This window comes from Pseudomonas sp. URIL14HWK12:I6 (assembly GCF_000514195.1).
GTDB lineage: Bacteria > Pseudomonadota > Gammaproteobacteria > Pseudomonadales > Pseudomonadaceae > Aquipseudomonas > Aquipseudomonas putida_A.
Genome location: NZ_AZVL01000028.1, coordinates 1 through 54,021 on the forward strand (window position 1 = coordinate 1; position 54,021 = coordinate 54,021).

The 54,021-nt window shown below is 60.1% G+C and carries 52 protein-coding genes and 1 tRNA gene; 32 read left to right on the forward strand and 21 right to left on the reverse strand.

Translation table 11 applies throughout. The features are described from left to right. Nucleotides 1-379, forward strand: a 379-nt coding sequence (locus H043_RS30570) for a hypothetical protein (protein WP_256214480.1), incomplete at its 5' end; no start/stop codon positions are given. Nucleotides 380-501: 122 nt separating this feature from the next. Here the strand turns inward: H043_RS30570 and msrQ are convergent. From msrQ to H043_RS0124590, 6 genes are all read right to left on the reverse strand, one after another. Next, nucleotides 502-1,113, reverse strand: coding sequence for a protein-methionine-sulfoxide reductase heme-binding subunit MsrQ (msrQ, locus tag H043_RS0124565; RefSeq protein WP_027614078.1), 612 nt, complete (start codon nt 1,111-1,113; stop codon nt 502-504). Next, nucleotides 1,113-2,126, reverse strand: a complete 1,014-nt coding sequence (gene msrP / locus H043_RS0124570) for a protein-methionine-sulfoxide reductase catalytic subunit MsrP (protein WP_027614079.1) — start codon at nt 2,124-2,126, stop codon at nt 1,113-1,115. Before msrP ends, msrQ begins: the two co-directional genes overlap by 1 nt. A 63-nt stretch (nt 2,127-2,189) precedes the next feature. Next, nucleotides 2,190-3,047, reverse strand: a complete 858-nt coding sequence (gene pssA, locus H043_RS0124575; protein ID WP_027614080.1) for a CDP-diacylglycerol--serine O-phosphatidyltransferase — start codon at nt 3,045-3,047, stop codon at nt 2,190-2,192. Between the two features lie 146 nt (nt 3,048-3,193). Next, entirely contained in the window at nt 3,194-4,210 is a 1,017-nt protein-coding gene (ilvC, locus tag H043_RS0124580; protein ID WP_007959661.1) for a ketol-acid reductoisomerase, read from the reverse strand. 48 nt (nt 4,211-4,258) lie between these two features. Further along, a complete protein-coding gene (ilvN, locus tag H043_RS0124585; RefSeq protein WP_003205610.1) occupies nt 4,259-4,750 on the reverse strand; it encodes an acetolactate synthase small subunit in 492 nt (163 codons plus the stop codon). Between the two features lie 2 nt (nt 4,751-4,752). Next, nucleotides 4,753-6,477, reverse strand: coding sequence for an acetolactate synthase 3 large subunit (locus H043_RS0124590; protein WP_027614081.1), 1,725 nt, complete (start codon nt 6,475-6,477; stop codon nt 4,753-4,755). A gap of 399 nt (nt 6,478-6,876) precedes the next feature. Here H043_RS0124590 and H043_RS0124595 point away from each other — a divergent pair, with 399 nt between their 5' ends. Beyond that, on the forward strand, nt 6,877-7,293 hold the full coding sequence (locus tag H043_RS0124595; protein WP_027614082.1) for a DUF4124 domain-containing protein: 417 nt from the start codon (nt 6,877-6,879) through the stop codon (nt 7,291-7,293). A gap of 114 nt (nt 7,294-7,407) precedes the next feature. On the opposite strand, the gene H043_RS0124600 is transcribed toward H043_RS0124595, so the two are convergent. The 3 genes from H043_RS0124600 to mrcB are packed head-to-tail and all read right to left on the reverse strand — an operon-like array spanning nt 7,408 to nt 10,839. Beyond that, the gene (locus tag H043_RS0124600) at nt 7,408-7,743 is read right to left on the reverse strand and encodes a YqcC family protein (RefSeq protein ID WP_007963922.1); all 336 of its coding nucleotides are present in this window, start codon (nt 7,741-7,743) and stop codon (nt 7,408-7,410) included. Further along, nucleotides 7,743-8,498: a hypothetical protein gene (locus H043_RS0124605; protein ID WP_027614083.1), complete on the reverse strand. Its 756-nt coding sequence runs from the start codon at nt 8,496-8,498 to the stop codon at nt 7,743-7,745. Before H043_RS0124605 ends, H043_RS0124600 begins: the two co-directional genes overlap by 1 nt. Nucleotides 8,499-8,514: 16 nt before the next feature. Beyond that, nucleotides 8,515-10,839, reverse strand: a complete 2,325-nt coding sequence (mrcB, locus tag H043_RS0124610; protein ID WP_027614084.1) for a penicillin-binding protein 1B — start codon at nt 10,837-10,839, stop codon at nt 8,515-8,517. A 116-nt stretch (nt 10,840-10,955) separates the two neighbouring features. On the opposite strand from mrcB, the gene H043_RS0124620 reads away from it, so the two are divergent. The 4 genes from H043_RS0124620 (at nt 10,956) to H043_RS0124635 (ending at nt 14,318) form a co-directional block, all read left to right on the forward strand. Then, nucleotides 10,956-12,512, forward strand: a complete 1,557-nt coding sequence (locus tag H043_RS0124620; protein WP_027614085.1) for a bifunctional aminoglycoside phosphotransferase/ATP-binding protein — start codon at nt 10,956-10,958, stop codon at nt 12,510-12,512. A 91-nt stretch (nt 12,513-12,603) separates the two neighbouring features. Then, the gene (locus tag H043_RS0124625; protein WP_003228227.1) at nt 12,604-12,948 is read left to right on the forward strand and encodes a pentapeptide repeat-containing protein; all 345 of its coding nucleotides are present in this window, start codon (nt 12,604-12,606) and stop codon (nt 12,946-12,948) included. A gap of 280 nt (nt 12,949-13,228) precedes the next feature. After that, the gene (locus H043_RS0124630) at nt 13,229-13,501 is read left to right on the forward strand and encodes a TfoX/Sxy family protein (protein ID WP_003228231.1); all 273 of its coding nucleotides are present in this window, start codon (nt 13,229-13,231) and stop codon (nt 13,499-13,501) included. A gap of 16 nt (nt 13,502-13,517) precedes the next feature. Beyond that, nucleotides 13,518-14,318, forward strand: coding sequence for a Crp/Fnr family transcriptional regulator (locus tag H043_RS0124635; protein ID WP_027614086.1), 801 nt, complete (start codon nt 13,518-13,520; stop codon nt 14,316-14,318). Between the two features lie 226 nt (nt 14,319-14,544). Here the strand turns inward: H043_RS0124635 and H043_RS0124640 are convergent, their stop codons facing one another. The 4 genes from H043_RS0124640 to H043_RS0124655 are packed head-to-tail and all read right to left on the reverse strand — an operon-like array spanning nt 14,545 to nt 18,089. Then, a complete protein-coding gene (locus tag H043_RS0124640; RefSeq protein ID WP_027614087.1) occupies nt 14,545-15,396 on the reverse strand; it encodes a ChaN family lipoprotein in 852 nt (283 codons plus the stop codon). Nucleotides 15,397-15,415: 19 nt separating this feature from the next. Next, nucleotides 15,416-16,183: a heme ABC transporter ATP-binding protein gene (locus H043_RS0124645; RefSeq protein ID WP_027614088.1), complete on the reverse strand. Its 768-nt coding sequence runs from the start codon at nt 16,181-16,183 to the stop codon at nt 15,416-15,418. Next, the gene (locus H043_RS0124650; RefSeq protein ID WP_177325663.1) at nt 16,183-17,166 is read right to left on the reverse strand and encodes an iron ABC transporter permease; all 984 of its coding nucleotides are present in this window, start codon (nt 17,164-17,166) and stop codon (nt 16,183-16,185) included. The genes H043_RS0124645 and H043_RS0124650 overlap by 1 nt, the downstream gene beginning before the upstream one ends. A 50-nt stretch (nt 17,167-17,216) precedes the next feature. Next, nucleotides 17,217-18,089: a hemin ABC transporter substrate-binding protein gene (locus tag H043_RS0124655; protein ID WP_027614090.1), complete on the reverse strand. Its 873-nt coding sequence runs from the start codon at nt 18,087-18,089 to the stop codon at nt 17,217-17,219. A 162-nt stretch (nt 18,090-18,251) separates the two neighbouring features. Between H043_RS0124655 and H043_RS0124660 the strand changes: the two genes are divergently transcribed. After that, a complete protein-coding gene (locus H043_RS0124660; RefSeq protein WP_027614091.1) occupies nt 18,252-18,569 on the forward strand; it encodes a Rieske (2Fe-2S) protein in 318 nt (105 codons plus the stop codon). On the opposite strand, the gene sfsA is transcribed toward H043_RS0124660, so the two are convergent. Both sfsA and H043_RS0124670 read right to left on the reverse strand, forming a co-directional pair. Continuing rightward, nucleotides 18,566-19,279: a DNA/RNA nuclease SfsA gene (gene sfsA / locus H043_RS0124665; protein WP_027614092.1), complete on the reverse strand. Its 714-nt coding sequence runs from the start codon at nt 19,277-19,279 to the stop codon at nt 18,566-18,568. The genes H043_RS0124660 and sfsA overlap by 4 nt on opposite strands. Next, nucleotides 19,279-20,451 (reverse strand): pyridoxal phosphate-dependent aminotransferase, encoded by a 1,173-nt coding sequence (locus H043_RS0124670; protein ID WP_027614093.1) that lies wholly within the window; start codon nt 20,449-20,451, stop codon nt 19,279-19,281. The genes sfsA and H043_RS0124670 overlap by 1 nt, the downstream gene beginning before the upstream one ends. Before the next feature lie 334 nt (nt 20,452-20,785). Between H043_RS0124670 and dksA the strand changes: the two genes are divergently transcribed. From dksA to H043_RS0124755, 16 genes are all read left to right on the forward strand, one after another. Continuing rightward, the gene (gene dksA, locus H043_RS0124675) at nt 20,786-21,229 is read left to right on the forward strand and encodes an RNA polymerase-binding protein DksA (protein ID WP_027614094.1); all 444 of its coding nucleotides are present in this window, start codon (nt 20,786-20,788) and stop codon (nt 21,227-21,229) included. A 340-nt stretch (nt 21,230-21,569) separates the two neighbouring features. Beyond that, nucleotides 21,570-22,466, forward strand: a complete 897-nt coding sequence (gene gluQRS, locus H043_RS0124680; protein WP_027614095.1) for a tRNA glutamyl-Q(34) synthetase GluQRS — start codon at nt 21,570-21,572, stop codon at nt 22,464-22,466. A gap of 77 nt (nt 22,467-22,543) precedes the next feature. Beyond that, nucleotides 22,544-22,720, forward strand: a complete 177-nt coding sequence (locus H043_RS30350; protein WP_003176118.1) for a hypothetical protein — start codon at nt 22,544-22,546, stop codon at nt 22,718-22,720. Then, nucleotides 22,704-25,658, forward strand: coding sequence for a sensor histidine kinase (locus H043_RS0124690; protein WP_027614096.1), 2,955 nt, complete (start codon nt 22,704-22,706; stop codon nt 25,656-25,658). Before H043_RS30350 ends, H043_RS0124690 begins: the two co-directional genes overlap by 17 nt. A gap of 22 nt (nt 25,659-25,680) precedes the next feature. Then, entirely contained in the window at nt 25,681-27,117 is a 1,437-nt protein-coding gene (locus H043_RS0124695) for a sigma-54 dependent transcriptional regulator (protein ID WP_027614097.1), read from the forward strand. 726 nt (nt 27,118-27,843) lie between these two features. Next, nucleotides 27,844-29,244 carry a polynucleotide adenylyltransferase PcnB gene (locus H043_RS0124700; RefSeq protein ID WP_007963895.1) on the forward strand — a complete coding sequence of 467 codons (1,401 nt, stop codon included), beginning with the start codon at nt 27,844-27,846 and terminating at the stop codon, nt 29,242-29,244. A 3-nt stretch (nt 29,245-29,247) separates the two neighbouring features. Next, nucleotides 29,248-29,733 carry a 2-amino-4-hydroxy-6-hydroxymethyldihydropteridine diphosphokinase gene (gene folK / locus H043_RS0124705; protein ID WP_027614098.1) on the forward strand — a complete coding sequence of 162 codons (486 nt, stop codon included), beginning with the start codon at nt 29,248-29,250 and terminating at the stop codon, nt 29,731-29,733. Between the two features lie 398 nt (nt 29,734-30,131). Further along, entirely contained in the window at nt 30,132-30,932 is an 801-nt protein-coding gene (gene panB, locus H043_RS0124715) for a 3-methyl-2-oxobutanoate hydroxymethyltransferase (protein ID WP_027614100.1), read from the forward strand. After that, the gene (panC, locus tag H043_RS0124720; protein WP_027614101.1) at nt 30,929-31,789 is read left to right on the forward strand and encodes a pantoate--beta-alanine ligase; all 861 of its coding nucleotides are present in this window, start codon (nt 30,929-30,931) and stop codon (nt 31,787-31,789) included. Before panB ends, panC begins: the two co-directional genes overlap by 4 nt. 200 nt (nt 31,790-31,989) lie before the next feature. Beyond that, a complete protein-coding gene (panD, locus tag H043_RS0124725; protein WP_003228271.1) occupies nt 31,990-32,370 on the forward strand; it encodes an aspartate 1-decarboxylase in 381 nt (126 codons plus the stop codon). A gap of 230 nt (nt 32,371-32,600) precedes the next feature. Beyond that, nucleotides 32,601-34,265, forward strand: a complete 1,665-nt coding sequence (gene pgi / locus H043_RS0124730) for a glucose-6-phosphate isomerase (protein ID WP_027614102.1) — start codon at nt 32,601-32,603, stop codon at nt 34,263-34,265. Nucleotides 34,266-34,478: 213 nt separating this feature from the next. Further along, complete coding sequence (gene acs / locus H043_RS0124735) at nt 34,479-36,416, forward strand: acetate--CoA ligase (RefSeq protein WP_027614103.1); 1,938 nt, start codon at nt 34,479-34,481, stop codon at nt 36,414-36,416. Between the two features lie 51 nt (nt 36,417-36,467). Further along, nucleotides 36,468-37,340 (forward strand): oxygenase MpaB family protein, encoded by an 873-nt coding sequence (locus tag H043_RS0124740; RefSeq protein WP_027614104.1) that lies wholly within the window; start codon nt 36,468-36,470, stop codon nt 37,338-37,340. A 149-nt stretch (nt 37,341-37,489) separates the two neighbouring features. After that, complete coding sequence (locus H043_RS0124745) at nt 37,490-38,506, forward strand: class I SAM-dependent rRNA methyltransferase (protein ID WP_027614105.1); 1,017 nt, start codon at nt 37,490-37,492, stop codon at nt 38,504-38,506. A 219-nt stretch (nt 38,507-38,725) separates the two neighbouring features. Further along, nucleotides 38,726-41,674, forward strand: a complete 2,949-nt coding sequence (locus H043_RS0124750) for a DUF748 domain-containing protein (protein ID WP_027614106.1) — start codon at nt 38,726-38,728, stop codon at nt 41,672-41,674. Beyond that, a complete protein-coding gene (locus tag H043_RS0124755) occupies nt 41,674-41,970 on the forward strand; it encodes a DUF2845 domain-containing protein (protein WP_027614107.1) in 297 nt (98 codons plus the stop codon). The genes H043_RS0124750 and H043_RS0124755 overlap by 1 nt, the downstream gene beginning before the upstream one ends. A gap of 270 nt (nt 41,971-42,240) precedes the next feature. On the opposite strand, the gene H043_RS0124760 is transcribed toward H043_RS0124755, so the two are convergent. Together H043_RS0124760 and H043_RS0124765 are read right to left on the reverse strand one after the other, a co-directional pair. Further along, nucleotides 42,241-42,597 (reverse strand): BON domain-containing protein, encoded by a 357-nt coding sequence (locus H043_RS0124760; RefSeq protein ID WP_007963876.1) that lies wholly within the window; start codon nt 42,595-42,597, stop codon nt 42,241-42,243. A 296-nt stretch (nt 42,598-42,893) separates the two neighbouring features. Next, nucleotides 42,894-43,334, reverse strand: a complete 441-nt coding sequence (locus H043_RS0124765; RefSeq protein WP_027614108.1) for a pilin — start codon at nt 43,332-43,334, stop codon at nt 42,894-42,896. Nucleotides 43,335-43,562: 228 nt separating this feature from the next. Here H043_RS0124765 and pilB point away from each other — a divergent pair, with 228 nt between their 5' ends. From pilB to yacG, 5 genes are read left to right on the forward strand one after another with little or no spacing between them, the layout of a single operon-like run. Next, on the forward strand, nt 43,563-45,263 hold the full coding sequence (pilB, locus tag H043_RS0124770; RefSeq protein WP_027614109.1) for a type IV-A pilus assembly ATPase PilB: 1,701 nt from the start codon (nt 43,563-43,565) through the stop codon (nt 45,261-45,263). A 2-nt stretch (nt 45,264-45,265) separates the two neighbouring features. Then, nucleotides 45,266-46,483 (forward strand): type II secretion system F family protein, encoded by a 1,218-nt coding sequence (locus H043_RS0124775; RefSeq protein ID WP_027614110.1) that lies wholly within the window; start codon nt 45,266-45,268, stop codon nt 46,481-46,483. 1 nt (nt 46,484) lies between these two features. Beyond that, nucleotides 46,485-47,357, forward strand: a complete 873-nt coding sequence (locus H043_RS0124780; RefSeq protein WP_027614111.1) for an A24 family peptidase — start codon at nt 46,485-46,487, stop codon at nt 47,355-47,357. After that, nucleotides 47,354-47,977: a dephospho-CoA kinase gene (gene coaE / locus H043_RS0124785; protein WP_027614112.1), complete on the forward strand. Its 624-nt coding sequence runs from the start codon at nt 47,354-47,356 to the stop codon at nt 47,975-47,977. The genes H043_RS0124780 and coaE overlap by 4 nt, the downstream gene beginning before the upstream one ends. Continuing rightward, nucleotides 47,974-48,171 (forward strand): DNA gyrase inhibitor YacG, encoded by a 198-nt coding sequence (gene yacG / locus H043_RS0124790; RefSeq protein WP_003228296.1) that lies wholly within the window; start codon nt 47,974-47,976, stop codon nt 48,169-48,171. Before coaE ends, yacG begins: the two co-directional genes overlap by 4 nt. Before the next feature lie 6 nt (nt 48,172-48,177). Here yacG and H043_RS0124795 read toward each other — a convergent pair whose 3' ends face one another. Then, on the reverse strand, nt 48,178-48,393 hold the full coding sequence (locus H043_RS0124795; protein WP_003228298.1) for a hypothetical protein: 216 nt from the start codon (nt 48,391-48,393) through the stop codon (nt 48,178-48,180). 65 nt (nt 48,394-48,458) lie between these two features. Beyond that, the gene (locus H043_RS0124800; RefSeq protein ID WP_027614113.1) at nt 48,459-49,148 is read right to left on the reverse strand and encodes an energy-coupling factor ABC transporter permease; all 690 of its coding nucleotides are present in this window, start codon (nt 49,146-49,148) and stop codon (nt 48,459-48,461) included. Nucleotides 49,149-49,265: 117 nt separating this feature from the next. Here H043_RS0124800 and H043_RS0124805 point away from each other — a divergent pair, with 117 nt between their 5' ends. The 4 genes from H043_RS0124805 (at nt 49,266) to H043_RS0124820 (ending at nt 52,003) form a co-directional block, all read left to right on the forward strand. Beyond that, on the forward strand, nt 49,266-49,892 hold the full coding sequence (locus H043_RS0124805) for a DUF1780 domain-containing protein (protein ID WP_025108806.1): 627 nt from the start codon (nt 49,266-49,268) through the stop codon (nt 49,890-49,892). After that, a complete protein-coding gene (locus H043_RS0124810; RefSeq protein ID WP_027614114.1) occupies nt 49,889-50,416 on the forward strand; it encodes an MOSC domain-containing protein in 528 nt (175 codons plus the stop codon). Before H043_RS0124805 ends, H043_RS0124810 begins: the two co-directional genes overlap by 4 nt. Nucleotides 50,417-50,467: 51 nt before the next feature. After that, nucleotides 50,468-50,641 carry a DUF3094 family protein gene (locus tag H043_RS29325; protein WP_003228304.1) on the forward strand — a complete coding sequence of 58 codons (174 nt, stop codon included), beginning with the start codon at nt 50,468-50,470 and terminating at the stop codon, nt 50,639-50,641. A gap of 63 nt (nt 50,642-50,704) precedes the next feature. Beyond that, nucleotides 50,705-52,003: an NAD(P)/FAD-dependent oxidoreductase gene (locus tag H043_RS0124820; RefSeq protein ID WP_003228306.1), complete on the forward strand. Its 1,299-nt coding sequence runs from the start codon at nt 50,705-50,707 to the stop codon at nt 52,001-52,003. A 151-nt stretch (nt 52,004-52,154) separates the two neighbouring features. Here the strand turns inward: H043_RS0124820 and H043_RS0124825 are convergent, their stop codons facing one another. Together H043_RS0124825 and H043_RS0124830 are read right to left on the reverse strand one after the other, a co-directional pair. After that, nucleotides 52,155-53,780 (reverse strand): methyl-accepting chemotaxis protein, encoded by a 1,626-nt coding sequence (locus H043_RS0124825; RefSeq protein WP_027614115.1) that lies wholly within the window; start codon nt 53,778-53,780, stop codon nt 52,155-52,157. 162 nt (nt 53,781-53,942) lie between these two features. After that, nucleotides 53,943-54,019, reverse strand: a tRNA-Pro gene (locus tag H043_RS0124830). Nucleotides 54,020-54,021: the final 2 nt, after the last annotated feature.

A 54,021-nucleotide genomic window follows, 5' to 3' on the forward strand; every position in this document is an offset into this window, starting at 1 on the left:
TACATCTTTGATTTCTCGCGGAGTAACTTGTGATGCTGATAATCTTGTTGACTATCAGTCTGACCCCACAAGCACCCACACGAATTGCTTGATTCAGTTGTTAAAGAGCGGTTGGTTAAGATCTTTCGTCTCAACCGAGGCGCGCATTCTACAGCAGCCTCATTTGCTGTCAAGTGATTATTTTCAGAAGCTTTCGAAGAATTCTTCAACAACTTCAACCACTTGCGCTTCCGATCTCTCGTTAGCGGGAGGCGAATTCTACAGCGTTACACGCTGCTGTCAACACCTCTTTTTCTCCGCTTTCGACCGAGAAGATCGAACCGTCAAAAGAGCCAAACATCACCGCCCTTTCAACTCCTTCCAGGCTTCGATGAACTGAAGCAAGCCGCCGCCGAAAACTGCGCAACTCATTGAATCTAAAGGAGTTTTCCGTTTCGACTGCGCCGGAAGTGGGGCGAATTATAGACTTCCAGAGTCTGCCGTCAACCGTTAATTTCAGTTTTATTGCAAAACCTGCTTTTTAGTCAGCAAACGCGGGATTCGACGCGCAACCGCAGGTACACGCATCAGTAAAAGCACCGCACCTATAAAGGCATAGATCGCCCACTCCTTGAGATCAGCACGCACGACCCACAGCATATGCAGCAATCCCAGCCCGAGAATCACATACACCAACCGATGCAATTTCTTCCAGCGCACACCCAAACGGCGCTGACTGTAGCGATTGGAAGTCACCGCCAACGCCAACAGACCAAGGAAACCCAACGTCCCCACAATAATGTACGGCCGCTTACGCAACTCCACGCCCAACTGCGACCAGTCGAAGCCGAGGATAAACGCCATATAGCTGAACAAATGCAGAACCACATAGGCAAAACACCAAAGTCCCAACTGACGGCGCACAGCAATCCAGCCCGCCCACCCCGTCAATTTCTGCAACGGCGTCATGCTCAATGTAATCAACAGCAATACCAACGTCCCCAGCCCCAATCGATCAACCAGGACTTTGCCAGGATCCGGCCCGAGCAAATCGGCGAACGCTTGATAAAACCAGAGCAATGGCCAAATCGCCGCAGCGATAAAAACGCCTACACGCCAGAACGGATATCGCATCAGTAGTTCTTCCGCAGATCGAGCCCTGTATATAAAGAAGCGACTTCATCCGCATAGCCGTTGAACATCTGTGTATCACGCACATTCGGCTTGAACAGACTGTTCGGCAGACGCCGCTCCCGTGCCTGAGTCCAGCGCGGGTGATCAACCGTCGGATTCACGTTGGCATAAAACCCGTACTCATCTGCCGCGATGCTCTGCCAGGTAGTTTTCGGTTGCTCGCTGACCAGACTTATACGCACGATGGACTTCACACTCTTGAAGCCGTACTTCCACGGCACTACCAGGCGCAGCGGCGCACCGTTCTGATTCGGCAACTCACGGCCATACATGCCAACCGCCAGAATCGCCAGCGGACTCATCGCCTCGTCCAGGCGCAGGCCTTCTACATATGGCCAGTCGATCAGGGCGAAACCTGAGCGCTGACCCGGCATGCTTTTGGGATCCTGCAGAGTCTCAAAGCGAATGTACTTGGCGTTGGAGGTGGGTTCGACCTGTTTGAGCAGCGCAGAGATCGGAAAGCCGATCCACGGGATGACCATCGACCACGCCTCAACACAGCGAAGGCGATAGATACGTTCCTCCAACTGGTACGGCTTCATGAAGTCTTCCAGCGCGTAACGCCCGGGCTTACCCACTTCCCCATCGACGACAACGCTCCACGGCTCGGTTTTCAGCGAACCGGCATTGGCCGCCGGATCACCCTTGTCGGTGCCGAACTCATAGAAGTTGTTGTAATGGGTCGCGTCTTTATAAGGCGTGATCGCCTCATCCTTGACGTTGACGGCGCCCCACTTGGTAGAAGGGAGCTTCTCAGCAAACCAGGCAGGCGCCCTGCCCGGCTCGACATCGACATAACGCGACGCATCCCCGGCAGTGGCCCAACGCGGCAGGCTGCTCACGGCGATACCGGCAGCGGTAGCTCCGAGCAATTGGCGACGAGAAAGATAAATGGATTCAGGCGTGACATCCGACTCATGGCAGTCGGACGCTTTGGGGATTTTGATCAGCATGGCAACTCCGCAGTTTTGGAGGACAGATGCACCCATAGACTGCGGAGTATGCGGGAAATTACATCATTCGGCGTTTTTGTGACGACGAAGACGCAACAGGTATTGCACAGGGCCGGAAGCGGCGTAACCGAGGAACACCAGCAGTAGAATTCGCGGTGGATCGCTGAACACCACGGCGAACACCAGCACCACGGCGAGGATCGCCACGAACGGCACGCGCCCCTTCAAGTCCAGCTCCTTGAAGCTGTTGTACTTGATGTTGCTGACCATCAACATGCCGGCAGCCGCCACCATCAAGGCGACCAGGAACGACATCTTCGAACCCTGAATGCCGTAATCGCTGAACGCCCAGACGATACCCGCCACCACGCCTGCAGCCGCCGGGCTGGCCAGACCAATGAAATAGCGCTTGTCCGCCGTACCGACCTGGGTATTGAAACGCGCCAGACGCAATGCTGCACCGGCGACATAGATGAAGGCGACCATCCAGCCGACCTTGCCCATGTCGCCCAATGCCCAGCCAAAGGCCAGCAGCGCCGGCGCTACACCGAACGCGACCATGTCCGACAACGAGTCATACTCGGCGCCGAAGGCACTTTGCGTATTGGTCATGCGCGCTACACGGCCATCAAGACCATCGAGCACCATGGCCACGAAAATCGCGATCGCGGCGAAGGCGAAATACTTGCTCGCATTCGCAGAGTCACCGGCGCTCAAGGCAGCCTGGGCACTCATCGAGTTGATGATGGAATAAAACCCTGCGAACAGGTTCGCAGTGGTGAATAGATTCGGCAGCAGATAGATACCACGATGCCGGACTTTACGGCCTTCCGCGTCGTGCCCTTCCTCGACATGTTCATCGATGGGCAGCAGGCTTTCGGCGTCAGAAGCCTGGTTCGGCTCTTCGGGACGTTCGCTCATGGACATTACCTTGCAACGGTTTGGAAAGTTTCGACAGGTGCCTGTGACGACGGTTCGGCCACAAACGATGCAGCTTTATACCAGAACCATCGGTTTCAAACGAAAAAACGCGGCCGAGGCCGCGTTTTTCGTACAAGGATGACGACTTAGTTTTTGGCTTTGTCGACGATCTTGTTGGCACCGATCCACGGCATCATGGAGCGCAGTTGCTCGCCGATGATTTCGATACCGTGAGCGGCGTTGTTACGACGCTTGGCGGTCATCGAAGGGTAGCCGGTCGCGCCTTCGCTGATGAACATTTTGGCGTATTCGCCGTCCTGAATACGTTTCAGGGCATTGCGCATGGCCTGGCGGGATTCGGCGTTGATCACTTCCGGGCCGGTCACGTACTCGCCGTATTCAGCGTTGTTGGAGATCGAGTAGTTCATGTTGGCGATACCGCCTTCGTACATGAGGTCAACGATCAGCTTCAGTTCGTGCAGGCACTCGAAGTAGGCCATTTCCGGCGCGTAGCCAGCTTCAACCAGAGTTTCGAAACCGGCTTTCACCAGCTCAACGGTACCGCCGCACAGTACGGCTTGTTCGCCGAACAGGTCGGTTTCGGTCTCGTCCTTGAAGGTGGTTTCGATGATGCCGGTGCGACCGCCACCCACGCCAGCTGCGTAGGACAGTGCAACGTTTTTGGCGTTGCCCGAAGCGTCCTGGTAGATCGCGATCAGGTCAGGGATACCGCCGCCCTTCACGAACTCGGAACGCACGGTGTGACCCGGCGCTTTCGGCGCGATCATGATCACGTCGAGGTCGGCACGCGGAACAACCTGGTTGTAGTGGATCGCGAAACCGTGGGAGAAGGCCAGGGTGGCGCCTTTCTTGATGTTCGGCTCGATTTCGTTCTTGTACAGCTGGGACTGGAATTCGTCCGGGGTCAGGATCATGACCAGGTCGGCGCCGGCAACAGCGGCGGCCACGTCGGTCACTTTCAGGCCGTGAGCTTCGGCTTTGGCAACGGTAGCCGAACCTTTACGCAGACCGACGGTTACGTCGACACCGGAATCTTTCAGGTTGCACGCTTGGGCGTGGCCCTGGGAACCGTAACCGATGATGGCAACTTTCTTGCCCTGGATGATCGACAGGTCGCAGTCTTTATCGTAGAAAACTTTCATGAATTTCCCCTATATATCCAGGCCGTTCAGGCCATTCGCTAATTTGGTTTAGATGCTGAGTACTTTGTCGCCGCGGGCAATGCCGGTCACGCCACTACGGACAGTTTCCAGAATCGATGCGGTGCCGATGGACTGAATGAAGCTGTCGAGCTTGTCGCTGGTACCGGTCAGTTGAACGGTATACACGCTGGCGCTGACGTCGACGATCTGTCCACGGTAAATATCGGTGGTGCGTTTGATCTCGGCGCGCTGGGCGCCAGTGGCCTTGACCTTGACCAGCATCAGCTCGCGCTCGATGTGAGCGCTTTCCGACAGGTCCACCAGCTTGACCACTTCGATCAGCTTGTTCAGGTTTTTGGTGATCTGCTCGATGATTTCATCGTGGCCGACAGTGGTCAGCGTCAGACGCGACAGCGTCGGGTCTTCGGTTGGCGCCACCGTCAGGCTTTCAATGTTGTAGTTGCGCTGCGAGAACAGGCCGACTACGCGAGACAAAGCGCCGGGTTCGTTTTCCAGAAGCAGGGAAATAATGTGCCGCATGATTAAGTACGCTCCGTCTTGCTCAGCCACATATCGCGCATGGAGCCGTCTTTGATCTGCATCGGATAGACGTGCTCGCTGGTATCGACCGAAATATCGATCACCACCAGACGATCTTTCATGGCGAACGCCTCTTCCATCTTCGACTTCAAATCCTTCGAATCGGTGATGCGCACGCCGACGTGACCGTAGGCTTCAGCCAGTTTGACGAAGTCAGGCAGCGACTCCATATAAGAGTGCGAGTGGCGGCTGCCATAGCTCATGTCCTGCCACTGACGAACCATCCCCAGAACACCGTTGTTCAGGATGACGATTTTCACCGGCAAGCCATATTGCAGGCAGGTCGACAGCTCCTGGATGTTCATCTGGATGCTGCCTTCACCGGTGACGCAGGCAACGTCGTCATCCGGGAAGCTCAACTTGATGCCCATGGCCGCCGGGAAACCGAAGCCCATGGTGCCCAGACCACCGGAGTTGATCCAGCGGTTCGGCTTGTTGAACGTGTAGTACTGCGCCGCGAACATCTGGTGCTGGCCCACGTCGGAGGTGATGAAGGCATCGCCCTTGGTCACTTCGCACAGGGTCTCGATCACGGTCTGCGGTTTGATCAGGCTGCCGTCGCCCTTTTCATAAGGAAACAGGCCGCGATCACCACGCCACTCATCGACTTGCTTCCACCAACTGGCAACGGACTCCTTGTTCGGGGTCTCACCGATTTCCTTGAGGATCGCGACCATTTCGGTCAGGACGCTCTCCACCGGGCCAACGATTGGCACGTCGGCCTTGATGGTCTTGGAGATCGAAGCCGGGTCGATGTCGATGTGGATGATCTTGGCGTTCGGGCAGAACTTCGCCGCGCCGTTGATCACACGGTCATCGAAACGCGCGCCGACAGCCAGGATCACGTCGGCATGGTGCATCGCCAGGTTGGCGGTGTAGCTGCCGTGCATGCCGAGCATGCCGATGAACTGCCGGTCGGTGCCAGGGAAACCGCCCAGGCCCATCAAGGTGTTGGTCACTGGCAGGTTGAGCATTTTCGCCAGTTCGGTCAGCGGTGCGGAACCGTTGCCGAGGATCACGCCGCCACCGGAATAGAGCACTGGGCGTTTGGCTGCCAGGAGCATTTCTGCCGCCTTGCGGATTTGCCCGGAGTGGCCGCGGACGGCCGGGCTGTAGGAACGCAGCTTGGCTTTTTTCGGGAAGATGTATTCGAACTTCTCGGCCGGGTTGGTCATGTCTTTCGGGATATCGACCACGACCGGGCCCGGACGACCGGATTGCGCCAGGTAGAAGGCCTTCTTCATGACTTCCGGGATTTCCGAGGCGTGCTTGATCATGAAGCTGTGCTTCACGATCGGCCGGGAGATACCGATCATGTCGGTTTCCTGGAACGCGTCGGTGCCGACCATGGTGCTTGGCACCTGACCGGAAATGATCACCATTGGAATCGAATCCATATAGGCGGTGGCGATACCGGTGATGGCGTTTGTGGCGCCAGGACCTGATGTCACCAATACCACGCCGGCTTTACCGGTGGCACGGGCATAGCCGTCAGCCATATGGGTAGCCGCTTGTTCGTGACGAACCAGGATGTGGGTCACTTCCGGTTCTTTGAACAGGGCATCGTAAACATGAAGAAGAGCACCACCCGGGTACCCGTAGATATATTTGACGCCTTCGTCACGCAAGAAGCGGACGAGCATCTCACCGCCAGATAAAAGCTCCACGTTGTTCACCTCTAAAACGCCAGAATACCGTCCACACAAAAGGGGCGGGTCTTAATAGGTTTACTTCTCGGCAGAGCATGAGCGACGGTGGTCGCCGACTACGTCAGCACTGACTGAGCAAGTATTGGGATCGTCCCAAGTGTTGCGGGCCTTTCCCACCCAGCGCGAGGTAACGCGTTGCGGGTGTAACAGGTCGACGCGGATATGCGCCTCATGATCTACCGAGTGGGTCTGCTTCTGGCAGTCCCTCTACAGCGGACTTTGGATTCTTCTGTTTCGCCCTCTCCAAGTCAAGCCGTCAATGTGCTTAATTGTGGGTAAGCACATGAGAACGCAAGAAAAAACCTGAAAACAGCTACTCTGTTAGCGTCAATTGCGCAATTTTGCCAAGGAATCAGCATGCGAACGCTTCTGCTAACTCTGCTGATCGGCCTCAGCCCCTGGTGCTCGGCCGCTCAAATCTACAAATGGGTAGATGCCCAGGGCGTCACGCACTTCGATGCGCAGCCACCGCAAGGGCTGCCGGCGACGACTGTGCAGACGCCCTCCTCGCCCCCAACGAAACCTGCCGCCATGCCTGGCAGTGGTGCGCTGGGCGATCAGAAAGCCATCGACGACAAGGTGAAGAAACAGGTGGCGGAGCAGCAGGCGCAGCTCAAGGCATTTTGCGAACAGGCACGGACGAACCTGGCGCAATTGCAGAACAATCCGCGGTTGAGGGAGGAAGTGGAAGGACAATTAAGGCGGCTGGATGATGCGCAGCGGCAGGAGCGCATTGTCGAAGCGCAGAAGCAGATTGCGCAGAACTGCGAATAGACACCTGTAGGAGCTGCCGCAGGCTCGGGCCGCGATCGGACGATCTTTTGACCTTGCTTCCAAGAGCAGATCAAAAGATCGCAGCCTGCGGCAGCTCCTACAGGGAGATCGGCACTAGCGCGAGGCGGTAATCAGCAGGTCGAACTCTTTGAGCAGCACCTGCAGCTGTCGATCCTTGCCCTGCAGATTACGCTGGGCGAAGACCATTTCCGCCATTTCCTGAATGCCCGAGGCGTTGGGCAACGGCAGATCCTGCTCAAGGATCATTTTCATCCGTGGCAGGAAGATCCATTGCAGCCATTGCTCGAAATCCAGCGTGTCGACCGAAAACGGTTCGACACTGCTCAGGGCTTCGGCCGATGGCTGGACCTCGTCCCACCAACCCTGCGTGCGCAGTTCGCGCTCGATCAACAGCAACTGATCAGCGATTTTCGGGAACCGGGAATCCATCACAGCGAAACCTTGGCCTTCTGACGAGCCAGCGCTGCGCCGGCGGAATCGCCTTGTTTCTCACGGGACTCCGCGATGATCTCCCATAGGTTGGCCTGCAAGTCCGGACGACCGTTGGCCATGGTCAGTGCACGACGGGCGAACTGCTCGGCCTGTGGCGCATCACCTTGAGCCATGCGTACTTGCGCCAGACGATAGAGCACTTGCGGCTCACGCGGGGCAACGCGTTGAGCGCGCTCCAGACTGGAAGACGCACCGTTGAGGTCGCCACCGGCCTGCTGCTGTTGCGCAGTGGTCAGCAAGGCGAGAACCGGGCCATCCAGTTGCTCGTCCGCCGACAGACCACCGCCACTGCTGGCCGAAGGAATCCCGCTTGGCGTCGAAGGCATGCTGTAGCTGCCGGAGTTGATCGGTGCCGACTCGACCGGCGACGGGTTGTACGGCCCTGCGGTGATACCGCCGGAAGCCGGGCCCGGAACGATCGGCGAGGAGCTGATCGGCGCCGATGTCGTGGCGCCACCACCCGGCACCATCACCACCACGCCGGTATCGCCTTGCGGGATGGCCTGGGATTGCGCCTGGCCCTGGACTGGGCGTGTGACTGTCGTCTTGCGGAAACCGCCGTTGGCCGACAGCCGTTCGCTGTTGGATACGGCCGTGCCGGAGTCCACCACCGGGATCGAACCACGCTGTACGGTAGAGCAGCCGCTGAGCAAAGCCACGGCAGTCACCGCCGGAATCAACCACTTGTTCACTTGAAACCCTCTTTGCTTAATTCATCCAGCCCTTGACCCAATCCATCACCGACTCCGGCGAGGCAGGCGTTTCGCTTGCACACGCGGCGCCGGGTGGCGGTTCGCTGCCGCGAATATACGGCATCTGCACCGCCCCCGGACAGTTGGCATCGGAGCCTTGCCCGGTACGCGAATCGACCCACGCCTGCACGATGTTGTCCGGCTGTGGCATGTCCAGCGGCAGCGGATCGGCCTTGCGCATGAAACTGGTCCACACCTGCAGCGCACCGGTCGCCCCGGTGAACGGAGTTTTGCCGTTGTCGTCGCGACCGAGCCAGACCACGGCCAGCAGATCCTGACTGAAACCGGCGAACCAGCTGTCACGCGAATCGTTACTGGTACCGGTCTTGCCGGCCAGCGTCAGGGTCTTGGGCAGCACGTTGTAAACCGAGCTGCCGGTACCTTCACGCATCACCCGCTGCATGGCGTTCTGGATCAGGTAGATGGACGCCGGATCGAAACGCTGCTCGATCTGGAACGGATAACGCTTGAGTGGTTCGCCCTCGGCGGTCAACACACTGCGAATCCCGCGCATCGGTGTATTGAAACCACCGTTGGCGAGGGTCTGATACATGGTCGCCACTTCGATCGGGGTCATGCCGCCAGCACCCAGCAACATCGACGGGAACGCCGGGAATTCCCGGGTCACGCCCAGACGCGCAAGGGTCTTGAGCACATTCGGCACACCGACTTCCAGACCCAGGCGCGAGGTCGACAGGTTGTACGAATGCGCCAGCCCTTGATAGAGGAAGACTGTGCCGTGGGAGCGACGGTCGTAGTTCTGTGGCTTCCACACCTGGCCGTCCGCGCCTTTGATCGACAGCGGATCATCCGACAGCCAACTGGTCAGCGTGTAACGGCTCGGTTTTTCCAGTGCGGTCAGATACACCGCTGGCTTGACCAGGGAACCGATCGGCCGCACGGCGTCCAGCGCCCGGTTGAAACCGGCGTAACTGGCCTGACGACTACCGATCATCGCCTGCACTTCGCCGGTTTCCGGGTTGGTCACGACCATCGCCGCTTCCACGTCATCGGAGCCCTTGCGTCCAGCCAGGCGTTTAAAGGTGTCATTCACCGACGCTTCGGCCTTCATCTGCAGAATCGGGTCGAAACTGGTGAAGATCCGCAAGCCTTCTTCGGTCAAGTCCTCGTCGCGATAGTCTTCGCGCAACTGGCGTTTGACCAGATCGATAAAGCCCGGGAACGAGCTGTCGGCAAGCTTGCCGCGCGTGGTCACACCCAGTGGCATTTTCTTCGCCGCTTCGACCTGTTCGGCAGTCGCCACGCCTTGCTGCTCAAGCACGTCGAGCACCAGGTTACGCCGCTCCAGCGCACGCTCGGGGTTGCGGCGCGGGTTGTAGTAGGACGGGCCCTTGACCATGCCGACCAGCAAAGCGACCTGATGCAGCTTCAGCTCGGACAGTGGCTGACCAAAGAAGAACTGGCTGGCCAGACCGAAACCGTGCACGGCACGCTGACCGTCCTGCCCGACGAAGACTTCGTTGAGGTAGGCCTCAAGAATTTCCTTCTTGTCGTAGTGCAGTTCCAGCAGCATCGCCATCATCGCTTCGGTGAGTTTGCGGCTCAGGCTGCGCTCATTGGTGAGGTAGAAGTTCTTGACCAATTGCTGGGTCAGCGTACTACCACCCTGGGTCATCTTGCCGCCAGAGGTGTTGACCCAGATGGCCCGGGCAATCGACTTCGGCGACACGCCCCAATGACTGTAGTAGTCCCGGTCTTCCACTGCTACCAGGGTTTCCAGCAGGTACGGTGGCACCTGATCGAGCTTGATCAGGATGCGGTCTTCGAGGTTTTTCGGGTAAATGCCGCCGATCATCAGCGGCTCAAGCCGCACCACGGACAATTTTCCGCCATTGAGCCCGGAGAGTTCGGCCACATAGTCGCCGGAGAAGCGCACGCGCACCGGCTGCGGTTTCTCCAGGCCTTCATAGAACTGGAAGCCGCGAGTATTCAGATCAACGGTATTGCCGTTGACGGCGGCGGCACCTGGGCCATTGCTCACGGCTTCGCGGCGATAGCCCAAGGCGTCGAGTTCGGTGAGGAAATCATCCTTGCTCAGCTTTTGTCCGACGAACAGCTCCAGCGGACGCGCGTAGACCTTGGCCGGGATGGTCCAGCGCTTGCCGGAGAACTTCTCCTGCACCACGGCATCGAGGTAAACGGCGAAGCCGGCCAGCACCACAAGGCCGACCAGGCTGAGTTTAATGGCCCAGCTCAACCACGGGCTGAGGCCCTTGGAGACTGGTTTTTTCTTGGTACGGGGGGATCGAGTTCGAGTCATGGCGGCGGATTATACGCACTTTATTCATACTCAACAGGAGCGCTCCGAGGTTTGCGTCAGGCTGGCGAGCGGCCATAATGGCGACCTCGAATTTCCCAGTCTCTGAAGGATCGCCCGTGAGCCAGTCCCTGATCGCTGCCCTGCAAAACCCGGCCCTCTACCCGCACCCCGTCGAAGGGTTCCAGGTCATCGAAACCCATATCTCGTGGGTGATCCTCACCGGCCCGTTTGCTTATAAAGTGAAGAAGCCAGTGAATTTCGGCTTCCTTGACTTCACCGGCCTCGAATCACGCGCACATTTCTGTGCTGAAGAGCTGCGCCTGAACCAGCGTCTGACCGACGATTTGTATCTGGACGTGTTGCCGGTGACCGGCAGCGTCGAGGCGCCACAACTGGGTGGCGACGGCCCGGTGATCGAATATGTGCTGAAGATGCGTCAATTCCCGCAGACCGGCCTGCTCAGCACCCTGCAAGCCAACGGTGAGTTGACCACCCAGCACATTGATGAAATGGCCGAGCAGATCGCCAAATTCCACCTCAGCGCGCCAAAAGTCCCGGCCGAACACGAGGCCGGCACCCCGGACAGCGTGATGGCCCCGGTGCGCCAGAACTTCGAACAGATCCTGCCGTTCCTCAGCGACAAAAATGATCTGCTGCAACTCGAGGCACTGAAAGCCTGGGCCGAAAGCAGCTTCGATCGTCTCAAGGCACTGTTCAGCCAGCGCAAGGCCGAGGGTTTCACTCGCGAATGCCACGGTGACATTCACCTGGGCAACGCCACTGTCATCAATGGCAAAGTGGTGATCTTCGACTGCATCGAGTTCAACGAACCGTTCCGCTTCACTGACGTCTGGGCCGACACCGGTTTCCTGGCGATGGACCTGGAAGACCGTGGCCTGAAATCCCTCGCCCGCCGCTTCATCAGCCAGTACCTTGAGCTGACCGGCGACTATCAAGGCCTGGAAGTGCTGAACTTCTATAAAGCCTACCGCGCACTGGTTCGCGCCAAAGTCGCGCTGTTCAGCATGCCGGCGGATGCCACCCCGGTGCAGCGCGCCACCACCCTGCGCCAGTACCGCAACTACGCCAACCTGGCGGAAAGCTACAGCACCATTCCTTCGCGCTTCATGGCCATCACCCACGGCGTATCGGCTGTCGGCAAGAGCCACGTGGCGATGCGTCTGGTCGAAGCGCTGGGCGCGATTCGCCTGCGTTCCGACGTCGAGCGCAAGCGCCTGTTCGGTGAGCAGACCGTAGCCAACGACGTGCAGGCGGGGATTTACAGCGCCGATGCCAGCGCCGCCACTTATGCCCGCCTGCATGAGATTGCCGGAGTGATTCTGCACGCCGGTTTCCCGGTAGTGATCGATGCGACCTACCTCAAGCGCGAGCAACGCGACAACGCCGCTCAAGTCGCCGAGGCCACCGGCACGCCGTTCCTGATTCTCGACTGCAACGCACCGCAAGCCGTGATCGAGAGCTGGCTGGCGATTCGTCAGGCCGACAAAAAGGACCCTTCCGACGCCACGCTGGCCGTGATCGAGGCCCAGCAATCTAGCCGCGAAGCCCTGACGCCAGAAGAGATTCTGCGCAGCAAACGCGTGCAGACCAATGAAAGCGGAACCCTCGACACCGTAGTCGCACAGATCCGTCAGCGCCTGCCAGGCCTGTAAGAAACTATTTCGGCCGTGAAGCCCTCGCTTGCTTCACGGCCGTCAAATAGTGGCACTATACTGGCGTCATAAAACCAACAGGTGATTTGACATGAGCCAGCCGAAACTTCTCGACACCCCGCTTTATGCCCTGCTGCACAAAGACGACATCGCAGGCTTCAACAAGGAACGCCCGAACGACGGCCCGATCGACATGGTTGGTGGCGACTTTCGTGGTCTCGACTTGCGTGAACTGAACGCCGATGGCGTGGATTTCCGGGACGCCTACTTCCGTTCTGCCGATTTGCGTGGCATCGACTTCCGTAATGCATCACTCGAAGGCGCGAGCCTGGCCCATGCGCAAATTTCCGGCGCGTACTTCCCGCCGGAACTGAGTGCGGACGAGATCCTGATGTCGATGAATTTCGGCACCCGCCTGCGCTATCGCACTCGCTGATAATTTTTATCTTTCTCTGACCCGACGCCTTTCCTCTGTGGGAGCGAGCTTGCTCGCGAAGGCGTAGTGTCAGTCGATACATCTGTTGGCTGAAAGCCCCCCTTCTCGAGCAAGCCCGCTCCCACATTATTTCCGCGTTTCTTCCCTCCTTTCTGCGTTCGCAGCCCCTTTCTTAGAAGCGTTTGCGTCTAATCCGACCAAACAACCACGCTTTTCCTACTGATGGCTACACTCCTGAGAAGATCGCCCACGCACCATTCGGCCGTCGCAAGGAGGCTTGATGAATGATGAACTGCAACACCTGAAGAATCTTGGCAAGACGTCGGCGCAGTGGCTGCATGCCGTGGGCATTCACAGCGCCTCGGACTTGCGTCGCCTGGGGGCGGTGGACGCCTATCGGGCCGTGCGTACCCGCGGGTTTCGCGCGTCAAAGGTGTTGTTGTACGCGATCGAAGGGGCGCTGATGGATGTGCACTGGAACGACATCCCGGCCGAACGCAAAGATGCCTTGAACAAGCAGCTCGAAGCCATCTCCTCGCGTCACAAGAACTGAACAGGCGCTGACGGCCATGTATCTGCTCGGGGAACAATCGGCACCGGTCGATGCACTGATCAATCGTTTGCAGAGCTTGCCCGCGCGCTGGCTGGAAGGCCTTGCGCCGTGCGGGCCAGCCTTTGAGCCAGAAATCTCTGACGACCTGATGGAGCAGCTCCCACACGATCAGCTGTTTCTGCTGACAGAAGGCGTGATCCACGGTTACATCGGTGGCCGTGCGCTGTTTTACTGGCAAGAGGGCGATCTGATCGGTCTACAGCAAAGTGACGCCTGGGCCGATTGCCGACTGCGCAGCGACGGACCATCGCGCTTGTTGCCCTATCGGCGAACCGAACTGTTCCAGCATTTGTATGCCGAACCGGATCGGGCCGAGCAATGGCTTGAGTATCTGCTGGGGCAGATGGCGCTGCTGGCACACGCGGTGGCCGAACTGAAACCGCGGGAGTTTCGCAGCACCAATGGCTTCAAACGGGTCGAGAGTGGTGAGGTGTTGATCCGGCAGGGCGATGCCGCTGATCACGTCTTCGTGATCATTGAGGGGCATGCCGAAGCGTTTGTTGATGGGCACAAGGTCGGCGAAGTGCCCAAGGACGAGATTTTCGGCGCCATGGCGGTGTTCACCGGTGAACCGCGCAATGCCACTGTCATCGCTCACGAGCCAAGCACGGTGATGCTGATTCCAGGCGAGCAGTTTCTGAGCATGACCCGCAACAATCCGAAGATTGCCCACAGCCTGATTGAGAGCATGGCCCGGCGCATTGGCCAGCTCAATCAACAGATCACGCAACTGAGTGCGATCAGGGCTGCGCGTTAAGCCCCCTGTTTCCGGGACATTCCGGCCATTTGCACGACTAAATCACGCGAATGGAAAAACAGTGGTTGACTCGCTAATGAGAATCGCTATGATTATCACAACTGGTCGCGAGATCAGTCGATATTCTGAAAAGCCCTTGGTTCGGACTCTCAGATTATCTCCTCATCAGGCTAATCACGGTTATTTGACCCGGTTTTTACCGGGTCTTTTTTTGCCTGTGGAAAAGTCATTGCCCGAACTGTTTGCGCATCTGTGCGCAGTAATCCTGCGCGGGCGTGGCCGGGGTGTACCAGACGTAATCGGCCATCGCCGCAGTCACCTCGGCGCCCTGCTCGGCCAGCATCAGCACCGTTGGCGCTTGGGCTGCGCCCAGATCCAGAACATGCAGCGGCACGCCAGCATCCTTGCGCGCATGCCAGGCACCCGCCAGCAGCAAGGCTGGCGTCGGCGCTGCCAGCAAACGTTCAGCCATGCGTCGATCACGCTGTTGCTGAACCGCGAGCATCGCCGGCATCTGCGATTTGGGCAGCAAGCCGCAATGTGAATCGCTGATCTGCTCAAGCAGCGCGGACTTCACCGATGCCGCATTGCTGCGAACTCCAATCAGGGCTGGCGACTGACGATAGAACGCGCGGATTTCACTGTCGTCCAGATTGGCCGCCAACAGCGGATAGCCTTGCGTGAGGGCGAACCGAACGATCGGTCCATAAAGATTCCAGTCCCAGCCATCCTGCCAGGCCAGTGCGGCGGGAAGATCAGTGGGGGGCGTTGCTGCGCGGCGAACTTGATCAACTTTCGGCTGTTGATTCGGCGTAAGCATCTCAAGCAGCAGACTGCCCTGAGGGCGCTGTTCTCCAAGCGCTTGCAGCAACCATAACTGCACGGCGTGGTGATCGGCATTGTCATGCTGTTCGCCGATGATCAGTTGGTGCGGCTTGGCCAGATGCGTCAGCAGTTCCTGAGCCGTCAACACCTGGCCGCTGTGCAGATCGCGAATCTCACCGCTGACCGGTGGCGGCGCAGCAACATGCTGACACCCCGCAAGCCACAATACGGCTACCAACCAGATCCCGCGCATAGCATCACCTCGATAGAAATCAGCGGGCGATGATCAGCGGATGCCCGCGCTCCGGGTGCGGCTGCACCAAAACCTCAAGGCCGAACACGGCCTTGAGCGTATCCGGTCGCAAGACTTGCTGCGGCGTATCCAGCGCCACCGGGCGCCCGCCCTCAAGCAGCAAAACCCGGTCACAATAGCGCGCCGCCAGATTCAGATCATGCAGGATGACCAGCACTGCCGCGCCACGGTCGGCAAATTCACGCACCGCTTGCAGCGTCGTATGCTGATGCAGTGGATCAAGCATCGAGGTCGGCTCATCCAGCAACAGCGTTTGCCCGGCCTGCCCCGGCCATAACTGCGCCAGCACCCGCGCCAGATGCACGCGCTGGCGCTCGCCACCCGATAATGCCAGATAACTGCGCCCGCTCAGATGCCCGGCATCCGCAGCGGCCAGCGCTGCCGCAACGATCTCGTCGTCGCGCGCCCGACCGCTCTGATAAGGCAGACGGCCCATGCCGACCACTTCTTCCACGCGAAAGGCAAAATCCAGCGTCGACACCTGCGGCAACACCGCCAGGCGCTGAGCGCGCTGCGTACCTGTCCAGTGACTCAGCACATTGTCGTCGAGCAACACCTCACCGTCACTGGCCGTCAGCTCACCGCACAAGGCACCGAGCAAGGTGCTTTTGCCGGCACCGTTCGGCCCGAGCACACCCAACACCTCACCGGGCTCAAGTTGCAGGGTGACGTCGCTGAGCACGGTCTTGCGTCCGCGACGGATGTGCAGATTGTGCGCACGCAGCATCAGGCACGACCTCGCAACAGCAGGTAGAGGAAGAACGGCGCGCCGATAAACGCCGTGACGATACCGATCGGCAACTCCGCCGGCGCCAGCGCCAGCCGCGCCACCAGATCCGCCAGCAACAACAGGCTCGCACCCGCCAGTACCGACGCTGGCAGCAACACCCGGTGATCGGGCCCGGCCAATAAACGCACCAGATGCGGCACCACCAGCCCGACGAAACCGATCATCCCGGCTGCCGCTACCGCCGCGCCAACACCCAACGCCGTGCAGAACACCAATTCACGTTTGAGCCGCTCGACATCGATCCCCAGATGCCCCGCCTCGGATTCACCGAGCAACAGCGCATTCAGCGCCTTGGCACGCCGCGGCAACCACAGCGCAACGCCGGTGCTGATGATCAGCAACGGCCACAAACGCGCATAACTCGCACCATTGAGGCTGCCCAGATTCCAGAAAGTCAGCGTACGCAAAGTCGCGTCATCCGCCAGATAGGTGAACAGACCCACCGCCGAGCTTGCCAATGCCGTCAGGGCGATCCCGGCCAGCAGCATGGTCGCGACGTTAGTCTGGCCGTTGCGCCGACCGAGCCGATAGACCAGCGCCGTCACCCCCAGTCCACCGAGAAACGCGCACGCCGACAACAGGTACGGCCCGAACCACTCCGGCAAACCGCCAAAAAATGACCCGCCGACAATCGCCACCGCCGCACCCAGCGCTGCCCCACTGGAAACCCCGACCAACCCGGGATCGGCCAGCGGATTGCGAAACAAGCCCTGCATCGCCACACCCGACAGTGCCAGCACACCGCCGACGGCCAGACCGAGCAAGGTGCGCGGCAGACGGATCTGCCCGAGGATCAGCTCGGCCTGCTCCAGACCGTCCGGCGCCAACGGCACGCCGACCATGCGCAATGCAGCGCGTAACGTATCGAACAGCGGCAGGCTCACCGGCCCCAGCGCCAACGACAGCCAGATGGCCAGCAAACACAGGAGCGTCAGGCCGATAAACAGGCTTCGTGGTTTGACCAGTACGGTCATTGGCCGCTCGCGGTCGGGTAGAAGCCGTCAGACAAATTCTTCAGTGCCGCCGGTAAACGCGGCCCGAGCCCGCCGACCAGCAGCGTCGGATCCAGCTCCAGCACCCGTCCGGCCTTGGCCGCGCGGCTTGAATTGAGAATGGGGTTTTCCTTGAACAGAGCGGCTTTCGCCGCCTCGCCGCTCAACGCGCGATCAGCAAACACCAGCACCTCAGGATCGAGCCCGGCCAGCGACTCCACGGAGAACGGTTTGTAACCGGTATGCGTCGCCAGGTTATGTCCGCCGGCCCGTTGCAGCAGCCAGTCGGCGGCAGTGTCCTTGCCGGCAATCAAAGGTTTGCCGCCGGCATGCCCGATCAGCACCAGCACACCGGGCGCCTTTTGTTTGGTCTGCAACTCGGCGACTCGGGCTTTCTGCGCGGCGAGCTGCTGTTGATAACTTTCCAGCAACTGCGCCGCCTGCGCTTGCGCGCCCAGCAACTGCCCCAGATGCGTGACGTTTTTTTCCAGGGTCGGCAGATCCGGCTGTGCCGAGAACAGTTCGACCCGCACCTTCGCGCTCTTCACCTGGGCGATGACCGGCGGCGGGCCCATTTCCTCGCTGCCGATGAGGATATCCGGGCGCAGACTGAGAATGCCTTCCGCCGAAAGGCTGCGTTGATAGCCGATGCTGGGCAGCTTCTTCAGCGATTGCGGATGCTGGCTGGTGGTGTCGACGCCCACCAGTTTGGATTCGCCGCCCAACACGCTCACCCACTCCGATAGCGCGCCACCGGCACTGACCCAACGTTGTGGCAAATCGGCAGCTGTCGCCTGAAGGCTGGCGAGCAGTCCGACACACGGCACGGCAACGCGGGTAATCAGGCGCATACGCAGCTTTCCTTGAAAAGTTTTCCCGGGCAGCGAACCGGCGGGCCAAGTATCCTTGACGGCGGTTGCGCGCAGTGGGCGAAGGCGGCCATTTGATAATTGTTTGCATTTAAACGTCAAGCTCGGACATTTCCTGAAACGAGCTGACATTTGAGGATAGCCATGAAGTTTTTGTGCGCCGGCGCCGATCTCGCTGAGGCGGGCAGCCGCGGTTTCGACATCGACGGCAATAAACTGTTTGCCGTGCGCCGCAATGGTCAGGCCTATGTTTATCTCAACCGTTGCCCACATCGCGGCGTCGGTCTGGAATGGCACCCCGACCAGTTTCTCGACCCGAGCAACAGCCTGATCCAGTGCGCCACCCACGGCGCACTGTTTCTGATCGAGGACGGCGAATGCGTCGCCGGGCCCTGCGCCGGGCAATCCCTGACCGCCATCCCCTGCCGCGAAGACGCACAGGGGCTGTGGATAGATGTTTAACCGTTGAGCAAAACGTCCAGCCGCCGGTCGATCACCATCTCTTCGTGGTTCAAGCGCACGCCGTAGGCCAGCACTTCGACCCCGCATGCAACGGCCTCGCGCAGGGCATCCGCGTAGGCCGAATCGATTTCCTCGGCCGGCCGCACCGCCTCGATGCCGCTGAGATTGACGCAATACAACTGCACCGCACGAATACCGTCACGGGCCAAATGCGCCAGTTCACGCAGGTGCTTGGCACCGCGCTGGGTGACCGCATCGGGAAACGCGGCCACGTTGGTTCCCTCGAAGCCTAACGTGACGCTTTTTACTTCCACGTAGGCCGGGCCACTCGGGTATTCGAGGCGAAAATCGATACGGCTCTTTTCCTGACCGTACGCCACTTCACGCTTAAGCGTCGTAAAGCCGTTCAACTCGCTGATGACTCCGGCTTGCAGCGCCTCCTCAACCAAGGCGTTGGCGCGGCCGGTATTCACGCAGAACAGCCGGCCCTGCGGCGTTTCCCCGATTTCCCAAGTGCCGGGCAGTTTGCGCTTCGGGTCGTTTGAGCGACTGAACCACACTTGCCCGCCTTCGACCTGACAGTTGAGCATCGAGCCGGTGTTCGGGCAGTGCAGGGTCAACAACTCGCCATTGACCGTTTCAACGTCCGCCAGAAAACGTTTGTAGCGACGAATCAGCCGCGCCTCTTCCAGAGCCGGATAAAAGCGCATCAGCCTTGCCAGCTCTTCAAGCCGCGAGCGATACGTTCCACCGCTTCCTGTAAGCGAGGGAGGTTTTGCGTGTAAGCAAAACGCACATGGTGACTGGCCTGATAACGCCCGAAGTCCAGCCCTGGAGTAAAGGCAACATGCTCGGTTTCGAGGAAATGTCGACAGAACGCGAAGGCATCACCGCCGAACTGACTGATATCTGCATACAAGTAGAACGCACCTTCAGGCTCGACGGCGATATTGAAACCCAATTCGCGCAACGCCGGCAGCAGGAAGTCGCGGCGGCGGCCAAATTCGGCGCGGCGCTCTTCAAGAATGCTGATGGTGTCCGGCTCGAAGCAGGCCAAAGCGGCGTACTGCGCCATGCTCGGGGCGCTGATGTAGAGGTTCTGTGCGAGCTTTTCCAGCTCACTGACCGCAGCCTCCGGCGCCACCAGCCAGCCGAGCCGCCAACCGGTCATGCCGAAATATTTGGAGAAACTATTGAGGACAAAGGCACTGTCATCGACTTCCAGCACGCTCGCGGCATCAGTGCCATAAGTCAGGCCGTGGTAGATCTCGTCCACCACCAGATGCCCGTGGCGCGCCTTGACCGCTGTGGATAACCCGGCCAGTTCATCGCGGGTCAGGATAGTCCCGGTGGGGTTGGCTGGCGACGCCACCAACGCACCAACGCTGTCGTGATCCCAGTGACGTGCCACCAGATCCGGGGTCAGTTGGTAACGCACCTCCGGCCCGACCGGCACCAGTTGCGCCGCGCCTTCGACCAGACGCAGGAAGTGCCGGTTGCACGGGTAGCCCGGATCTGCAAGCAGCCAGTGTTTGCCGGGATCCACCAGCAAGGCACTGGCCAGCAACAGCGCACCGGAGCCACCGGGGGTGATCAGGATCCGCCGCGGATCGATGTTCAAACCGTAACGCGATTGATAGAACCCGGAAATCGCCTCGCGCAGTTCAGGAATACCGCGCGCCGCGGTGTAGCGGGTCTTGCCCGCCGTCAGCGCAGCCTGCCCGGCACGGATGATCGGCTCGGCCGTGGTGAAGTCCGGCTCGCCGATTTCCAGGTGGATCACGTCGTGACCTTCGGCCTGCAGTTCGTTGGCCCGCGCCAGCAGCGCCATTACATGGAACGGTTCGATCGCACGACTGCGCGCACTGTAAGGCTGAGCCATTGGTTTTCCTTCGACGGGGAAAAAGAGACGATTCTACCCATCTGCCGGAACGAGCGAGAACCCGTCGCGGTCACAGCCTCAAGAACGCTGGACTGTAACGATATGCGCGTACGCTCCAGGATTGACTAAAATCAGAGATTGATCAGGTCTCCATCACTGTCAGACATGGCTTGCCAGACTTCTGCAAGCGCCACCCGCCGGGGCCTCGACATCCGGGAGTAGCGCAGGCCCAATTGATCTGGTAAGTTCGCCCGCTTGCAGCCGCAGGGCCGGCAGGTGTCGGTGATGGAGCAATCCTGCGCAATGGATTACAAGAGTAGAGGCGGTCCATTTCATGCCCACCCAAGCAAAGCAACAGCAGCAAGTGACGATCAGCGGCTTCGAACCTTACGTTCCGAAGGAAGGCGAGGAGTACATGGGCGCCCCGATGCGCGCGCACTTCACCAAGATCCTGAACAAGTGGAAACAGGACTTGATGCAGGAAGTCGACCGTACTGTTGATCACATGAAAGACGAAGCGGCCAACTTCCCTGACCCGGCCGACCGTGCCAGCCAGGAAGAAGAATTCGCACTCGAGCTGCGCGCCCGCGATCGCGAGCGCAAACTGATCAAGAAGATCGACAAGACCCTCGAACTGATCCAGGACGAAGAGTACGGCTGGTGCGAGTCCTGCGGCATCGAAATCGGCGTCAAGCGCCTCGAGGCCCGTCCTACTGCGGATCTGTGCATCGACTGCAAGACCCTGGCGGAAATCAAGGAAAAACAGGTCGGCAAGTAATCTCGACCTGAATGAAAAACGGAGCGTGCGAACGCTCCGTTTTTGTTTCTGCCTTTTGCCTTTGCCCTTTATGCCTTGCTTTTGTGGGAGGGGGCTTGCTCCCGAATGCGGCCGGCAATTCAACATCCAGGTTGTCTGAACTGACGCTTTCGCGAGCAAGCCCGCTCCCACAAGGGTAATGTTTCTACCTTTTGCCCTGTTTGCGCTTTTGGTGGGAGGGGGCTTGCTCCCGAATTCGGTGTGTCATTCAACATCAAAGATGTCTGAGCCGACGCTTTCGCGAGCAAGCCCGCTCCCACAGGGGTAATCTGCGCGGATCCTGAAAAGTTATATTGTCCACATGACTGCCAAAACCGCCCCCGCCTACATCGGCCGCTTCGCCCCGACCCCCAGTGGCCATCTGCACTTCGGCTCGCTGGTTGCCGCCCTCGCCTCTTATCTCGACGCGCGCGCGGTCGGCGGGCGCTGGCTGGTGCGCATGGAAGATCTCGATCCACCCCGGGAAGAGCCCGGCGCACAGGCGGCGATTCTCAAGGCGCTGGAAAGCTACGGTTTCGAATGGGACGGCGAGATGGTGCGCCAGAGTAACCGGCACGCTGCCTACGCCGAAGTCCTCAACAATCTGTTCAATCACGGCCTGGCCTACGCCTGCACCTGTTCGCGCAAGCAACTGGAGCCGTATCACGGCATTTACCCGGGCTTGTGCCGCAATGCCGGGCATGAGCAGCAAGACGCGGCGATCCGCCTGCGCGTGCCGGAACTGGAATACCACTTCATCGACCGCGTGCAGGGCGAGTTCCGCCAGCATCTGGGGCGCGACGTCGGCGATTTCGTGATTCGCCGCCGCGACGGCCTCTACGCCTATCAACTGGCCGTGGTGCTGGATGACGCCTGGCAAGGCATCACCGACATCGTGCGCGGTGCCGACCTGCTCGATTCCACGCCGCGCCAGCTCTACCTGCAAGAACTGTTGGGCCTGCGTCAGCCGCGCTATCTGCACCTGCCATTGATCACGCAGCCGGACGGCAACAAGCTCGGCAAATCCTACCGTTCGCCGCCGCTTGAGGCGGATCAGGCCACTCCTTTGCTGCTGCGGGCCCTGCGAGCGCTGGGACAAAACCCCGGTGCCGAACTGGCCCATGCCACACCCGAGGAATTGCTGAAATGGGGCGCAGCCCACTGGGATGCATCGAAGATCCCGCGCACACTGACCCTGCCCGAAGCGCAACTGCAATGACGACACTTGCAGTGGCGCGCCCATCCGTTACCATCGCCGCACGTTTTCGGGCACGCGCATAAAAAAGAGAGGCCGGGATGTACATCTATCGCTTGGTCCTGCTTCTGGTCGTGGGAATCTATCTGTTTTCACCAGCCATCATGGATTGGTGGATCGACGCCACGGGCGCCTGGTATCGGCCGTATCTGCTCTGGTTGATCCTGATTGTCGTGACCTTCATCCTGCAGAGCCAAAAAGATGCCGATGAGCTTTAGCCTGACCCAGATGATCCTGGTCAGCGCCGCGTACCTGACGGTGCTGTTCGGCGTCGCCTGGATCAGCGAACGGGGCATGATCCCGCGAGCGATCATTCGCCACCCGTTGACCTACACCCTGTCGCTGGGGGTCTACGCCAGTGCGTGGGCATTTTACGGCACCGTGGGCCTGGCCTATCAGTACGGCTACGGCTTTCTCTCCAGCTACCTCGGGGTGTCCGGCGCGTTTCTTCTGGCGCCGGTGCTGCTGTATCCGATCCTGAAAATCACCCGCACTTATCAATTGTCGTCGCTGGCGGATCTGTTCGCTTTCCGCTTTCGCAGCACCTGGGCCGGCGCGCTGACCACGATCTTCATGCTGATCGGCGTACTGCCGTTGCTGGCGTTGCAGATTCAGGCGGTGGCCGATTCCATCGGCATCCTGACCGGCGAGCCGATCCAGAGCCGCGTCGCGCTGGCGTTCTGCGCACTGATCATTCTGTTCACGATCTTCTTCGGCTCCCGGCATATCGCCACCCGCGAGAAACACGAAGGGCTGGTGTTCGCGATTGCCTTCGAATCGGTGATCAAACTGATTGCCCTCGGCGGCGTCGGCCTCTATGCGTTGTACGGCGTGTTCGACGGCCCGCAACAGCTTGAACTGTGGCTGCTGCAAAACCAGACCGCCCTCGCCGCGTTGCACACGCCGCTGCAGGAAGGGCCGTGGCGCACGCTGTTGCTGGTGTTCTTCGCCTCGGCGATCGTGATGCCGCACATGTATCACATGACCTTCACCGAAAACCTCAATCCGCGCTCGCTGGTCAGTGCCAGTTGGGGCCTGCCGCTGTTCCTGTTGCTGATGAGTCTGGCGGTGCCGTTGATTCTCTGGGCCGGCCTGAAGCTCGGCGCCACCACTGACCCGGAATACTTCACCCTCGGTATCGGCATTGCTGCCAACAGCAAACCGCTGGCCCTGCTCGCGTACGTCGGCGGACTGTCGGCCGCCAGTGGCCTGATCATCGTCACCACCCTGGCGCTGTCGGGCATGGCGCTGAACCACTTGGTGCTGCCGCTGTACCAGCCACCGGCCGAAGGCAATATCTACCGCTGGCTGAAGTGGACCCGCCGGGCGCTGATCGTCGCGATCATCATGGCCGGTTTCTGCTTTTACCTGATGCTCGGCGCCGGGCAGGACCTGGCCAACCTCGGCATCGTCGCCTTCGTCGCGACCCTGCAATTCCTGCCCGGCGTGCTCTCGGTGCTGTACTGGCCGACCGCCAACCGTCGCGGCTTTATCGCCGGCTTGCTGGCGGGGATTCTGGTGTGGGTGGTGACCATGCTATTGCCGCTGGTCGGCAATCTGCAGGGTTTCTACATTCCGCTGCTGAACATGATTTACGTGCTGGACGACACCAGTTGGCACATGGCGGCCATCGCCTCGCTGGCGGCCAACGTGCTGATGTTCACCCTGATCTCGCTGTTCACCAACGCCAGCCCTGAAGAAGCCAGCGCCGCCGAAGCCTGCGCGGTGGATAACGTGCGTCGCCCGCAACGCCGCGAACTGCACGCTGCTTCACCCCAGGAATTCGCCACGCAACTGGCCAAACCGCTGGGCGCCAAGGCAGCGCAGAAAGAAGTCGAACAGGCCCTGCGCGATCTCTATCTGCCGTTCGACGAACGCCGTCCTTATGCGCTGCGCCGCTTGCGCGACCGGATCGAAGCCAACCTCTCCGGACTGATGGGCCCGAGTGTGGCGCAGGACATGGTCGAAACCTTCCTGCCGTACAAGGCCGGCGGCGAAAACTATGTGACCGAAGACATCCACTTCATCGAAAGCCGCCTCGAGGATTACCACTCGCGCCTCACCGGGCTGGCCGCCGAACTCGACGCCTTGCGCCGCTACCACCGCCAGACCCTGCAGGAGCTGCCGATGGGTGTCTGCTCGCTGGCCAAGGATCAAGAGATCCTGATGTGGAACAAGGCCATGGAAGAACTCACCGGCATCGCCGCACAACGGGTGGTGGGTTCGCGCCTGAGCACCATCGCCAATCCGTGGAAGCAATTGCTGCAGGGCTTCATCAACCTGCCCGACGAACATTTGCACAAACAGCACCTGGCCCTCGACGGCCAGACCCGCTGGCTCAATCTGCACAAAGCGGCGATCGATGAACCGTTGGCACCGGGCAACAGCGGCCTGGTGCTGCTGGTGGAAGACCTGACCGAAACGCAGATGCTCGAAGACAAACTGGTGCACTCAGAACGTCTGGCGAGCATCGGTCGACTGGCGGCAGGTGTGGCTCATGAAATCGGCAACCCGATCACCGGTATCGCCTGTCTGGCGCAGAACCTGCGCGAAGAACGTGAAGAAGATGGCGAACTGACGGAAATCAGCGGGCAGATTCTCGAACAGACCAAGCGCGTGTCGCGCATTGTGCAGTCGCTGATGAGCTTCGCCCATGCCGGCAGCCACCAGCACAGCGACGAACCCGTCTGTCTGGCCGAAGTCGCGCAGGACGCGATTGGCCTGCTGGCGCTGAACCGGCGCAACTTCGAAGTGCAGTTCTACAACCTGTGCGACCCCGATCACTGGGTCGAAGGCGATCCGCAACGCCTCGCCCAGGTGCTGATCAATCTGCTCTCCAATGCCCGCGACGCCTCGCCGCCGCACAGTGCCGTACGGGTCAAGAGTGAAGCCGGCGAACACACGGTCGATCTGATCGTCGAAGACGAAGGCAGTGGTATTCCGCAGAACATCATGGACCGATTGTTCGAACCTTTCTTCACCACCAAGGATCCGGGTGAAGGTACCGGTCTGGGCCTTGCACTGGTCTATTCCATCGTTGAAGAGCATTATGGACAAATCACCATCGACAGCCCGGCTGATGTACAAAGCCAGCGCGGCACCCGTATCCGGGTGACCTTACCGCGTCATGTCGAAGCGACGTCCGCTGTGAACTGAGACCGTCGAGAGTATCGAATCAATGCCGCACATTTTGATCGTCGAAGACGAAACCATTATCCGCTCCGCCTTGCGCCGCCTGCTGGAACGTAACCAGTACCAGGTCAGCGAAGCCGGTTCAGTGCAGGAAGCACAAGAACGCTTCAGTATTCCCACATTCGATCTGATCGTCAGCGACCTGCGCCTGCCTGGCGCCCCCGGCACAGAGCTGATCAAGCTTGGCCAGGGCAAGCCGGTGCTGATCATGACCAGCTACGCCAGCCTGCGCTCGGCGGTCGACTCGATGAAGATGGGCGCGGTGGACTACATCGCCAAGCCTTTCGATCATGATGAAATGCTTCAGGCGGTCGCGCGGATCCTGCGTGATCACCAGTCGACGCCTGCCGCCGGCGAAGTGCCTGCCGGCAAAGCAGCCAATGGCAGCGGCAAGTCGTCTGTCGACAACAGCAACGGCGAGATCGGCATCATTGGCTCGTGCCCGCCGATGCAGGATCTGTACAGCAAGATCCGCAAAGTTGCGCCGACCGATTCCAATGTCCTGATCCAGGGCGAGTCCGGCACCGGTAAAGAGCTGGTGGCCCGCGCCCTGCATAACCTGTCCAAGCGTGCCAAGGCACCGATGATTTCGGTGAACTGCGCTGCCATTCCGGAAAGCCTGATCGAGTCCGAACTGTTCGGCCACGAAAAAGGCGCGTTCACTGGCGCCAGCGCCGGTCGCGCCGGTCTGGTGGAAGCGGCGGACGGCGGCACGCTGTTCCTCGACGAGATCGGCGAACTGCCGCTCGAAGCCCAGGCCCGTCTGCTGCGCGTGCTGCAGGAAGGCGAGATTCGCCGCGTGGGGTCGGTGCAGTCGCAAAAGGTCGATGTGCGTTTGATCGCCGCGACCCACCGTGACCTCAAGAGCCTGGCGAAAATCGGCCAGTTCCGTGAAGATCTGTATTACCGCCTGCACGTGATTGCCCTGAAATTGCCGCCCCTGCGTGAACGTGGCGCCGACGTCAACGAAATCGCCACCGCGTTCCTCGCTCGCCAGAGTGCGCGCATCAACCGTACCGACCTGAAATTTGCCGCCGATGCCGAACAGGCCATCCGGCACTATTCCTGGCCGGGTAACGTGCGCGAGCTGGAAAACGCAGTCGAGCGCGCAGTGATCCTGAGCGAAAGCCCGGAAATCTCTGCCGACCTGCTGGGCATCGACATCGAGTTGAGCGATCTGGAAGACGACGAGTTCATCGGCTTGCCTGCGCAAACCGCAGGTAACACCAGCAACAGCAGCCATGAGCCGACGGAAGACCTGTCGCTGGAAGATTACTTCCAGCACTTCGTTCTTGAGCATCAGGACCACATGACCGAGACCGAGCTGGCGCGCAAACTGGGCGTCAGCCGCAAGTGCCTGTGGGAACGCCGTCAGCGCCTGGGCATTCCACGGCGCAAGACCGGGGTCGCCAGCGAGAGCTGAACGTTACCTGTCGAGTGTGCGCGTAACGCTTGAAGATGTGAAAAAACTGTTACCTCAGTCCTTTCACGTAACAGAAGCCGGGGTTATCGGTAACGAAACCCCGGCTTTTTTTCGCCCCGAGAAAACCGTTATATCGACCTAACCCCTTGTTTTATTGGGCTTCGCAAAAGTTGGCACGGCACCTGCTATATGTTTGGTACAAGAACAATAACAAGCAATGCACAAGACAATAAAAATAAGACGAATCGACTCACGCACAATAAAAACAAGACGGCGAGAGGCGCAGCTAACTGATTCTTTTGGAGAGGCGTTGTATTTGGGGCTAGCCCCACGACCAGGCCGAGAACAACAAAAACTGTCCTAAGACAGAGCCTGTACTGGTTGGATCGCAAGATCACTGCAACACAGCGACCAAAGCAATCCGTTTGCTCTTGGCTCCCGATTGGGAGGGTCATGAAGGAAAAGCTTCATGGCGAGGGCACTCAACAAAAACAAGAAGCCCGAATCAATAATAAAAAGAGCACGCAACTACTTCTGGGGGAGCTTCGGCTCCCCTTGTAGTTTCTTCCCCCCCCCCGCAAAAACCCGCCCCCAAAGCCTTTAGCCTGCGACTTACAGCGCAAATCCGCTGCGTCCTACACCATCCCCCGACTAAATGCTAGAATCTGCGCCCATCATGCGGTCATTCTTTGGTATGGCCGAACATTCCTTCAAACAGTGCATCCCATGCTGAAGAAGCTGTTCCAGTCATTCCGAACTCCCGTGCGTCGTACGCAACACATCCGCAGCACCCCTGAAGTGCTCAACAGCGGCCAACATTCGCTGCAGAAGGGGCAATTCAGCCGCTATGCGGTCAATATCGTCGAACGCTTGCAGGGCGCCGGCTACCAGGCCTATCTGGTCGGTGGTTGCGTGCGTGACATGCTGTTGGGCATCACGCCCAAGGACTTCGACGTCGCCACCAGCGCCACCCCCGAGCAAGTCCGTGCCGAATTCCGCAATGCGCGGATCATCGGTCGCCGATTCAAACTGGTGCACATTCATTTCGGTCGCGAAATCATCGAAGTCGCGACCTTCCGCGCCAATCACCCGGTCAATGAAGACGACGAGGACAGCAACCAGTCTTCGCGCAACGAGAGCGGGCGGATTCTGCGCGACAACGTCTACGGCACCCTGGAAGAAGACGCGCAACGCCGCGACTTCACCATCAACGCCTTGTATTACGATCCGGTCAGCGAGCGCATTCTCGATTACGCCAACGGCGTACACGACATCCGCAATCACCTGATCCGCCTGATCGGCGATCCGAAGCAGCGTTACCAGGAGGACCCGGTGCGCATGCTGCGTGCCGTTCGTTTCGCCGCCAAGCTGAATTTCGGCATCGAAAAACACACTGTGCAACCGATCCGCGAACTGGCGCCGATGCTGCGCGAGATCCCGTCGGCCCGCCTGTTCGAGGAAGTGCTCAAGCTGTTCCTCTCCGGCCATGGCGCAATCACGTTCGAGATGCTGGTCGATCTGCAGCTGTTTGCCCCGTTGTTCCCGGCCAGTGCCGACGCACTGGAGCACAACCCGGAATACACCCACACGCTGATCAGCGAAGCGCTGACCAACACCGACCTGCGCATCAAGCAGAACAAACCGGTGACCCCGGCGTTCCTGTTTGCCGCCCTGCTGTGGCCTGCCCTGCCGGCCCGCGTGTTGCGTCTGCAAGAGCGTGGCATGCCGCCGATTCCGGCGATGCAGGAAGGTGCGCACGAGCTGATCGCCGAGCAGTGCCAGCGCATCGCCATTCCAAAGCGCTTCACCATGCCGATCCGCGAAATCTGGGACATGCAGGAACGCTTGCCACGCCGCAGCGGCAAACGCGCCGACCTGCTGCTGGACAATCCACGTTTCCGCGCCGGTTACGACTTCCTGCTGTTACGTGAAAGCGCTGGCGAGCAGACCGATGGCCTGGGCGAATGGTGGACGGATTATCAGGACGCCAACGACAGCGAGCGTCGCGAGATGATTCGCGAACTCAGCGGCAAGGGTGATGACGCCAGCGGCGCGCCGCGCAAACGTCGCCGCAGCAGCGGTTCCAAGCGCAAGCGCGCCGGGGCTCCGAGCGCATCGGGCGAATAAGGCATGGAACGCATCTATATCGGCCTGGGCAGCAACCTCGCTGACCCGGCCGAACAATTGCGCAGCGCGCTCAACGCGCTGGGGCAATTGCCGCAGACCACCCTCGCCGGCGTCTCGGCGTTCTATCAGAGCGATTCACTGCTGCCAGGGCAACCGCGTTACACCAATGCGGTCGCCGCCCTCGACAGTGATCTCGCGCCGCTCGATTTGCTCGATGCGCTGCAAGCCATCGAGAACGACCAGGGCCGCGAACGCCTCGAACGCTGGGGCCCGCGCACGCTTGATCTGGACATCCTGTTGTTCGGCGATCGCCTGATCGATGAGCCACGCCTGAAAGTCCCGCATTATCAGATTCAGGAACGGGCGTTCGTTCTGTATCCGCTGGCCGAACTGGCTCCCGCAGACCTGCGCCTGGCCGATGGCCGCGCGCTGTCCGATCTGCTCGCCGCCTGCCCGTTCGTAGGCCTCGAACGCCTCGCGCACGCTTGAAACCACACCTCCTGTGGGAGCGGGCTTGCTCGCGAAAGCGTCGTGTCAGTCACTCAATCAGTCAACAGACCCACCGCTTTCGCGAGCAAGCCCGCTCCCACATCGAGTATTCCAATTCTTATTTTTTGTCGGACAAAAAACCCGCCAATCAGGCCCGCCGCGCCGCTGAATCGCATCAGTAACGCCGGTAACACTCCCCTCGTAACAATGCGGTAACACACGCAATTGACTTCCGCTTGGCTCCTCACGACTATAGGCGTCCCGCTGCCGCCAACCCGGCACATACGGGCGCAATCCAGGCCTTATAAGCACGACAAAAGAGCGTGCGCCTGAGTAGACGAAGAATCACGCGCGTTACTCGCAGTAGTTTCCAGAGCGCCTGAACGAGGATTTTTTACATGCCAGCCATCACCCTGACCACGCTCCAGAGCCTCAAGCAGAAAGGTGAAAAGATCACCATGCTGACCTGCTATGACGCGACCTTCGCCCACGCCTGCAACGAGGCCGGTGTCGAAGTGCTGCTGGTGGGCGACTCCCTCGGCATGGTTCTGCAAGGGCACGACAGCACCTTGCCGGTGACCACCGCAGAAATGGCCTACCACACCGCCTGCGTCAAACGCGGCAACACCGACGCCCTGATCCTGGCTGACCTGCCGTTCATGGCCAACGCCACCCTCGAACAAACCATGACCAACAGCGCCATGCTGATGCAGGCCGGTGCGCACATGGTCAAGGTCGAGGGTGCGCTGTGGCTGGCGGAGTCGATCCGCCTGCTGGCCGAGCGCGGTGTGCCGGTCTGCGCGCACATGGGCCTGACTCCACAAGCGGTGAACATTCTTGGTGGCTATAAAGTGCAGGGCCGCAACGAGAACCAGGCGCGGCAGATGCGTGCCGACGCGATCTCGCTGGAACAGGCCGGTGCTTCGATGCTGCTGCTCGAATGCGTGCCGAGCGAGCTGGCTGCGGAAATCAGCCAGGCGGTGAAGATTCCGGTCATCGGCATCGGCGCCGGTAGCGATACCGACGGCCAGGTGCTGGTGCTGCACGACATGCTCGGCCTGTCGATCACCGGCCGCGTGCCGAAATTCGTCAAGAACTTCATGCAGGGTCAGGACAGCATCCAGTCCGCACTTAAAGCCTACGTCAACGAAGTCAAAGGCGTTACTTTCCCTGGGATCGAACACGGATTCTCTGCATGAACACCGTTAAAACCGTACGCGAACTGCGCGCCGCCGTGGCGCGCGCCCGCAGTGAAGGCAAGCGCATCGGCTTCGTGCCGACCATGGGCAACCTGCACAGCGGCCATATCGCGCTGATCACCAAAGCCACTCAGCGCGTGGATTTCGTGGTCGCGAGCATTTTCGTCAACCCGCTGCAGTTCGGCGCCGGCGAAGACCTCGACAAGTACCCGCGCACCCTGGCGGCGGATCAGGAAAAGCTGCTGCAAGCCGGCTGCCACTTGCTGTTCGCCCCGACCGTCGAAGAGATGTACCCCGACGGCATGGCCGGGCAGACCCGGGTCAGCGTTCCGCAACTGTCCGAAGGCCTGTGCGGCGCCAGCCGTCCGGGGCACTTCGAAGGTGTGGCGACGGTGGTCAGCAAGCTGTTCAACATGGTCCAGCCGGATCTGGCGATCTTCGGCCAGAAGGACTTCCAGCAACTGGCGGTGATCCGCGCGCTGGTGCATGACCTGAACATGCCAATCCAGATCATCGGCGAACCGACCGTGCGCGCGGCTGACGGCCTGGCGCTGTCATCGCGCAACGGCTTCCTCAACGAAGATCAGCGCGCGGTGGCGCCGGTGGTCTATCGCACCCTGAGCGCGATTGCCGAGTCGATCAAGCAAGGTGAGCGCGACTACCCGGCGCTGATCGCCGCTCAGGTACAACAGCTGGAAGCCGCCGGCCTGCGTCCGGATTACCTGGAAATCCGCCACGCCCTGACCTTGCGTCCGGCGACGGCAGAAGACCGCGATCTGGTGATTCTGGTGGCGGCGTTCCTCGGCACCACGCGGTTGATCGACAACCTGCACCTGAACCTCGATAGCCCGACTTAACCAACACCGCAATATCCCCTGTGGGAGCGAGCCTGCTCGCGAATGCGATCTGTCAGCTGACAACGATGTCGACTGTTCCGACGCTTTCGCGAGCAGGCTCGCTCCCACAGTGGTTTCTGGTGTCCACACAGACCATATTGCCGCCCCCAAAGCCTTCGGGCACACTGCCCGCCGTTTGCTTCCAACCCGGGAAATCCCTCATGCACGCCATCATGCTCAAGGCCAAGCTGCACCGCGCCGAAGTCACTCACGCGGTACTCGATTACGAAGGTTCCTGCGCCATTGATGGCGAATGGCTGGACTTGTCCGGCATCCGTGAGTACGAGCAGATCCAGATCTATAACGTCGACAACGGCGAGCGCTTCACCACCTACGCGATTCGTGGCGAAGAAGGTTCGCGGATGATTTCGGTCAACGGCGCAGCCGCGCATAAAGCCAAGGTCGGCGACCGCGTGATCATTTGCGCCTACGCCCATTACAGCGAAGCGGAACTGCTGAACTTCAAGCCGCGCATGCTCTACATGGCCCCGGGCAACGAGCTCAGCCACACCAGCAACGCCATTCCGGTTCAGGTGGCCTGAGCCGCTTCGACGCGCCACTCCCCTTCCGTTGGTCGGCCAGTTCCCGGTATTGATGTTAAAAAAGTACAGGGAACAGGTCAGAAGAAGTCAAGACAGATCGCAGCGCGAGGTTTACTGTATTCGCCCTGCGTTGAAAAATCGTGTCGACGCATTTGACCCTCGCCCAAACATGGCGTATCGGTCTGTTCTGTGTTCAAAAGGCCGTTCAAGTAAAAAGGAAAACCGCAGCGATGGCGTACTACCGCACTCCTCATGACGTTACCGCTCTGCCTGCCTGGCAAGCGTTGAAAGATCACCGCCAAGCCATGCAGGATTTCAGCATGCGCGAAGCCTTCAACGCCGATCCGCAGCGCTTCAATCAATTCACGCTCAGCAGCTGCGGACTGTTTCTCGATTATTCGAAGAACCTGATCAACGCCGAGACCCGCAACCTGCTGGTGGGCCTGGCCAATGAAGTCGATCTGAAAGGCGCGATCAAAGCGCTGTTCGACGGCGAAATCGTCAACGCCTCCGAAGGCCGCCCGGCGCTGCATACCGCCCTGCGCCGTCCGGTCGGCGACAAGCTGTCGGTCAACGGCGTCAACGTGATGCCGGAAGTGCACAAGGTGCTGAACCAGATCACGGATCTGGTCGGCCGCATCCATGACGGTCTGTGGCGTGGTTACACCGAGAAGCCGATCACTGACGTGGTCAACATCGGCATCGGTGGTTCTTTCCTCGGCCCGGAGCTGGTCTCCGAAGCGCTGTTGTCCTACGCGCAGAAAGGCGTGCGTTGCCATTACCTGGCGAACATCGACGGCAGTGAGTTCCACGAACTGACGCAAAAGCTGCGCGCCGAAACCACGCTGTTCATCGTTTCGTCGAAATCCTTCAACACCCTCGAAACCCTGAAGAACGCTCAGGCCGCCCGCGCCTGGTACCTGGCTCAGGGCGGTTCGGAAGCCGAGCTGTATCGCCACTTCATCGCGGTATCGAGCAACAATGCTGCGGCCGTCGCGTTCGGCATCCGTGAAGAAAACATCTTCCCGATGTGGGACTGGGTCGGCGGTCGTTACTCGCTGTGGTCGGCCATCGGTCTGCCGATTGCCCTGGCCATCGGCATGTCCAACTTCAAGGAACTGCTGTCCGGTGCCTACACCATGGACCAGCATTTCCAGAGCGCACCATTCGAACAGAACATGCCAGTGCTGCTGGCCCTGCTCGGCGTGTGGTACGGCAACTTCTGGGGCGCGCAAAGCCACGCGATCCTGCCGTACGACCACTATCTGCGCAACATCACCAAGCACTTGCAACAGCTGGACATGGAATCCAACGGCAAGAGCGTGCGTCAGGACGGCACCTCGGTGTCGACCGATACCGGCCCGGTGATCTGGGGCGGCGTCGGCTGCAACGGTCAGCACGCTTATCACCAGTTGCTGCACCAGGGCACCCAACTGATCCCGGCTGATTTCATCGTGCCGATCGTCAGCTTCAACCCGGTCTCCGATCACCATCAGTGGCTGTACGCCAACTGCCTGTCGCAAAGCCAGGCGCTGATGCTCGGCAAGACCCTGCCGGAAGCCGAAGCCGAACTGCGCGAAAAAGGCATGAGCGAAGAGCAGGTGCACAAACTCGCACCGCACAAGGTGATCCCGGGCAACCGTCCGAGCAACACCATTGTGGTCGAGCGCATCAGCCCGCGTCGTCTCGGCGCGCTGGTCGCCATGTATGAGCACAAAGTGTTCGTGCAAAGCGTGGTCTGGGGCATCAACGCCTTCGACCAGTGGGGCGTGGAACTGGGCAAGGAACTGGGCAAAGGCGTTTACAACCGTCTGGTCGGCAGCGATGAAACCGTTGCTGACGATGCTTCTACCCAGGGCCTGATCAACTACTTCCGCGGTCGTCACCGCGGGTGATGTGAATGGGTTGCCCACAATTCCTGTGGGCAACCCATTTCCAATGTGGGAGCGAGCCTGCTCGCGAATTCGGTGTGTCATTCAGCATCTTTGTGACTGATACACCGCATTCGCGAGCAGGCTCGCTCCCACAGTTGTTTTAGGGATGACTTGAACCTCCGGGCCGCTCGGCGCATCTTTATTCCTGTCGCACAACAAGAATAAGTAACCGTCATGTTCGATATCAGCACGTTCCCCAAAGCCGATGCCGTCCGCCGGGCTGCGCAGTTGAGTCAGGACGACTACAAGCGTCTGTACCGCGAATCGATTGAACACCCCAGCGCCTTCTGGGCCGAACAGGCCACCCGCTTCCTCGACTGGAGCACACCGTGGCAGACCGTCCAGCGCTACGACCTGAAAACCGGTGAAGCGTCCTGGTTTGCCGGCGGCCAACTGAACGTCAGTTACAACTGCATCGACCGCCACCTCGCCCAGCGCGGCGAGCAGACTGCGATCCTCTGGGAAGGCGACGACCCGGCCGAATCAGCGCAGATCACCTACAAAAAACTCCACCATCACGTCTGCCGCCTGGCCAATGTGCTGAAAAGCCGTGGGGTGAAAAAAGGCGATCGGGTGTGCATCTACATGCCGATGATCCCCGAGGCGGCCTACGCCATGCTCGCCTGCGCGCGGATCGGCGCGATTCACTCGGTGGTGTTCGGTGGCTTCTCCCCGGACTCATTGCGTGACCGCATTCTCGACGCCGACTGCCGCACGGTGATCACCGCCGATGAAGGCGTACGCGGCGGCAAGTTCGTGCCACTCAAGCACAACGTCGACAAGGCCCTGCAAAGTTGTCCGGACGTCAGCACCGTCGTCGTAGTCGAGCGCAGCCAAGGCAAAGTCGATTGGGTCGAAGGCCGTGACCTCTGGTATCACCAGGCCGTGCGTGACGTCAGCGATGACTGTCCACCGGAGCCAATGGACGCCGAGGATCCGCTGTTCATCCTTTATACCTCCGGCAGCACCGGCAAACCCAAGGGCGTGCTGCACACCACCGGCGGCTACCTGCTGCAGGCGGCGATGACCTTCAAATACGTGCTCGATTACCGCGAGGGCGAAGTGTTCTGGTGCACCGCCGATGTCGGTTGGGTTACCGGCCACAGCTACATCGTCTACGGCCCGCTGGCCAACGGCGCGACCACGCTGATCTTCGAAGGCGTGCCAAGTTATCCGAGCACCTCGCGCTTTTGGCAGGTGATCGACAAACACAAAGTGAACATCTTCTACACCGCACCGACCGCCCTGCGTGCGCTGATGCGCGAAGGTGCCGGGCCGCTGCAGGAAACGTCGCGCCAAAGCCTCAGATTGCTCGGCAGCGTCGGAGAGCCGATCAACCCGGAAGCGTGGGAATGGTACTTCAACGTGGTCGGCGAGCAGCGCTGCCCGATTGTCGATACCTGGTGGCAGACCGAAACCGGCGGGATCATGCTCAGCCCGTTGGTCAGTGCGCAACGCATCAAGCCGGGTTGCGCCACGCAGCCGATGTTCGGCGTGCAACCGGTGCTGCTCGACGAGCACGGCAAGGAAATCAAAGGCGCCGGCAGCGGCGTGCTGGCGATCAAATCCAGTTGGCCGGCGCAGATCCGCAGCGTCTACGGCGATCCGCAAAGAATGGTCGACACCTATTTCAAACCCTACCCCGGCTATTACTTCACCGGTGACGGCGCACGCCGCGACGAGGACGGCGATTACTGGATTACCGGGCGCATCGACGACGTGATCAACGTCTCCGGCCACCGCATCGGCACCGCCGAAGTGGAAAGCGCGCTGGTGCTGCACGACAGCATCGCCGAGGCGGCCGTGGTCGGTTACCCGCACGACGTCAAAGGCCAGGGCATCTACGCCTTCGTCACCCCCATGAACGGCGTCGAACCGAGCGACGAGCTGAAGAAGGAACTGCTGGCCCACGTCAGCAAGGAAATCGGCAGCTTCGCCAAACCGGACCTGATCCAGTGGGCGCCGGCCTTGCCGAAAACCCGTTCAGGCAAGATCATGCGGCGGATCCTGCGCAAGATCGCCTGCAACGAACTCGACAGCCTCGGCGACACCTCGACCCTGGCCGACCCGAGCGTAGTACAAGGCTTGATCGACAAACGACTGAATCAGTAACGTCCCCGGCGCGGTCAACCGGCCGCGCCCGTCCACCACCAATGAGTTGTCATGGAATTCATCCGCAGCCGTATCGAAAACCAACTCATGAGCCTGACCGGTCTGTCCCTCGGTCAGCTCGACCTGGAAAATCCCAAGGGCGATCCCGGGCTGTTCGGGCCGGACTCGGTCAGTTGGCAAGTGCACGGCGATTTCAGCAGCATGCTGATCGGCGGCATCAGCGCGTTGTTGCTGCAAGCCCTGCATCCGCTGGCGCTGGCCGGGGTCTGGGACCATTCGAATTTTCGTCAGGACATGCTCGGTCGTTTGCGCCGCACCAGTCAGTTTGTCTCCGGCACCACCTTCGGCTCGCGCCGCGACGCCGAATGGCTGATCGACAAAGTGCGCAGCATTCACCTGCAGGTGGTCGGTACCGCGCCGGATGGCCGGCCGTATGCCGCCAGCGATCCGGACCTGCTGACCTGGGTGCATGTTGCCGAGGTCAGTCACTTTCTTGCCGCGCATCTGCGTTACCGCAACCCGCATTTGTCGGCGGCGGATCAGGATCGTTACTACGCGGAAATCGCCGTGGTCGCCGAGCGCCTGGGTGCGCGGGACGTGCCGAAATCGCGGCAGGCCGTGGCCGACTATCTGCAACGCATGCGCCCGCAATTGCTCTGTGATGAACGCAGCCGCGAAGTCCTGCGCTTGCTGCTCGACGCCCCGGCTCCGAGCGTGCTGGCCCGACCGTTTGGCGACTTGATGATGAAGGCCGGCATCGACCTGCTGCCGGACTGGGCAAGCGCCATGTTCGGCATACGGCAGAACCCGCTGCAACGCCAGTTGATCCGCGCCAGCGTGAAGCGCAGTGCGCCGATGCTGCGCTGGGCGATGCGCAACGGTTCGGTGCAGCGCGCCAAACGCCGAATGGGACTGCTGACCTAAAAGCTTCGCGAGCAGGCTCGCTCCCACAGGAGATTTGATTTGCAGCATAGATCCTGTGTGGGAGCGAGCCTGCTCGCGAAGGGCGCAACTCGATTGCCCGCCAAGCTGCTAAACTCCCGCGCCCCCATTCTCATCAGCAAGGCGCACGCATGTCTTCCTTGAATCAGGCGCTGCGCGCCGCTCTCGATAAACGCCAGAATCTGCTCGCTGAGCTGCACAGCCAAGGCACCGATTGCTATCGGCTGTTCCACGGCAGCCAGGAAGGCGCCGGTGGCCTGACCGTCGACCGCTACGGTCCGCAATTGCTGGTGCAGAGTTTTCACCAGACGCTGGAGCGTGACGACCTGGTGCAACTGCACGCCATGGTCAATCAGACCCTGGGCTTCGAAACCCTGCTGGTCTACAACGACCGCTCCCGGGGCAACTCGCGGATCGACCGCGAAGACAGCGTCTACAAAGCCGACGCCGCCGCGCTGGCGGATCTGGTCGGTCACGAATGGGGCCTGAACTATCGCGTGCGCGGGCGGCATGCCGGGCAGGATCCGCTGCTGTTTCTCGACCTGCGCAACACCCGTGGCTGGGTCAAGGATCACGCCAAGGGCAAAAGCGTGCTCAACCTGTTTGCCTACACCTGTGGCGTCGGCCTGAGTGCCGCTGCCGGCGGTGCGCGCGAGGTGTGCAATTTGGATTTCGCCGAGGGCAATCTGGCGGTCGGCCGGGAAAACGGTCTGCTCAACCCGCAATTGCCCGAGATGCAATTCATCCAGTCCGATTACTTCCCGGCGATCCGTCAGCTCGCCGGCCTGCCGATCAGCCAGCGGCGCGGGCAGAAACTGCCGAGCTATCAGCGACTCGACCAGCGTCAATACGATCTGGTGCTGCTCGACCCGCCCGCTTGGGCCAAGAGCGCCTTCGGCACCGTCGACCTGCTGCGCGACTATCAGAGCCTGCTCAAGCCGGCGCTGCTGACCACCGCTGACAACGGCGTGCTGATCTGCTGCAACAACCTGGCAAAAGTCAGCATGGACGACTGGCGCGAACAGGTCCTGCGTTGTGCAGAGAAGGCCGGGCGACCGGTCCGCGAATGGAGCGTGATGACTCCGGGCGCGGACTTCCCGTCGCTGGATCAACAGCCACCGCTGAAAACCCTGATCCTGCAGTTGTAACCCTCCTCTGTGGCTGACAGCTGCCCACTGTGGGAGCGAGCCTGCTCGCGAAAGCGGTGTATCAGCCACCAGACGGGGTGACTGATAGAACGCCTTCGCGAGCAGGCTCGCTCCCACAGGGTTTTGTGTTGCTGCAGAACAATCTGAACAATCCTGCCCCCCACGATGTACTTCGGAACCAGAATCGCGTGCCATACTCCAAGGCACTCCGATTCAGAGATGACGCCGCACATGCCCAAAGGATTGATTCGCGCGATTGGCGCCTTGTTGACTGCTCTGGCCCTCTACAGCCTGCTGGGGTTTCTGATTTTGCCGGGCATCGCCCTGCGTATCGCCAACCAGCAACTGGCGAACTACGCCACGGTGCCGGCGCATATCCAGCGCATCGAACTCAATCCGTTCAGCCTGGAAGTCACCCTATGGGGCTTGGTCGTCGGTGAGCCGGGCAAGGAGCAGGTCGGCTTCGAGCGGCTGTACGCCAACCTGCAACTCGACAGCCTGTGGACCAAGGCGCTGCACCTGGCCGATATCGAGCTGGACAAGCCCAAGACCGAAATCCTCTTCGCCAAGGACGGCCAGCTCAATCTGCTGGGCCTGTTCAAGATTCCCGCCAGCGAACCGACCCCGGCCGATCCGAATGCCAAGCCGTTCCCGCTGCGCATCGATCGCATCCAGCTGGCCGGTGGCAATGTACATTTCCAGGACGCCCGTCCGAGTGAACCGATCGAGTTCATCTACGACAAGCTCGACTTCGAGCTGAAAAACCTCAGCACTCTGCCCGACGACAACGCCGACATGACACTGGTCGCCGCCGGCCCGGCCGGTGGGCAGATCGACTGGAAGGGCAACTTCAGCCTGATCCCGTTCACCTCCGAAGGCACACTGAAAGTCACCGACGGCAAGATGAAGTCATTCTGGCCCTACGTGCGTGACGCGCTGCCGCTGGTACTCGAAGACGGCGTGCTGAATCTCAGCACCGAGTACAAACTGAATCTGTCGAAAGAAACCGAACTACAGCTGAACAACGTCGCGGTGAGCATTGCGCCGTTCGCGATCAAGGCGCCGGACGGACGCCAATTGGCGAAACTTGAACGACTGGACGTCAGCGAAACCTCGCTGGACCTGGCCAAACAGCAAGTGGTAGTCGGCAAGATCCGCAGCAACAAACTGGAAACCTGGGCTGCGCTCGAAGCCGACGGCCAGCTTGACTGGCAGAAACTGTTCGCCAGCCAGCCATCGAAACCTGCCGCCAAGGCCGCCGCCGAACCCAAGACCACTCCGGCCGCCGCCGACTCGCCAAAAGCGCCGGCCGCGCCGAGCAAGCCCTGGCAAGTGCTGCTCAAAGACGTCCAGCTACGCAACTACACCGTGCATCTCGCCGACCGTTCGGCCAACCCGCCGGTGGCGCTGGATGTGACGCCGCTGAACATTGATCTGCAGGATTTCGACAGCCTCAACGGTTCGCCCTTCAAGGTCAGGCTCGACAGCGGCCTGGGCAAGCAAGGCAAGATCAACGCCGACGGCGTGGTCAACCTCGCGCCGGTCACCGCCCAGCTCAATGTGAAAACCCAGGACATCGACCTGCGTGTCGCGCAGTCCTACATCAATCCGTTCATTCGCCTGGAACTGCGCAGCGGCATGCTTGGCAGCGACCTCAAGGTCAACCTCAAGAGCACCGAACCGCTCGCACTCGGCGTGACCGGGCGCGCGCAGATCGATCAACTGCACACCCTCGACACCCTGAAAACCCGCGACTTCCTCAAGTGGCAGCAAGTGGTGGTTGAAGGCATCAACTATCAACACGGTGACAGCCTGTCGATCGACAAAGTGATCCTGTTCCAGCCGTACGCGCGATTCATGATCAACGACGACCGCACCACCAACATCGACGACCTGCTGATCCCGCAGCCCGCCGACAATGGTGCGAAAACCGCTGCGGCGAAACCGGCCAGCAAAGACAAACCACTGGGCATTCACATCGGCGCGATTGCAATCAACGATGGCTCGGCCAACTTCGCCGATTTCAGCCTGACGCCGAATTTCGCTACGGCGGTCCAACAGCTCAACGGCCAGATCGGCACCATCGACAGTCGTCAGGCGAAACCGGCCAGCGTCGACATCAAGGGCAAGGTCGACCGCTATGCCCCGGTGACCATCAAAGGCGCGGTCAATCCATTCGACCCGATGGCCAGCCTCGACATCGCCACCAGTTTCAAACGCGTCGAGCTGACCACCCTGACCCCGTACTCCGGCAAGTTCGCCGGTTACCGCATCCGCAAGGGCCGGCTCAACCTCGACCTGCATTACCTGATCACCAAGGGCCAGTTGAAGGCTGAAAACAAAGTGGTGGTCGAGCAACTGCAACTCGGTGAAAAAGTCGACAGCCCGGATGCCGTGAGCCTGCCGCTGAAACTGGCGATTGCCCTGCTCAAGGACGTAGACGGCAAGATCTCCATCGAACTACCAGTGACCGGCGACCTCAACAACCCGCAGTTCAGCGTGATGCCGATTGTCTGGCAGACCCTGCGCAACCTGATCGTCAAGGCCGCCGCCGCACCGTTCAAGATGATTGGCGGGCTGATCAACGGTGGCGGCTCCGAAGACCTCGGTACCGTGTCCTTTGCCCCGGGTTCGAGCGACCTGAGCAAGGATGCCGAGTCGGCGCTGGATAAACTGTCCAAGGCCCTCAAGGAACGTCCGGCCCTGCGTCTGGAAATCGAAGGCACTGCCGCACAGAGCAGCGACGGCCCGTTGATTGCCGAGCAGCGTCTGGAGCGCGAATACCAGTACAACTACTACAAGATGCTCCAGCGCCGTGGCGACAAGGTGCCGGCCCAGGCTTCCCTGTTGCAAGTGCCGGAGAACGAGAAAGGCCCGCTGCTCGAAGGCATTTACCGTACTCGACTGAAAACCCAGCCACCGGCCGAATGGAAAGATCTGGGCAAGGAAGAACGCACGGCGAAAATGCGTGATGGTGTGATCAAGTTCTGGAGTTCCAGCGATGTACTGCTGCGGCAGTTGGGTCAGGAACGCGCCAGCAGCATCAAGGACTATCTGGTCGACAAAGGTCAACTGGCCGATGATCGGGTGTACTTCATCGATGCCAATCTGGGCGAAGCCGAGAGCGATGGCCGAGTGGTGACGCAAATGCACCTGGACGCCGAATGATGAACCACAAGTGGCTGCTTGCGCTGATGCTGGTGCTCGCCGCCAGCCCGGCTCTGGCCTCTGACACGCTGCGTTGTGGCAGTCAGTTGGTCAGCCTCGGTGACCGCGCCAGCGAAGTACTGCAGAAGTGTGGCGAACCGGTCAGCCGCGATGTCCTCGGCTACAAGCGCAGCGCCAACCGCCGCGAAGAATTTCAGGTCGAGGAATGGACCTACGGCCCGAGCAACGGCATGTATCAATACCTGCGCTTTGAAGGCAATCGCCTGCGGCAGATCAACAGCAAGCGCGGTAATTGAACCAAAACCTATATCCCTGTGGGAGCGGGCTTGCTCGCGAATGCGGTGGGTCAGTTAATGAATATGCCTGCTGACACACCGCATTCGCGAGCAAGCCCGCTCCCACATTTCGTTTTTTATCACCTGAAAATAGAACAGGCCCCGACACAAGTGCCGGGGCCCGTAATGGTCACATCCGTGTGACCGTTCGCATGAACTCTAAAGTTGCGGCAGACGTATTGCTCGGCCCGTCTGTCGCGTCTTCTCCCGGTCCAGGCGAGAAGTCATGCCTTACTCGGCTTTCAGGCCGTCAGCGGAGACCGCTTTGACGCCTTTGATTTTCTTGGTGATGTTCACAGCGGTGGTTTTCTGAGCTTCGGTGACAGCGACGTCAGAAGACAGGGAAACCACACCCTTGTTGGTTTCGACTTTGATGTCGGTACCAGGAATGCCTTTTTCGGTTACCAGGTCGCTTTTGACTTTGGTAGTGATCCAGGTATCGGAAGTAGCTTCTTTAGCCTTGGTCATTTCACCAGCAGCCAGAGTCATTGGAGCCTGAGTAGCCTGGGTGGATTGTGCGAAAGCACCGGAAGCCATGGTCAGGGTCAGCGCGGTAGCAGCAGCGGCAGTGATAGCGAACTTCTTCATACGAGTAACTCCTGTTTTTCTGGAAAGTCTGCTGGTTGTCTTGTCAGCAGGGTTACTGGGTATATTGCGAAGGCTGTGCCAACTTTTCGAAAGACAATAAATCCTTTTAAATCAATGATTTACGAATTAAGCAAATTTTCGGAATCATGCAATTTGCATGACAAGTGCATTATCGACATGCAAGTTGCGGCTTTTCGGAAAGTTCCTAACACGCTGAAATTCTTGAAGCTTTTTTCCAGCGTCAAAAGACAAAAAAATGCCCCGCAAAGCGGGGCATTTTCCTTCAGACCATCGCATCAAGTGCCGCTGGCGGTGCAGCCTTTTGGCGAATAGTCAGCATTGACTGTTGTGGCGCAGGTCCACACACCAGAGGTGTTGCCTGTTGCGGCACCCGAACGGCTGAGTGTGATGGTTTTGCCCAATACCGGACCCGGTGCGTTCACCAATGTGCAAGTAATCGAGCCGGCACCGGTCGAGGCAGTTCCCGACGCCGCCAGCGTGCAGTTGGAGGTAGTGGCTGAAGCGCCCCCCGCCACCAGTGTCAGCGTAGGGTCAGTACCTTGATTAATGGTGTCCTCGAACGGCACCTTCAGCGCACTGATTTCGGCCAGACCTGCCGTCACTTTCGAACGCGCCTGGTATTTTGAGTATTGCGGCAAGGCGATGGTCGCCAGAATCCCGATGATCGCCACCACGATCAGCAGCTCGATCAGAGTGAAACCTTTTTGGTTGTTCATAGACAGGCTCTCCATGCATGAGTCGGAATCTCATGATCTGCAAAGGGCTCAGCATAGGCCGTGCCAACCGCTTGCAGACCCCGCACGTTCGGCATAAAGGTGCCGTGTCGCGCTTTCCTACAACCTGTAACCGCACTATCTGACACTTTTTGTCACCTGTACCGGGCGTGTTTGGCGCTGTCACTTGACTAGGCTATAAGTCATGAACTGTCAGCATCCGGAATCCCCATGAATGACATCGCTCTGAGCGGTCTGGCCAAGCAATTGGTGCAGGCCGAACTGCTTACGGAAAAAAGCGCCCAGCAGGCCTGGCAACAGGCGCAGCGCAATCGGCTGTCGCTGGTCAGCTACCTGGTGCAGAACAAACTGGTGAAGAGCTCACAGGTGGCCGAGATCGCTTCCGAGCATTTCGGTATGGCCTTCATGGACCTCAATTGCCTGGACAAGGAAACCCAGCCCAAAGGCCTGGTCAGTGAAAAACTGGTGCGCCAGCATCACGCCCTGCCCTTGTGGCGCCGTGGCAACAAGCTGTTCGTGGGCATTTCCGACCCGAGCAATCATCAGGCGATCAATGACATTCAGTTCAGCACCGGGCTGAGCACCGAAGCCATTCTGGTGGAGGACGACAAGCTCACCGAGGCCATCGAGAAATTCTTCGACACCCACGCCAGCGGCCTCGAAGAAATGGCCGACGTCGATCTCGACGGCGTGGATGTCGAGTCCGTCGACGACAGCCGCCAGGACGCCATTGGCGGACTCGACGCCGATGACGCGCCGGTCGTGCGTTTCGTGCACAAGATGCTGCTCGACGCGATCAAGAGTGGCTCCTCTGATCTGCACTTCGAACCTTACGAAAAGACCTTCCGGGTGCGGGTGCGCACCGATGGCATCCTGCGCGAGGTGGCCAAACCGCCGATCCAGTTGGCCGGGCGAATCGCCGCACGCCTGAAAGTCATGGCCAGCCTGGATATCTCGGAACGGCGCAAACCCCAGGACGGGCGGATCAAGATGCGCCTGTCGAAGACCAAGTCCATCGACTTCCGGGTCAACACCCTGCCGACCCTGTGGGGCGAAAAAGTGGTGATCCGGATTCTCGACCCGTCCAGCGCGCAGATCGGCATCGATGCATTGGGTTACGAACCGGCGCAGAAAGAGCTGTACATGGCAGCGCTCAAGCAGCCCCAAGGGATGATTCTGGTGACCGGACCTACCGGGTCGGGGAAAACCGTATCGCTGTACACCGGCCTCAATATCCTCAACACCGTCGACATCAACATTTCCACCGCCGAAGACCCGGTGGAAATCAACATGGAAGGCATCAACCAGGTCAACGTCAATCCGAAACAGGGGCTGGATTTTGCTCAGGCCCTGCGTTCGTTTCTGCGGCAGGATCCGGACGTGATCATGGTCGGCGAGATCCGTGACCTGGAAACCGCCGAAATCGCGATCAAGGCCGCGCAGACCGGCCACCTGGTGCTGTCCACGCTGCACACCAACAGCGCCGCCGAAACCCTGACCCGCCTGCACAACATGGGCATTCCCGGGTTCAACATCGCCACCTCGGTGAGCCTGATCATCGCCCAGCGCCTGGCGCGCAAGCTGTGCAGCCACTGCAAAAAACCGATCGAGATCCCCCGCGAAACACTGATCAAGGAAGGTTTCCCGCCGGAACAGATCGGCAGTTTCACGATCTATGAGCCGGTCGGTTGCGACCTCTGCAACGGCGGCTACAAGGGACGCGTGGGGATTTACGAAGTGGTGAAAAACACCCCGGACCTGCAACGGCTGATCATGGCCGAAGGCAATTCGCTGGAAATCGACAGCCAGATGCGTCGCGACGGCTTCGACGACCTGCGCACCTCTGGCCTGCGCAAGGCCATGCAAGGCATCACCAGCCTGGAAGAAATCAACCGGGTCACCAAGGACTGAACATGGCGGTCAAGGCAGCGAAAATCAGCATCTACGCCTGGGAAGGCACGGATCGCAAAGGCAGCAAAGTCACGGGCGAGTTGAGCGGGCAGAACCCCGCGCTGATCAAGGCCCAGTTGCGCAAGCAGGGGATCAACCCGGGCAAGGTACGGAAGAAATCCACCTCTTTGCTCAACCTCGGCAAACGCATCAAAGCGCAGGACATCGCCCTGTTCACCCGGCAGATGGCAACCATGATGAAGGCCGGCGTACCGCTGTTGCAGTCGTTCGACATCATTGGCGAAGGCTTCGACAACCCGGCGATGCGCAAACTGGTAGACGAGGTGAAGCAAGAGGTGGCGGCCGGCAACAGCTTCGCCGCCGCCTTGCGCAAGAAGCCGCAGTATTTCGATGAGCTGTATTGCAACCTGGTGGATGCCGGCGAGCAATCGGGCGCGCTCGATACGTTGCTCGAACGGGTCGCGACCTATAAGGAAAAAAGCGAAGCACTCAAGGCCAAGATCAAGAAAGCCCTGACCTACCCCAGCGCCGTGGTGCTGGTGGCAATGGTCGTCACCGGGATTCTGCTGGTAAAAGTCGTGCCGCAGTTTCAGTCGGTATTTTCCGGCTTCGGCGCCGAATTGCCGGCCTTCACCCTGATGGTGATCAGTCTCTCGGAGTTCATGCAGCAATGGTGGTGGGTAGTGCTTGGTGCTTTGATCGCGGCGGTGTTCGGTATCCGTCATGCGCTGAAGAAATCCCAGGCATTGCGCGACCGCAAAGACACCTGGCTGCTGAAGCTGCCGCTGGTGGGCACGCTGATGTACAAATCGGCGGTGGCGCGATTCGCCCGCACCCTGTCGACCACCTTCGCCGCTGGCGTACCGCTGGTGGAGGCACTGGATTCGGTGGCGGGTGCCACCGGTAACGTGGTGTTCAAACGCGCGGTGCTGCGCATCCGTCAGGACGTCGCCACCGGCATGCAGCTGAATTTCTCGATGCGCAGCACCGGAGTCTTCCCCAACATGGCGGTGCAGATGACCGCCATCGGTGAGGAATCGGGCGCGCTGGATGACATGCTCGACAAGGTCGCCGGTTTTTATGAAGAGGAAGTGGATAACATGGTCGACAACCTCACCAGCCTGATGGAGCCGTTCGTCATGGTGGTGCTCGGGGTCATCGTCGGCGGGCTGGTCGTGGCCATGTACCTGCCGATCTTCCAGCTTGGCTCAGCGATCTGACATGCCTATCGACGAACTCTTCAGTCTGTATCCGCTGGCCTTTGTGTGCACCGCTCTGCTGTTGGGTCTGGTGGTCGGCAGTTTCCTCAACGTACTGGTCTGGCGCCTGCCGAAAATGCTCGAGCGCGATTGGCGCCAGCAGGCGCAGGATGTCCTCGGCCTGCCGAGCGAAACACCACTGCCGACCTACAACCTGATGCTGCCGCACTCCCAGTGCCCACACTGCGGCCACCGGATTCGGGCTTGGGAAAACATTCCGCTGCTCAGTTACCTGGTGCTGCGCGGACGCTGTTCGGCGTGTGCCGCGCCCATCAGCAAACGTTATCCTCTGACCGAACTGGCCTGCGGCCTGCTTTCGGCATTCGTCGCCTGGCATCTGGGGTTCGGCTGGCCGGCTGGTCTGTTGATCGTCCTCACTTGGGGGCTGCTGGCGATGAGCCTGATCGACACCGAACATCAACTGCTGCCCGATGTGCTGGTGTTGCCGTTGTTGTGGCTGGGGCTGATCGTCAACAGTTTCGGGCTGTTCGTCTCGCTGAACGCGGCGTTGTGGGGTGCGGTGGCCGGTTACATGGCGCTGTGGTCAGTGTTCTGGCTGTTCAAGCTGCTGACCGGCAAGGACGGCATCGGCCACGGCGATTTCAAGCTGCTTGCGCTGCTCGGGGCCTGGGGCGGCTGGCAGATTCTGCCGCTGACGATCCTGCTGTCATCGCTGGTGGGGGCGATTGTCGGGGTGGTTCTACTGCGTCTGCGTGAGCAGAAAACCTCGACGCCGATGCCCTTCGGCCCGTATCTGGCAATTGCCGGCTGGATTGCCTTGCTCTGGGGTGGTCAAATAACCGACTTCTATTGGCAGTTTGTCGGTTTGAAATGAATACCCGTGTGGAAAAACCCTGGATTCTTGGCCTGACCGGCGGCATCGGCAGCGGCAAAAGCGCCGCGGCCCAGCACTTCATCGATCTCGGGATCCATGTGGTCGACGCCGACCACGCGGCGCGCTGGGTGGTCGAGCCGGGGCGTCCGGCACTGGCGAAGATTGCTGAACACTTCGGTTCCGGCGTCCTGCAAGCCGATGGCACGCTGGACCGTGCGGCCCTGCGCAAGTTGATCTTTGAAGTGCCTGAAGAACGCCGCTGGCTCGAAGCCCTGCTGCATCCGTTGATCGCCGAGGAAATCGCTCACCATCTGGCGCTGGCAAAATCGCCTTATGCGATTCTGGTGTCGCCGCTGCTGATCGAATCCGGGCAATACGCGATGACCCAGCGCATCCTGGTGATCGACGCCCCGCAACAACTGCAGATCGAACGCACCTTGCAGCGTGACCAGACCAGCGAACAACAGGTCCAGGCGATCCTCAAGGCCCAGTCCAGCCGTGAAGACCGCGTGAGCCGTGCCGATGATGTGGTGGTCAACGACCGCGACCTCGCCTCGTTGCACAGCGAAGTCGAGCGCCTGCATCACTTTTACCTGACTTTATCCGGAGGCCAGTCATGAGCCCTACAACCGTCGAATGCCCAACCTGCGGCGCCCCCGTGGAATTTACCCCCGAGAACAAATTCCGCCCGTTCTGCTCCGATCGCTGCAAGCTGATCGACCTCGGCGCCTGGGCGTCCGAAGAGCACAAGATTCCGGTCGCCCCGGATGCCGAAGACGAAATGTTCTCCGGCGATTTCGACCCGCGTCACTGATCGCGATCAGGGCCGCATGAAGCCGTAGTCCTGATCGTCGTCGAGGTTTTCCGCGAGAAAGCGCAACTCGTCGGCCAGGTCTTCGGCGTTGCGCACCGTCTTGCTCTGTTGCACCACCGCGCTGAGCAAGGCGCGCAGACTCAGGCCCGGATCGAAGCCCACCTCCAGCGCCATGTCCAGACTCTGCCGCGTCTCCTGCCTCGCCCACTCGTAAACACTCATGCCGCTGCTCCTGAAGGAATTTGGCCGAGCATGAAATGCCGCGTGGATGACGGATTTGATGTGGATCAAGACTTGGGATCGTCGTCCTTCCACGGCGCCGAAAGGTAGCGGGTGCGGTTGAAGGTTTCCAGCCACTCGGGGCTGAACACCACCAGCGCGCTGATCACCATGCCGTTGATAAAGGCTTCGGGGAAAATCAGCAGCCACAGGTAGCCGATGAAGTCTTCCAGCCATTCCGGCATGGCGAACAGACCGTCGTACCACAGCAGGCCCAGACTCAGCGTCAGACACAGCAATGCGGACAACGCTGCGGCAAAGAACCCGGAACAGAAGATATACACAAACGGATTACGCGGCTGGGCACGCTCGACGAGGATCGCCACACACTCGGTGATCAAAACCGGCAACAGGATCAGCGACGTACCGTTGACCCCAACCGCCGCCAGATCCTGACGTCCGAGCAACACCAGCCCGAGCTGCGCCACCAGCCCTCCGATGATCGCCAGCGGCCAGTCGAGCAGCAACGTCACGGCGGTCATACCGATGAAGTGATAAGAAACCCCGGTGTCGAAATCCCTGCGCACCATCCACAGCAGAAACAAGGCGAACACCGTGCCGAACAGCAGATGCTGGCGGCGACTGTCAGTGAACAACTCGACCCACGGCGTACGACAGATCGCCCACAACAACACCGGCAGGTAAATCAGCCAGCCGAGTGTCAGGCTCGTCGACGACAGCAGTTCTGCACCGATCATGAATCCCTTACCTTCTCCATGGGTTTAATTCCTTCATCGGAGTCTACACCGCCCTCTTCCGGGCATCAGCCGATGCAAAGCTTTCTGCTTGTCGCATTTGAACGCTAAGCTTGGCCTATGGATGACTCAGATTACTTACGCCTGCTGACCATTGCGGCCGAGCAAGCCAACGCGTTCCTGTCCAATGCCCGCAAATGGGAGCGTGAGCGTTGGGTCTGCCAGCGCCTGCTGCAAGGCTTGAACATTCCCTACCGTGTCGATGAGTTCGCCCCCGCCGGCGAGCCGCCGGACGTGCTGTTTCGCGATGCCAATTTCGAAGTGTTCTTCGTTCTCGATGAAGGCCGCAGGCTCAACGACGAATGGCGCGATGAACTGCAACGCCGCCGCAGTGCGTTCTCCCTCAGCCAGTTGGTGCGTCGTGAAGCCAAGCCACGGCGGATCCCGGCCAATGAGTTCTTGCTGCGACTGGCGCCGACCTTGCGCAAAAAAGCGCACAACTACAAGGAACGCGGCATGGATCTGGGCGAACTGGACATCATCGCCTTCGCCAGCCTCAAGCGCGAAGTGCTGGACCTGAACAGCCATTTTCCACCGCCGACCGAGTATCTGCGTCAGGGTTGGCGTTCGCTGTCGCTGGTCGGCCCGACCTTCGCCCGGGTGCTGTTCGCCCATCCCGATGCGCCGGACTTTCTGCGCAGCAACCTCGGTCGCAGTATCGTCTTCGATGTCGGGATCAGCCTGTGACGCCGCTGCAGCAGTTGATTGCCGACGTCCCGCAGACTGGCCGCGTACGCTGGATCGGCGTGCGCCCCGAGTCTCGCGGCCCGATGATCGAGCTCGACGCCGTCGAGGCACGGCTCGAAGCCGGATTGACCGGTGACCACGCCCGCCCCGGCGTGCGCAACGCGCGGCAAGTAACGTTGATTCAGTTCGAACACCTGGCGGTCATCAGCGCGTTGATGGGCCGGCCTGAAGATCAACCCGTGAGGCCTGAAGACCTGCGGCGCAATCTGGTCATCAGCGGCATCAATCTGTTTAGTCTGAAGGGTCGGCGCTTTCGCATCGGTCAGGCAATATTCGAGACCACCGGTTGGTGCCAGCCCTGCGCGCGCCTGCAAAACGACCTCGGTCCCGGCACCTTTCAAGCGGTGCGCGGGCATGGCGGAATAACCGCGCGGGTGTTACAAAGCGGGATCATTCGCCTCGACGACGGTGTGTCTGTCGAACCGGTTCCGGACAGCGGCTATGCTGCGTTCAACCCCGGTTGAAAACCGCTGTAGCTTCTGCACATTCAGCAACGTCTACCTGACGAGGCCTTTATGACCAGCCGCCTGAACCCCGAAGACCAAAAGCATGTCGAAGAGTACCTGCAGTTGTCCCAACACCGTGTCGAGCGCCGGCCTTTCCGGCCGTGGATGCTCCTGGTGCTGGTGCTGGCAGTGACCATTGGTCTGGGCCTGCTGAGCCGACTTATCAGTTACCTGACGCTATGAGCAGCATTGCGCTCGCGAAGGTGATTGCACCGATTTCCTTTAAAAACCTTGCGAGTTATCCCTATGTCCCATCGTATTGTTATTGTCGGCGGCGGCGCCGGCGGTCTGGAGTTGGCTACCCGTCTGGGTAAGACTCTGGGCAAGCGCGGCACGGCCAGTGTGATGCTGGTCGACGCGAACCTGACGCACATCTGGAAGCCTCTGCTGCACGAAGTGGCCGCCGGATCGCTGAACTCTTCCGAAGACGAACTCAACTATGTTGCCCAGGCGAAATGGAACCACTTCGAGTTCCAGCTGGGGCGCATGAGCGGGCTTGATCGCGCGCAGAAAAAAATCCAGTTGGCCGCCACCTACGACGAGAACGGCGTAGAGCTGGTTCCCGCGCGTGAAGTAGCCTACGACTCGCTGGTGATCAGCGTCGGCAGCACCACCAACGATTTCGGCACCCAGGGCGCAGCGCAGCACTGCCTGTTCCTCGACACCCGCAAACAGGCCGAACGCTTTCACCAACAATTGCTCAATCACTACCTGCGCGCACATGCCGGGCAGACCGATGTGATCGAACAGATCAGCGTGGCGATCGTTGGTGCCGGCGCCACAGGCGTCGAGCTGGCGGCAGAACTGCACAACGCCGCACATGAACTGGCCGCTTACGGCCTCGACCGGATCAAACCGGAGAACATGCACATCACCCTGATCGAAGCCGGCCCACGGGTGCTGCCAGCGCTGCCAGAGCGCATCAGCGGCCCGGTGCACAAGACCCTGGAGAAACTCGGGGTCAATGTGATGACCAACGCTTCGGTCAGCGAAGTGACCGCCGACAGCCTGATCACCGCTGATGGCAACGTGATCAAGGCCAGCCTGAAAGTCTGGGCCGCCGGCATTCGCGCGCCGGGTTTCCTCAAGGACATCGACGGTCTGGAAACCAACCGTATCAATCAGCTGCAAGTGTTGCCGACGTTGCAGACCACCCGCGACGAAAACATTTTCGCCTTCGGTGACTGCGCCGCCTGCCCACAGCCGGGTTCGGATCGCAATGTGCCGCCGCGTGCGCAAGCCGCGCACCAACAGGCGTCGTTGCTGGCCAAATCGCTGAAGCTACGTATCGAGGGCAAAACCCTGCCGGAGTACAAATACACCGACTACGGCTCGCTGATTTCGCTGTCGCGTTTTTCGGCTGTGGGTAACTTGATGGGTAACCTGACCGGCAGTGTGATGCTGGAGGGCTGGCTGGCGCGGATGTTCTACGTGTCGCTGTACCGCATGCACCAGATGGCACTGTACGGACCGTTCCGCACGGCGATGCTGATGCTGGGCAGCAAGATCGGCCGCGGCACCGAGCCACGCTTGAAGCTGCATTGATCTAAAACTGTGGGAGCGGGCTTGCTCGCGAAGAGGTCGTGTCATTCAACATTCATGTCGACTGATACACCGCTTTCGCGAGCAAGCCCGCTCCCACACTGTTCTGCGCAGCTCAAAAATCCAGCTCACTCCTGCAATCGGTCTCTGCACATCAGAGCTGGAAGCGCCGCACCATGCCTTGCAGCGCGTTGGCCAGTTGCGACAGTTGGTGACTCGACGCGCTGGTCTGATCGGCACCCGCTGCCGAACGCACCGACAGGTCGCGAATGTTCACCAGATTACGATCCACTTCCCGCGCGACTTGCGCCTGCTCCTCCGCCGCACTGGCGATCACCAGATTGCGCTCATGAATCTCATGCACTGACGCGGTGATGGTTTCCAGCGCCTCCCCGGCGCGCTCGGCCAACGCCAGCGTGGTCGTGGCCCGTGCAGCGCTGGCCTGCATAGAGTCCAGCGCCAAGCTTGAGCCACTGCGCATGCCCTGCACCATCTGCTCGATCTCCTGCGTCGATTGCTGAGTGCGATAGGCCAGCGCCCGCACCTCATCGGCAACCACCGCAAAACCGCGTCCGCTCTCCCCTGCGCGTGCTGCCTCAATGGCCGCGTTGAGCGCAAGCAGGTTGGTCTGCTCGGCAATCGCACGGATGACATCCAGCACTTTGCCGATGTCCTGTGACTGGTTGGCCAGCGATTGCACCAACTCGCCGGTGTGCTGCACGTCGCTGGCCAGCGCATTGATGGCCGACGCGGTGTCACTGACCCGCGCCTGCCCCAGTTGCGCCGACTCACTGGATTGGCGGGTGGCATCGGACGTCGACACCGCGTTGCGCGCGACTTCTTCAACCGCCGTGGTCATTTCATTGACCGCCGTGGCGGCCTGTTCGATTTCGTTGTTCTGCTGCTGCAGGCCTTGTGTGCTGTCGAGCGTCACCGCGTTGAGCTCATCGGCAGCGGTGGCCAGTTGCGTGGCCGAACCGCTGATGCCTTGCAGCGTTTCCCGCAGGTTCTGCTGCATGGTCGCCAGCGCCTTGAGCAATCGGCTGACTTCATCGTTACCGTGGGTTTCAATCGGTCGGGTCAGGTCGCCCCGGGCCACACTTTCGGCAGCGCTGACGGCGCTGCTCAGCGGACGGACGATGCTGCGGGTGAGCAACATCGCCAGCGCCACCGTGGCCAGCGCCGCCAGCGCGATGAACAGACTGACGATGGTGCGTGAGGTCTGATAGTGGTCAGCGGATTTCTGACTTTCCGCGGCAACCTGCCTGGCGAACAGATCCGCCAGGTCATTGAGCTGCTTGCCGGAGCCGTCGACCACGGTCTTCATATCAACCAGCAACAGTTTGGTCAGCTCGTCACGCTGGCCTTGATCGGCCAGGGTGAAGGATTGCGCGATGCCGGTGCGATACGCGGCGAAGGTTTTTTTGAACTGGCCATAGAGCTGCTGGCCTTCCGCCGTGGTGACCAGTTTGTCGTAGGCGGCGATCTTCTCGCTCAGCTCCTTGTCGCGGGTATCCATCTGGCTGCGGTAAGTCGCGACGTTCTTCGGATCCTGATCAAGCGCCATGCGCAGGGAAATCGTGCGGATCCGCAACATCAGCTCGCGAATCTCGTCACCGCCGCGAATGCTCGGCAACCACTGGCTCTCGACCGCGACCTCACTGTCACGGATGCTCGACATCTGCCCCAAGGCGAATACCCCAAGCAGCGCCACCAGGACCGCGATCAGGGCAAAACCCAATGCGGCACGTGGTGCAATATTCAACTGACGAAGCAACATGACGGACGCCCTTATTCTTGTATTGGCCAGATTGAAGGGGCGAACAGCGGCAGTCCCCTCTCGTTAGCGGGCTATCGGCAAGTTGTACGATGACTTGAAGGGAATTGTCTTTCGCGAGGACAAAAAAAATCCCCGTATCTTTCGATACGAGGATTTTTAATATGGTCGGGGTAAGGGGATTCGAACTCCTGACATCCTGCTCCCAAAGCAGGCGCGCTACCGGACTGCGCTATACCCCGGT

What these genes read in the sequence shown, in the direction of transcription:
- msrQ (WP_027614078.1), bottom strand. Translation starts at nt 1,113, where the DNA reads ATGCGATATCCGTTCTGGCGTGTAGGCGTTTTTATCGCTGCGGCGATT.
- msrP (WP_027614079.1), bottom strand. Translation starts at nt 2,126, where the DNA reads ATGCTGATCAAAATCCCCAAAGCGTCCGACTGCCATGAGTCGGATGTC.
- pssA (WP_027614080.1), bottom strand. Translation starts at nt 3,047, where the DNA reads ATGAGCGAACGTCCCGAAGAGCCGAACCAGGCTTCTGACGCCGAAAGC.
- ilvC (WP_007959661.1), bottom strand. Translation starts at nt 4,210, where the DNA reads ATGAAAGTTTTCTACGATAAAGACTGCGACCTGTCGATCATCCAGGGC.
- ilvN (WP_003205610.1), bottom strand. Translation starts at nt 4,750, where the DNA reads ATGCGGCACATTATTTCCCTGCTTCTGGAAAACGAACCCGGCGCTTTG.
- H043_RS0124595 (WP_027614082.1), top strand. Translation starts at nt 6,877, where the DNA reads ATGCGAACGCTTCTGCTAACTCTGCTGATCGGCCTCAGCCCCTGGTGC.
- H043_RS0124600 (WP_007963922.1), bottom strand. Translation starts at nt 7,743, where the DNA reads ATGGATTCCCGGTTCCCGAAAATCGCTGATCAGTTGCTGTTGATCGAG.
- mrcB (WP_027614084.1), bottom strand. Translation starts at nt 10,839, where the DNA reads ATGACTCGAACTCGATCCCCCCGTACCAAGAAAAAACCAGTCTCCAAG.
- H043_RS0124625 (WP_003228227.1), top strand. Translation starts at nt 12,604, where the DNA reads ATGAGCCAGCCGAAACTTCTCGACACCCCGCTTTATGCCCTGCTGCAC.
- H043_RS0124630 (WP_003228231.1), top strand. Translation starts at nt 13,229, where the DNA reads ATGAATGATGAACTGCAACACCTGAAGAATCTTGGCAAGACGTCGGCG.
- H043_RS0124635 (WP_027614086.1), top strand. Translation starts at nt 13,518, where the DNA reads ATGTATCTGCTCGGGGAACAATCGGCACCGGTCGATGCACTGATCAAT.
- H043_RS0124640 (WP_027614087.1), bottom strand. Translation starts at nt 15,396, where the DNA reads ATGCGCGGGATCTGGTTGGTAGCCGTATTGTGGCTTGCGGGGTGTCAG.
- H043_RS0124645 (WP_027614088.1), bottom strand. Translation starts at nt 16,183, where the DNA reads ATGCTGCGTGCGCACAATCTGCACATCCGTCGCGGACGCAAGACCGTG.
- H043_RS0124655 (WP_027614090.1), bottom strand. Translation starts at nt 18,089, where the DNA reads ATGCGCCTGATTACCCGCGTTGCCGTGCCGTGTGTCGGACTGCTCGCC.
- H043_RS0124660 (WP_027614091.1), top strand. Translation starts at nt 18,252, where the DNA reads ATGAAGTTTTTGTGCGCCGGCGCCGATCTCGCTGAGGCGGGCAGCCGC.
- sfsA (WP_027614092.1), bottom strand. Translation starts at nt 19,279, where the DNA reads ATGCGCTTTTATCCGGCTCTGGAAGAGGCGCGGCTGATTCGTCGCTAC.
- H043_RS0124670 (WP_027614093.1), bottom strand. Translation starts at nt 20,451, where the DNA reads ATGGCTCAGCCTTACAGTGCGCGCAGTCGTGCGATCGAACCGTTCCAT.
- dksA (WP_027614094.1), top strand. Translation starts at nt 20,786, where the DNA reads ATGCCCACCCAAGCAAAGCAACAGCAGCAAGTGACGATCAGCGGCTTC.
- gluQRS (WP_027614095.1), top strand. Translation starts at nt 21,570, where the DNA reads ATGACTGCCAAAACCGCCCCCGCCTACATCGGCCGCTTCGCCCCGACC.
- H043_RS30350 (WP_003176118.1), top strand. Translation starts at nt 22,544, where the DNA reads ATGTACATCTATCGCTTGGTCCTGCTTCTGGTCGTGGGAATCTATCTG.
- H043_RS0124690 (WP_027614096.1), top strand. Translation starts at nt 22,704, where the DNA reads ATGCCGATGAGCTTTAGCCTGACCCAGATGATCCTGGTCAGCGCCGCG.
- H043_RS0124695 (WP_027614097.1), top strand. Translation starts at nt 25,681, where the DNA reads ATGCCGCACATTTTGATCGTCGAAGACGAAACCATTATCCGCTCCGCC.
- H043_RS0124700 (WP_007963895.1), top strand. Translation starts at nt 27,844, where the DNA reads ATGCTGAAGAAGCTGTTCCAGTCATTCCGAACTCCCGTGCGTCGTACG.
- folK (WP_027614098.1), top strand. Translation starts at nt 29,248, where the DNA reads ATGGAACGCATCTATATCGGCCTGGGCAGCAACCTCGCTGACCCGGCC.
- panB (WP_027614100.1), top strand. Translation starts at nt 30,132, where the DNA reads ATGCCAGCCATCACCCTGACCACGCTCCAGAGCCTCAAGCAGAAAGGT.
- panC (WP_027614101.1), top strand. Translation starts at nt 30,929, where the DNA reads ATGAACACCGTTAAAACCGTACGCGAACTGCGCGCCGCCGTGGCGCGC.
- panD (WP_003228271.1), top strand. Translation starts at nt 31,990, where the DNA reads ATGCACGCCATCATGCTCAAGGCCAAGCTGCACCGCGCCGAAGTCACT.
- pgi (WP_027614102.1), top strand. Translation starts at nt 32,601, where the DNA reads ATGGCGTACTACCGCACTCCTCATGACGTTACCGCTCTGCCTGCCTGG.
- acs (WP_027614103.1), top strand. Translation starts at nt 34,479, where the DNA reads ATGTTCGATATCAGCACGTTCCCCAAAGCCGATGCCGTCCGCCGGGCT.
- H043_RS0124740 (WP_027614104.1), top strand. Translation starts at nt 36,468, where the DNA reads ATGGAATTCATCCGCAGCCGTATCGAAAACCAACTCATGAGCCTGACC.
- H043_RS0124745 (WP_027614105.1), top strand. Translation starts at nt 37,490, where the DNA reads ATGTCTTCCTTGAATCAGGCGCTGCGCGCCGCTCTCGATAAACGCCAG.
- H043_RS0124750 (WP_027614106.1), top strand. Translation starts at nt 38,726, where the DNA reads ATGACGCCGCACATGCCCAAAGGATTGATTCGCGCGATTGGCGCCTTG.
- H043_RS0124755 (WP_027614107.1), top strand. Translation starts at nt 41,674, where the DNA reads ATGAACCACAAGTGGCTGCTTGCGCTGATGCTGGTGCTCGCCGCCAGC.
- H043_RS0124760 (WP_007963876.1), bottom strand. Translation starts at nt 42,597, where the DNA reads ATGAAGAAGTTCGCTATCACTGCCGCTGCTGCTACCGCGCTGACCCTG.
- H043_RS0124765 (WP_027614108.1), bottom strand. Translation starts at nt 43,334, where the DNA reads ATGAACAACCAAAAAGGTTTCACTCTGATCGAGCTGCTGATCGTGGTG.
- pilB (WP_027614109.1), top strand. Translation starts at nt 43,563, where the DNA reads ATGAATGACATCGCTCTGAGCGGTCTGGCCAAGCAATTGGTGCAGGCC.
- H043_RS0124775 (WP_027614110.1), top strand. Translation starts at nt 45,266, where the DNA reads ATGGCGGTCAAGGCAGCGAAAATCAGCATCTACGCCTGGGAAGGCACG.
- H043_RS0124780 (WP_027614111.1), top strand. Translation starts at nt 46,485, where the DNA reads ATGCCTATCGACGAACTCTTCAGTCTGTATCCGCTGGCCTTTGTGTGC.
- coaE (WP_027614112.1), top strand. Translation starts at nt 47,354, where the DNA reads ATGAATACCCGTGTGGAAAAACCCTGGATTCTTGGCCTGACCGGCGGC.
- yacG (WP_003228296.1), top strand. Translation starts at nt 47,974, where the DNA reads ATGAGCCCTACAACCGTCGAATGCCCAACCTGCGGCGCCCCCGTGGAA.
- H043_RS0124795 (WP_003228298.1), bottom strand. Translation starts at nt 48,393, where the DNA reads ATGAGTGTTTACGAGTGGGCGAGGCAGGAGACGCGGCAGAGTCTGGAC.
- H043_RS0124800 (WP_027614113.1), bottom strand. Translation starts at nt 49,148, where the DNA reads ATGATCGGTGCAGAACTGCTGTCGTCGACGAGCCTGACACTCGGCTGG.
- H043_RS0124805 (WP_025108806.1), top strand. Translation starts at nt 49,266, where the DNA reads ATGGATGACTCAGATTACTTACGCCTGCTGACCATTGCGGCCGAGCAA.
- H043_RS29325 (WP_003228304.1), top strand. Translation starts at nt 50,468, where the DNA reads ATGACCAGCCGCCTGAACCCCGAAGACCAAAAGCATGTCGAAGAGTAC.
- H043_RS0124820 (WP_003228306.1), top strand. Translation starts at nt 50,705, where the DNA reads ATGTCCCATCGTATTGTTATTGTCGGCGGCGGCGCCGGCGGTCTGGAG.
- H043_RS0124825 (WP_027614115.1), bottom strand. Translation starts at nt 53,780, where the DNA reads ATGTTGCTTCGTCAGTTGAATATTGCACCACGTGCCGCATTGGGTTTT.